Raw genomic sequence first — 56,997 nt, forward strand, 5'->3', positions numbered from 1 at the left:
TGGCGCCGGCGCCCTTCGGCATCAGCGCTTCCACAAAGCTCGGCTGTCCTGTCCGCTTCACCGCCATCGTCATTCCCCCAAGGCTTTGCCCTAGGGAATCACAACTGGCGGATTACGCAACAGGCCCACAAGGGGAGAAGGGAAGAAAGTGTGAGCGGCTAGTTCTCCCGGCTCGCGCTCTCCAGCGCCGCGAGCAGATCGTCGATCTCCATGCGCCTGCGGAAGTCCGGGTCGACGAACCGCGCTTTGACGATCCCGTCGCGACCGACGACGAACACGGCCGGGATCGGCAGCATCCATCCGTCATTGCCGTGGAATTTCGCCATGTCCTGATAGGACAGCAGGCCCTGGATCTCGGCGCCGAGCCAGATCGCGAGATTCAGTGACAACGCATAACCATTGTCGAGATCGCTCAGGATCGGAAACGGTGCTCCGGATTCGACCTTGAGCTGCCGGGCGAATTCCTGCGTCTCCGGCGTGATCGCGACGACCCGCGCCCCCATGGCCTCGATGCGGTCCAGCGCCTGGACCACCGCACGGACATTGAGCCGGCAATAGGGGCACCAATGGCCGCGGAAGAACATCACCGCCGCCGGACCGCTCTCCAGCAGCGCGGGCAAATTGACGAGACGCCCGGCCTCGTCAGGCAGCATGAATGGCGGCATCGCATCGCCCGGGCGCGGCGCGGTCTCGCCGCCGCCGTTCCCGCCCAATCGCGCGACCAGGCGGTCGACGGCCTCGCCATAGGCGGGGAAGACCTTGCGGCTGGCATCGGCATAGGCGCGGAGCTGCTCGTTCAGCGTGCCGTCCATGTCGCGGCAGCGCTGGAAGGCAGACCTGAGCCGCTCGGCGTCGGCTGGCGAGAGAGACGTCATGTTCTGCTCCGGCATTCCCTAGGGCGAATATTAGTTTCCCGGTTCGGCCGCCCGCAAGGGGCGGCCGCGATGCCAGGACCGGCTCAGTTCACGTAGAAATTACCGGTCGGATCGAGCCGCCCCGAGGTGGAGTACAGTGTGCCGTTGTCCATGAAGAAGACGGTGTTGTCAGGCACCTTCCTGGCGCTCTTCATCATGGCCTCGTGGTTCTTCTCGGCAGGCGCCATGGCCATCGCCGACATCTTGCCGGGCCCGCCATACATATAGGCCATGCCGGCCTTGAAATCCCATGTGGCCTCCGAGAAGGCCGACGTGGCGATGACCGCGAACGCGGCCGTGGCAATCAAGGTCTTGGACAGTTTCGTCATGAGATGCTCCTCCGGATTGACGTGAACGCCCGCCAATCGGGCGCTGCACCATCGAACGTCCGAAACAGCACAAGCGGAAATGCCGATCCCCAATCGGTTCGATAGCAAGCGCCTATCGCGCTGCCATAGCTCCGGGCTATCGCACCGAGAGCAAACGGGCATTTCAGAACGCACGGCCTCTCGACGACACTCCTGACATTGCCGGCGACCATCGCGGTTGCGGCCAACACAGGAGACGTCCATGTCCAGACATCACACCTTGTCGCGCACGGTCTGGCCGAGCCTTGCCATACTGGGCACGCTGACCTTTGCCGCAAAGCCGGCGTTTGCCGGCGAATGCCCCGCCGACAAGATCAAGCCGAACGCACAGCAGATGGTCGACTATAAGCCGGTCGGCGTCACCGACGTCACGCTCGGCGCCATCGACCTTGGCAAGCAGCCGGCCCATATCGAGGGCCGCGAGCTGCGCTTCCGCAAGCTGACCATCGAGCCCGGCGGCATCGTGCCCTGGCACAGCCATGACGACCGCCCCGCCCTGATCTTCGTGCAGCAGGGCGAGATCGTCGAACACGCCTCCAACTGCGTCGATCCGATCGTGCACAAGGCCGGCGACATCCGACCCGAAGTCTCGGGCATCTCGCACTGGTGGAAGAACCTCGGCAGGGAAACCGTCATTCTCTATGTCGGCGACGTCCGCAAGGATCCGCACGACCACAACATGTAACGAGCGCCTCCAGCCCCAGCGCACTCGTGACCGGATGTGGCGTCCGAAGATCCCCATGCCGTCCCGCGTGCCGGGCGCCACATCCTCCACCGGAGATACCGCGCCATGACTGATCTGTCCGCACGGATGAAGCCGATCACGATGCCGATGGATGCGCATTCGCCGGGCCTCGCGCTCCGCTCGCTGGTCATCGGCTTGACTGCATTCCTGACCGTCGTCGACCTCTTCGCGACCCAGGCCATCCTGCCCTCGCTGACGCGTCACTATGGCGTCACGCCGGCGGCGATGGGCTTCGCCGTCAATGCGAGCACCTTCGGCATGGCGACAGCGAGCCTCGTCGTCGGCTTCTTCAGTCCGCACATCAACCGGCGGACGGGCATCCTGCTCAGCCTGACGCTGCTGGCCATCCCGACGAGCCTGCTCGCCTCCGCACCAAATCTCGCCGTCTTCACCGCCCTGCGCGTCGCACAGGGCCTCTGTATGGCCTCCGCCTTTGCGCTCACGCTCGCTCATCTCGGCGAACAGTGCAGCGCCACGGACGCCGGCAGCGCGTTTGCCGCCTACATCACCGGCAACGTCGCCAGCAACCTCGTCGGCCGGTTGATCTCCGCGGCGATCGCCGACGGCCTTGGCCTCGCCTGGAATTTCTATTCCTTCGCGGCGCTCAATCTGGCTGGCGCAGTGCTGGTCTACTTCACGATCAATCGCGTGCCGCCGATGCATGCGATGAGCCCTGCGGAATCACCGTTTGCTGCCATGACCGCGCATTGGCGCAATCCGCCGCTGCGCGCCGCCTTCGGCATCGGCTTCTGCATCCTGTTCGCCTTCATCGGCACCTTCACGTTCGTCAATTTCGTGCTGGTCCGGCCGCCGCTGTCGCTTGGGATGATGGACCTCGGCCTCGTCTATTTCGTGTTCCTGCCGTCGGTGGTCACGACGTTGCTGGCCGGCAAGGTGACGGCACGCCTCGGCACGCGGCCGACGATCTGGGCTTCGCTGGCCGTTGCGGGGCTGGGCTTGCCGCTGATGCTGGCCCCACACCTCGGCGAGGTGCTTGCCGGAATGGTCCTGGTCGGCGTCGGCACCTTCTTCGCGCAGGCCGCCGCCACCGGCTTTGTCGGAAAGGCCGCAAGCGAACATCGTGGCGTCGCCAGCGGCACCTATCTCGCTTGCTACTTCTGTGGCGGTCTCATCGGCACAGCCGTGCTCGGACGGCTGTTCGACACCTTCGGCTGGCACGCCTGCGTTGCCGGCATCGGAGTGGCGCTCGCGGTCGCGACCTTGCTCACCTACGCCTTGAAACGTTAGCGCTTGACCGGGGCTTCCTGCGGCGGCTCGTCGTCGGCAATCGCCCGCCAGGCGGCGCCGTCGAGATCGTCGTACTGGCCGCTCCGCAGCGACCACAGGAAGGCGACGAGCCCGGCCCCTCCGAGCATCAACGCCAGCGGCACCAAAATGACCAGGATTTCCATCACAGGTTCTCCCGCGAGGTGCTGCGGGCGCGCAGCGAGTTCAGCATCACCAGGATCGACGATCCGCTCATGGCCGCCGCCGCGATCAGGGGCGTCACGACGCCGCTGATCGCGATCGGCACGGCGAGGACATTGTAGCCGATCGCAAGCCAGAGGTTCTGCCGCATCAAATGCAGCGCCTTGCGCGACGCGTCGATGGCGGCAACGACCGGGGCGAGCGGCCGGCCGAGGAAGACGAGATCGGCGGTGGCCTGGCTGAGATGCGCGGCCGAGATCGGCGATATCGAGACATGGGCCGCCGCGAGCGAAGGCGCATCGTTCATGCCGTCACCGACCATCAGCACCTTTGCGCCGCGCCGCTTCAATTCCTCGATCCGCGCGATCTTGTCGGCCGGCGTGACGCCCGCGCGCCATTCCGGAATTTCGAGCGCATGCGCTGCCGCCTTCACCGCCGGTTCGCGGTCGCCGGAGAGGATCTCGATGCCGATGTTGCGCGCCTTCAGCGCCGCGATCACGGCTTGAGCGTCCGGACGCAGGCCCTGGCGCACCGAGAGAATGAATTTCTCGGTTCCCTTGCTGAAGGCCACGATGGAAGCCTCGGGATCGAGACGGGTTGTGTCCGCAACCAACACCTCGGCGCCGCAGAAGGACGGACGACCGAGGCGAAGCTCGATGCCGTCGACCACGGCACGAACGCCCTGCCCGGCCTCCTCGACCGCACCGACAACGGGTGATCTCGCTCCGGCAGCCTGCGCGACCGCGGCGGCGACCGGATGATGGCTCGACAGCGCCAGCCGGCCGGCAAGCGCGAAGATATCAGCGGGAATGTCGGCCGCGTTCGTCACTTCGAGATCGGGCAACGTCAGCGTCCCGGTCTTGTCGAAGATGATGTGGTCGGCTTCCGCCAGCCGTTCGATGGCATCACCCGAATTGAGCAGGACGCCGGCCTTGAACATGGCGCCCGAGGCCACCGTCTGCACCGTCGGGATCGCAAGGCCGAGCGCACAGGGACAGGTGATGATCAGCACGGCGACACCGGTCACGATCGCATCGTGCCAGGACGCTCCCGCGATGACCCAGCCCAGAATGGTGATGAGCGCGGTCGCATGCACCACCGGCGCGTAGAGCCGCGAGGCACGGTCGGCGAGCCGCATGTAGCGCGAGCGCGCCTGAAGCGCGTTGTCGAGCAGCCGCGTGATCTCCGCGAGCAGCGTCGCCTCGGAGGCCGCCGAGACCCGCACCCGCAGCGTGCCGGAGATGTTCATCGATCCCGCATAGACCGGCGTGCCCTGCTCCGCCGTGACATAGAGCGTCTCGCCCGTGATCAGGCTCTGGTCGATCTCCGATCGGCCCTCGATCACGGTGCCGTCGACCGCGCAGCGCTCGCCGGGCCGCAGCAGCACGATGTCGCCGGGATGGATCGCGGCCACGGGCACTTGTGAAATCTCATCGGGCCCGACGAACTTGGCCGCGGTCTCCGCCTTCAGCGCGGCGAGATTGCCGGCGACCGCGCGGGTCCGCCGCCGCATGTTCTGGTCGAGGAAGCGGCCGACCAGCAGGAAGGTGAGCAGCATGATCGCCGCGTCGAAATAGGCGTGCTCGGCGTGGTGGAAGGTCTCGACCACGGACATGCCGAGCGCCAGGATCACGCCGATCGAGATCGGCACGTCCATGTTGGTGGTCTTGTTCGACAGCGCGCGCCAGGCCGAGCGGAAGAACGGCTGGCCGGCATAGGCCGCCGCCGGCAGCGCGATCAGCGCCGACAGCCAGTGGAAGAAATCGCGCTGCTCGGGCAGCATGTCCGAGGCGTTGCCGGACCACACCGGGATCGACAGCATCATCACGTTCATGGTGGCGAACGCGGCGACGCCGAGACAGCGCAGCAGGAAGCGCGATTCGGCGACCTCGGTCGCTTCCGCACTCTCGGTCTCGTAGGGATAGGCCTTGTAGCCGAGCTCCTCGAGGCGGTCGATGAACCGGCCGGGGTCGAGCGTGCCCGCCTTCCATTCCAGCGCGAGGCGGCGATCGGTGAGGTTCACCCGCGCCAGCGTGACGTCGGGGATGGCGGAGAGACCGCGTTCGATCTTGGCCATGCAGCCGGCGCAGTGAACGCCTTCGACCGCGAGATCGATGTGCTGGACGCCCTCGCCCGCGGTCCGAACGTAGTGCGAGAAATCCCGCGTGACGTGCATGGCGAAGTCCTTCAGTTCAGGATCACGCGGTTGCGCGACAGGAAGACGCGCGTGCCCCGCGCCTCGCCTTCGATCACCAGATCCCATTGGCCGGGCGCGACGGAGGCGGCATTGCCGCGATAGAGGCCGATGCCGGCTTCGGAGAGTTCGACGGCGAGATCGGCGCGCTTGTCGGTCGGCCGCTCCAGCCGGCCGGCGAATTTCAGTCCGGAGATCGGCTGGCCGCTCGCATCGCGTGCGTCGACCTGAAGCACGGCGCCGCCGTCGTTGCGGCGCTCGATATGAGCGTTGACCTTCCATTTGCGCGCGGCCTGGTCCTGCGCCGCCGAGATCTCGCGGTCATAGGTGAGGCCCGCGGCATAGGGACTGTCGACGTCGGTGCCGGGCAGCGTCGCGATCGCGAGCTTCATCATGGTCACGTTGACGCCGATCACGATTCCGAAGAAGGCGACCAGCATCAGGAAGACCTTGGTTCCGGTCAGCGGCTTGGGTGACATCACGATCTCCTGGACTTACGGCGCGACGAAATTGTCGGTGGCGCTCGCGGCGACGCCCAGTCCGATATCCATGACGTGGAAGCGGACCGGAATCGACTTCTCCGGATTGTTTTCGGCCGGTGCGGTGACGAGCAGCCGCAGCTCGCTGGTGGAGTCGCGCGGGATCACGATGATCGGCCTATCGGGCGTCACCGAATCGGCGCCGACGACGTGCATAGTGGGGTTGGCCGGCCCCTCCACGTCGATCGCGATGACGCGGTCATAGCCACTCTTGTTGAGCAGCCGCACCGTGTAGGCGTTGCGGATCGAGCCGTCACTGAGCTTGACCGCGACCGGATTGCGATCGTGCAGCACGTTGACGTCGAGCAGGCTGCGCGTCGCCAGCGTGTAGATCATGAAGCCGCCGATGGCCGCGATGATCACGCTGTAGACGATGGTGCGGGAGCGGACGATGCGGTAGATCGGCGCCTTGCCTTCCTGGCGGCGATGGATGTTGATGTCGTTGTCGTAGCCGATCAGCCGCTTCGGCCGGCCGATCTTGGTCATCACGTTGTCGCAGGCGTCGATGCAGAGGCCGCACTGGATGCATTCCATCTGCGGTCCGTTGCGGATGTCGATGCCGGTCGGGCAGACCGCGACGCACTGGTAGCAATCGACGCAATCGCCGACCTGCTGGCCGAGCGCGCGCAGCTCGGCGGCCTTCTTGACCGACGTGCGCTTCTCGCCGCGGTCGTAGCGGTAGGTGACGTTGAGCGCCCATTCGTCGGTCAGCGCGGCCTGGATGCGCGGCCACGGACACATGTAGGTGCAGACCTGCTCGCGCATATAGCCGGCGAGCACATAGGTCGTCGCGGTGAGGATGCCGATCCAGATATAGGCAATCATCGGCCCCTGGAAGGTGACGAGCTCCTTCACCAGGGTCGGCGCGTCGTTGAAATAGAGCACCCAGGCGCCGCCGGTCCACCAGGCGATCAGCAGCCAGATCGAATGCTTGAGCACGATCTCGGAGATGCGCTCAAGCTTCATCGGATCGGACGACGCATCCTTCTTCATGCGCTCGCGCCGGTCGCCCTCGATCAGGCGTTCGACGGCATAGAACAGGTCGGTCCAGACGGTCTGCGGGCAGAGATAGCCGCACCAGATGCGGCCGCCGATGGAGTTCATCAAGAACAGCGCGACGGCGGCGACGATCAGAAGGCCGGTGAAGTAGTAGACCTCCTGCGGCCACAGCTCGATGAAGAAGAAGTAGAATCGGCTGTTGGGAAGATCGATCAGCACCGCCTGGCTGGGGGCGCCGAGGCCGCGATTCCAGCGCACGAAGGGCAGGAAATAATAGACGCCGAGGCAGAACGCCATCAGGCCCCATTTGATCCGGCGGAAGGTGCCGTTGACGCTCTGGGGATAGACCTTCTTGCGGGCTGCGTAGAGCGGCCCGTAATCGTCTTCCGATGTGAGGTCTTTGGGGTTCACGGTCTTGTTCATCGCCAAACGCTTTTCGGGAGGTGCGATTAAACCTAGACCCGACGCCGCCGCGTCAGTTGATCCAGCTCAAACGGGGGCACTTTTGTTCGCCCCGGTAAGGCTTGAGACTCGACTGACGCCCCAACGAAGGTGCGTTCCCTCCCCCCTTGCGGGGGAGGGCTAGGGAGAGGGGTGGCCCGGGAAAAGGTGCCGACTGTTGACGCGCAGCGGGTGCACGACGGATGGAATCCCCGTGTGGCACCCCCCTCCCTGCCCCTCCCCCGCAAGGGGGGAGGGAACGGCGAGAGCGGTGCAAATCGGACAAGCCAGTCACCGCTCTATTTTCCACCGCCCAGCGAGTGGACGTAGACCGCCATCGCCTTGATGGTGGCGGGATCGAGCCGCCCTTCCCAGGCCGGCATGACGCCGGCGCGGCCCTGGCTGATGGTCTCGATCAGGGCTGCTTCGTCCGAGCCATAGAGCCATATCTTGTCGGTCAGGTTCGGTGCGCCCATCTCCTGATTACCCTTGCCGCCGTCGCCGTGGCAGGCCACGCAGTTCTCCGCGAAGATCTTTTCGCCCTTGGCGGCATCAAAGCCCTTGCGGGTCGAGAGACCCGACAGCGACCGCACGTAATTGGCAACCGTGACGATCTCGTCGCTCTTCAACACGCCGTCCTTGCCGAAGGCGAGCATCTGGCCTTCATGCGTCTTGGCGTGGCCGGAACGGGCACCGAACTGGATGGTCTGCATGATCTGGTCGAGCGTACCGCCCCACAGCCAGTCGTCGTCGTTCAGGTTCGGGAAGCCCTTGGCGCCGGCGCCGCCGGAGCCGTGGCACGGCGCGCAATTGTCGCCGAACACGGTCTTGCCCTTGGCGCGGGCGAGCGCCAGCAAGGCCGGGTCCTTCTCGATCTCGGCGAGCGAGGCAGCGCCCAGGGCCACCATCTTGTCACCTCGGATCTTCTCGAGATTGGCGAGCTCGACTGCGACGTCGGCACGCGACGAATAGCCGAACACGCCAGTAGTGTTGCTGGAAATCAGCGGCCATGCCGGATAGACGATCCAGTAGCCGACCGCCCAGACGATGGTGAGATAGAAGCAGATCACCCACCAGCGCGGCAGCGGCGTGTTGAGCTCCTTGATGCCGTCCCACTGATGTCCGGTCGTGGACTTGCCGGTGACGGAATCGATGTCGCTATGATGATCGGTCATGATCTCTTACTCCTCCCGCAACGGCAGGTGTGCCGCTTCGTCGAATGCGGCCTTGTTGCGGGGCCAGAATGCGTAGGCGATGATCGCGAGAAAGATCGCGACGAACACCGGCGTCCAGATCGTGGTCACGAGACCGGACGCGAGATTGTCGAGTGTCAGGATGGCTTTCATCGTTGATGCCTTCTCAGCGAAGATTGGCTTTCTCGTTGTAGATCTTGAAGTCGACCAGCGTGCCGAGCATCTGCAGGTACGCGATCAGCGCGTCCATCTCGGTCGGCGTGCCGGCCTTGCCGTCGAAGTTGCGGACGGCCGCCTTGGCGTAGCGCTTGGTGAAGGCGTCGCTGCCGGAATTGTCCGGGTCGGCCTGGGCCTTCATGTCGGCGCCCGCGTTGGCGATCTGGTCGTCCGTGTAGGGCGTACCGACGGCCTTCAGCGTGCGCATGTGGTCGGCGATCGTGTCCGGGTCCACCTCGGTCTGGCTGAGGAACGGATAGCCCGGCATCACCGACTGCGGCACGATCGCGCGCGGGTTGGTCAGATGGGTGACGTGCCAGTCGTCGGAATACTTTGCGCCGACGCGGGCAAGGTCGGGACCGGTGCGCTTCGAGCCCCACTGGAACGGATGGTCGTACATGCTCTCGGCGGCGAGCGAGAAGTGGCCGTAGCGCTCGACCTCGTCGCGCAGGGGGCGGATCATCTGCGAATGGCAGAGATAGCAGCCCTCGCGGACGTAGACGTTGCGCCCGGCGAGCTCCAGCGGCGTATAGGGCCTGACCCCGTCGACCTTCTCGATCGTGCTCTTGAGGTAGAACAGCGGAGTGATCTCGACGAGACCGCCGATCGCGATCACCAGCAGGATGCCGACGATCAGGATGATGGAGTTCTTTTCGAAGATTTGGTGGCGTGTCCAGAACGACATGGTGGAGCTCCTCATTCCGCCGGCTGAAGAGCGACGGGCATCTGAACTTCCGCCTCGCCGACGCGAACGGTCATCCAGAGATTGTAGGCCATGATCAGCGCGCCGATCAGGAACAGCCCGCCGCCGGCGGCGCGGATGATGTAGAAGGGATGCATCGCCTCGACGGTCTCGATGAAGGAATATTCGAGGAAGCCGAGCGAGGTGTAGGCGCGCCACATCAGGCCCTGCAGGATGCCGGACACCCACATCGCCGAGATGTAGAGAACGATGCCGAGGGTCGCGACCCAGAAGTGCCAGTTGACGAGCTTCAAGCTGTAGAGGCCCTTGCGATTCCAGGCCCACGGCACCAGGCAGTAGAGCGCGCCGAAGGACACGAAGCCGACCCAGCCGAGCGCACCGGAGTGCACGTGGCCGATGGTCCAGTCGGTGTAGTGGCTGAGCGAGTTGACCACCTTGATCGACATCATCGGACCTTCGAAGGTCGACATGCCGTAGAAGGCGACGGAGACGACGAGCATGCGCAGCACGGGATCGGTGCGCAGCTTGTCCCACGCCCCCGACAGCGTCATCAGGCCGTTGATCATGCCGCCCCAGGACGGCATCCACAGCATGATCGAGAAGGTCATGCCGAGCGTCTGCGTCCAGTCGGGCAGCGCCGTGTAGTGCAGATGGTGGGGACCAGCCCAGATGTAGAGGAAGATCAGCGCCCAGAAGTGGATGATCGACAGCCGGTAGGAATAGATCGGCCGCTCGGCGCGCTTCGGGATGAAGTAATACATGATCGCGAGGAAGCCGGCGGTCAGGAAGAAGCCGACCGCGTTGTGGCCGTACCACCACTGGAACATCGCGTCCTGGATGCCGCCCCAGGCGACGTAGGACTTCGAGCCGAACACCGAGACGGGAAGCGCCGGATTGTTGCCGAGATGCAGCACCGCGATCGTCACGATGAAGGCGAGATAGAACCAGTTCGCGACGAAGATGTGCGGTTCCTTGCGCTTGATGACGGTGCCGAGGAAGACGAGCAGATAGGTCACCCAGACGATGGTCAGCCAGAGGTCGGCGTACCATTCCGGCTCGGCATATTCCTTCGATTGGGTGACGCCGAGCAGATAGCCGGTGCCGGCGATCAGGATGAAGAAGTTGTAGCCGATCACGACGAACCACGGCGCGAGATCGCCGGCGAGGCGCGCGCGGCACGACTTCTGCACCACGTAGAAGGACGAGGCGATCAGCACGTTGCCGCCGAAGGCGAAGATCACCGCGGAGGTGTGCAGCGGCCGCAGGCGGCCAAAACTGGTCCAGGGCAGATCGAAGTTCAGCGCGGGCCAGGCCAGCTGCGAGGCGATGATGAGGCCGACGAGGAAGCCGGCAATGCCCCAGAACATCGCCATGAAGGAGGAGAACTTGATCGGCCCCATGTTGTAATTGGGCCGCCCGTTGATCTCCGCGGCAGGCAGCTCAGCCGGCCGTTCGAAGTAGCGGTTGATGATGCCGAAGACCACGGCGAGGCTCGCCGCCGCGCTGAGCGCGGCATGGAAGGCGAAGGGCGCGTCGAGCGCCTTGGCCGCGGCGATCACGCAGAGGAACGCGGTGACTGCGAACACGACAGCCAGGCCGCTTTCACCGATGGTCATGGATTTGGAGATGGAGGGCTGGCTCATGCGGATTCTCTCTGAAAGAACACGGGGCCAGAAACCACATTCATCCTCGCGGGGAATTGATTGAAATCAAGACAGTCGCTTGAGTTCGTCGCGCCGAGCGGACATTTTCGGGGTTCCTCCGTATTTTTTCGGTGCCGCCAGTTGAAGTGCCCTCTCCCCCTGCGGGAGAGGGCAGCGAGGCAAACTCACTTGGGTGAGGGGTTGGTGCGGCAGGGAGCGATGTCTCTGTGGAGACATACCCCTCATCCGACGCGCTCAGGAGCGCAATTGCGCTCCAAAGCGCGCCACCTTCTCCCACAAGGGGAGAAGGGAAGAAGCGGCCGCGTCAGTCGCGCGCCGTCGCCTTGAGCGCCGTGATGACGTCCTCGCGGGCGATGATTCCGACCAGCTTCTGCGCGCCGTCGAGCACGATGATGCTCCTGATGCGGTGCTCGACCATGATCTGGAGCACACGCGTCAGCCGCGTGTCGGGGCTGACATAGATGAACTCCGGCGTCATGACGTCGCCGATCTTGCGGCTCATCAGGTCGTGATAGCGCGGCAGCATCTGGCTCGGCGTGAAGGCGAAGCACCTCAGGATGTCGAACTTGGTGACGATGCCGACCACCTGCCCGTCGTCCTCGACCGGATAGGAGTTGAAATCGTCGCGTTCGAACATCTCGCTGAGCGCGAGCATGTCGATGTCGCGCTTCACCGTCCTGACATTGCGCGTCATGTAGCCGTCGACGGTCTGTTCGAGAAATTTGTACACGGCGCGTCCTCCTGATTTTCTCTTTTGGCCGGCCGTCAGTGCGACAACAGCACGCTGCGGACGGATTGCGTGACCAGGTACTGGGTGACGCCTCCCAGGATCAGTTCGCGGACCCGCGAATGACCATAGGCGCCGGCAACGATCAGGCCGGCGCCGACATCGCCGGCGACTTTCTCCAATTGCGCGGCGGCGGTTTCGTTCCGCAACGCCTCCGAGACGCGCGCGGTCGCGGTGACGCCGTGACGGGCGAGCCAGGCGGCAACGTCGGTAACGCCGGCCATCACCGTCGAACGGTCGTCGCCCTGCTCCGGAATTTCGACGATGGTGATCTCCCTCGCCTTGCGCAGCATCGGCAGCGCGTCCGCCACCGCCCGCCGCGCCTCCGCGGTGTCCTTCCACGCCACCAGCACGCTGCGCAGATCGAGCCAGTTGACGCCGTCGGGGACCACGAGAAGCGGGCGTCCGGCCTGCATCACCAGATCCTTGGGGCTTGCGAGCGCGAACGCGTCGGAGAAAGCCGGGCTCTGCCCGCCGCTGACGACGATGTCGGCGCATCGCGCCTGTGCCAGGACGAATCGGGCCGGAAAATCCAGGGCGCTACGCCATTCCACGCGCCCGCCGCGAGCCTTGGTGGCGGCCCGGAATTGTGCCTCGAGGCCTGCAAGCCGCCGCTTGACTGAGGCTTCGCCGTCGTTGATCAGCGCTTGCGCCTCGGCGCCGTCGGTGAAATAGAGCGGCGGCGCAAACTGCGCCGCGGCAACCCCGATGATGGCAGCCTCGAATCGTTCGGCAAGTTCGCCCGCGACCTGGAGGCGCGCCTCGTTGGACTGGTCGAGCGCCAGGCTGACCATCACGGTCGCGTATGTCATCGGAATTCTCCACTGCAGCAATCTTGGCGAAACTTACGCCTGCCTCCGCAGATGGAGATGAGATAGATCAAGTGGCCACCCGAGCGCGACGCACCGTCGATCGGCAGGCGACGGAACTTGCCTCGGGCCCGGGCTTGGGCGACATTACGGGAGCGGTAACGGCATCCGGAGCCGCCGCACCGGAACAGGAGCATCATTTGTCGCCGACCCGCGTTATGCATCCGCGAGATGACGGCCGAGGCGAACATTTTCGCGTTCGAATCGAGGGGTTTGGCGTCGGCACCTGGGATCTCGACCTCGGGACGATGGACCTGGAATGGTCCGAAACTGCCGGGACCTTGCTTGGCGTCGGGCGGGACCAACCGGCGAGCTACGACCTCTTCCTGTCACGACTCGAGCAGACGGACCGCGAGCGGCTGAAGAACGCCATCGAGAGGATCTCTGCGCGCGGCGGAGGTTTCGACGAGTCCTTCCGGATCGGCGATGCCTCCGGCGGCGGACACTGGGTCCGCGCCAGGGCGGGACTGATTCGGGACGAGGCCGGCGCCGCCCGCCATCTCAGCGGCATCCTTCTCGACATCGACGAGGAAAAGCAGGTCGAGGAGGCGCTGCGCACGCGCGAGACTCATCTCCGCTCCATTCTCCATACCATTCCCGATGCCATGATCGTCATCGACGGCCATGGCATCATCCAGCTGTTCAGCACCGCCGCCGAACGCCTGTTCGGCTGGTCCGAGCACGAGGCCATCGGCCAGAACGTCAGCATCCTGATGCCGGAGCCCGACCGCACCCGCCACGACAGCTACATCGCCCGCTACCGCAGCACCAACGATCCGCACATCATCGGCATCGGTCGCATCGTGACCGGCAAGCGCCGCGACGGCACGACCTTTCCGATGCACCTGTCGATTGGCGAGATGCAGTCCGGCGGCGAGCCCTATTTCACCGGCTTCGTGCGCGACCTCACCGAGCACCAGCAGACCCAGGCGCGGCTGCAGGAGCTGCAATCCGAGCTCGTGCACGTGTCCCGGCTGACCGCGATGGGCGAAATGGCCTCCGCGCTGGCCCACGAGCTCAACCAGCCGCTGGCGGCGATCAGCAATTACATGAAGGGATCGCGGCGGCTCCTGGCCGGCAGCAGCGATCCCAACATGCCGAAGGTCGAAAGCGCGCTGGATCGCGCGGCCGAGCAGGCGCTGCGCGCCGGCCAGATCATCCGGCGCCTGCGCGACTTCGTCTCCCGCGGCGAATCGGAGAAGCGGGTCGAGAGCCTGTCCAAGCTGATCGAGGAGGCCGGCGCGCTCGGGCTCGCCGGCGCGCGCGAGCAGAACGTGCAGCTCCGCTTCAGCCTCGATCCCGACGCCGATCTCGTCCTCGCCGACCGCGTGCAGATCCAGCAGGTGCTGGTCAATCTGTTCCGCAACGCGCTGGAGGCGATGGCGCAGTCGCCGCAACGCGAGCTGGTCGTCGCCAACACCCGTGTCGCCGACGACATGATCGAGGTCGAGGTGTCCGACACCGGCGCCGGCTTCCAGGACGACGTCATTCCAAACCTGTTCCAGACCTTCTTCACCACCAAAGACACCGGCATGGGCGTGGGACTGTCCATCAGCCGCTCGATCATCGAGGCTCACAGCGGACGCATGTGGGCCGAGAGCAACGCATCGGGCGGGGCGACATTCCGCTTCACCTTGCCGGCAGCCGACGAGAATTGATTCATGACGACCAAGGGACATATCTACGTCATCGACGACGACGCGGCGATGCGGGACTCGCTGAACTTCCTGCTGGAGTCCGCCGGCTTCGGCGTCACGCTGTTCGATGACGCGCAGGCCTTTCTCGACGCCCTGCCCGGCCTCGCCTTCGGCTGCGTCGTCTCCGACGTGCGCATGCCGGGCCTCGACGGGATCGAGCTGTTGAAGCGGATGAAGGCGCAGCAGAGCCCGTTTCCGATCCTGATCATGACCGGCCACGGCGACGTGCCGCTGGCGGTCGAGGCGATGAAGCTCGGGGCGGTCGACTTCCTGGAAAAGCCGTTCGAGGACGATCGTCTCACCGCCATGATCGAGATCGCGATTCGCCAGGCCGAACCCGCGGCCAAGAACGAGGCCGTCGCGCAGGACATCGCCGCCCGCGTTGCCTCCTTGAGTCCGAGGGAGCGCCAGGTCATGGAAGGGCTGGTCGCGGGCCTTTCCAACAAGCTGATCGCCCGCGAATACGACATCAGCCCGCGCACCATCGAGGTCTACCGGGCCAACGTCATGACCAAGATGCAGGCCGGCAGCCTGTCCGAACTGGTCCGGCTGGCGATGCGCGCCGGCATGCTCAACGATTGAGGCGAGCAGCTTGTGAGCCAAGCAGCTTTTGAGCCAAACAGCTTTTGAGGCAAGTAGCTTTTGAGCCAAGTCAAGTTCCTTGCCGGACGCTATGCTAGCAATGCAGGATGATCGAGGTCAGTTCACATCTTGAGCGGCCGCCGTCCTCCACGAAACCTACCGTCTTTGTGGTCGACGACGACGCCGCCGTCCTGGGATCCCTGCGGTTCTTGCTGGAGACCGACGGCTTTGCCGTGCGGACCTTCAGGAGCGGCACGGCGCTGCTCAATGCCGACGGCGCGCCTGGAGCGGACTGCTACGTCATCGACTACAAGATGCCCGACATCAACGGTATCGAGCTCGCCGGCCGCCTGCGCAAGTCCGACGGCGACACGCCCGTGATCCTGATCACCGGCTATCCGGACGAGAACATCTCGACCCGGGCTGCCGCGGCGGGCGTAAAAGACGTGGTTTTGAAGCCGCTTCTCGACGAAACCCTGGTCAAGCGCATCCGTCACGCCATCCAGGGTCGGCCCCGCGCCTGACCTAAGGGATTCTACGTAGGTAGAGCTCCTTAAGATATCGCTCGAAATTTTCGAAGCCCCCGATACCGCGTATCAATGCGCCATCACAACGGAGATGGCGCAGATGCTGACCCAGACGATCAACACCCAGGCGATCAACACCCAAATCGGTGGCAAGATTGCCCCTGCCCATCCCGTCACCGACCAGTTCGGCGCGATCACCGGCCATGTCGGCCTCATCGCCACCGAGTTCTCCTACCGCAAGGACGAGGAGATCTACGGCGAGGAAGAGCCGGCCGAATACGTGTACCAGGTCGTCACCGGCGCCGTGCGCAGCTACAAGCTCCTCTCCGACGGCCGCCGCCAGATCGGCGCCTTCCATCTTCCCGGCGACGTGTTCGGCCTCGAATCCGGCCCCACTCACCGCCTTGCTGCCGAGGCCATCATCGACACCACCGTGCGCCTCGTGAAGCGCGCCAGCCTCGAGAAGGCCGCCGGCGTCGACGTGCAGGTTGCCCGCAAGCTCTGGGCCATGACGGCCGGCGAGCTGCGCCACGCCGAGGACCACATGCTGCTGCTCGGCCGCAAGACCGCGATGGAGCGCGTTGCGACCTTCCTGCTCGAAATGGACCGCCGCCTCGCCGTTGCCGGCATGATGGCGCTGCCGATGTGCCGCCGCGATATCGGCGACTATCTCGGCCTCACCCTCGAAACCGTCTCGCGTGCGCTGTCGCAGCTTCACGCCCAGGGCATTCTCGGCTTCTCCGGCGCCCGCCAGATCGTGCTGCGCAACCGCCAGCGCCTGCACAATCTCGACGCCTGATCCTTTCTTCCTCCCCACCCACTTGGCCGGCTGAATTCGTTCAGCCGGCCATTTCTTTTGTGGCGGTCATGCCGGTGCGCCGGGTTTCCGGCATCATCAGCAGGATCAGGAGAAGTCCCGTTGCGGCGACGCCGGACAGTCCGATGAAGGCGGTGGCATTGCCGAACTTGTCGCTGACATAACCTCCGAGCGCCGTGCTCAGCGACGCGCCGATGCCGGTCGCGGTGCCGACGATGCCCTGCGCCAGATTGAAATGACCGCTGCCGAAGGCGACGTCGGCCACGATCAGTGGAATCATCACCGCGAACACCGCCGCGGTGAGGCCGTCGAACACCTGCACCGCGACCAGCAGGTACGGATCGCGCACCGTTGCGAACAGCAGGCCGCGAATCGTCAGCGCGCCGAACCCGATCAGGAGCAACGGCCGCCGGCCCCAGATCTGCGCCTTGCGCCCGACGGTCGGCGACAGCAACGCCACGATCGCCTGCGGCACGATGATGCAGGCCGCGACGAGCACCGTCGCCCACTGGCTCGACCGCGCCGTCACTGCGCTTGCCATCAGCGGCATCATCGCGGCATTCGCGAGCTGTAGCAGCAGCACGCTGAGCGCGAAGACGATCAGCGGACGCTGCCGGATCAGGTGCCAGATATTGGTGTCGCCGCGGTCAGCCGCTTCGCGCGGCATCTCGCCGTGGCAGCGCGCGATGTCGACCTCGTGCTCGCGGATGCGCGACAATGCGATCAGGGTCGGGATCGCGAGCAGGAAGGTGACCAGGAACACCGATCGGCTCGACAACAGATAGCCGGCGGTGCCCATCACCGCCGCCGCAACGCCGTTGCCGAGCGAGGCAAAGCGGGCGTTGCGGCCGAGCCGCTCGCCGATCGCGAGCGGGCCGACCAGGCCAAGGCTGATCGCCGCAATGGCGGGCCCCAGCACGCAGCTCGCCGCCGCATGCAAGGCGGCGGCAGTCACCACCACCGGGAAGATCGGCATCGCGGCATAGGCCAGCGCGCAAAAGCCGATGGTCGCGATCGCAAGGGCTGCGACCAGCCGCTCGGATTTTGCCGCGTCGATGATGGCGCCGCCCGGCATCTGCCCGATCAGGGCGACGATGCCGCCGATCGACAGCACGAGGCCGATCTCGACCTGGGTCCATTTCTGGGTCGTCAGATAGACCGCGATGAAGGGACCGAATCCGGTCTGCACGTCGGCCAGGAAGAAAATGAACCAGTCGAGGCCGCGCAGGCTCTGGCGCGACGGCGCCGGAAGGCCTGCGGCCGATGGCGCGGCGACGTTGTCCTGGTCGACGCGGCCACCGCGATCTGCATGGTTCGGCTTCCTCGACAACAGCACGGGCGGTCAGCCCTCCCTGCACCTCACTGGATCGCTTGCAGCGGTTGAAGGCTGCCGGACGCGCCGAGCACGACGATCGGCGTGTCTTCCTTGTATTCCGGCGCGGCCGCGACCTGCGCCTTGGTCAATTCCAGCGTGATGCTGTCCTTCTTGTTGGCGATCTTGCCGAAGCGCAGCGCGTTCCAGTCCACCACGATCTTGCGGCTGCCGACCCCGAGAAAACCGCCGAAATCGATCGCCGCAGCGCGCACATGGCCGGCGCGATCCACGATGACGTCGACGATGCGGCCCATGTCCTCGTCCGCGGCGCTGCGGACGTCGCGGCCGAGCACGCCATGCGCCTCGCTCGCGCCGATGATGGTCACCGAGGGCGGCGGAGCGGCGTCCTTCGGTGTGACCGGAACGGCCGAGGCCGGCGGCTGTGTCGCCGGCGCGTTCGCTTCGCTCTGGCCTGCCGGCGGCTCCTCCGCGGCACGCGAGGTGGCGATCGTCAGGCCGGCCGCGATCGCCAGGGCCAGAAACAACGCTCCGATCGCACGCATCGCACCCTCCTCCCGGCGCGCCGCTAGCGCGCCAGCACGATCGAGACCTGGATCTGGCCCCGCGTGCGCAACACCTCCAGCGCCACGTCGTCGCCGTGGCGGCTGACGCGCAAATCCACGCTGGACTCGCCAAGCCTGAGATCGCGCAGGATCACCTCGTTCAGGAACGTCGGCAGATGCGGATTGCGCAGTCGGATCTCGCATCGCGCGACGTCGAATTCGATGCCGAGCGCCGCCTCCAGCAGCGTGAAGGGCGTCGCGCTGGCCCAGGCCTGCGGCGCGCAGGCGACCGGATAGAGCGTCGGGCCGCGCCGCTTCTCGCGCCGGAAGCCGCAGAACAGTTCGGGCAAGCGGCGCAGATCCATGTAGGTCGCGGCGTCGAACAGCCCCTTGAAGACATGCGCCACCGAATGCTTGAGGCCGTAGCGCGCGAGGCCAAGTGCGATGAGCGCATTGTCGTGCGGCCAGATCGACCCGTCGTGATAGGACATCGGGTTGTACCGCACTTCGCCTTGCGCGACCGTGCGGATGCCCCAGCCCGAGAAGAAGTGCGGCCGCATCAGGTCGGCGGCGACGAGGCGGGCGCGGTCCTCGCGGATCATGCCGCTGAACAGGACCTGCCCGGCATTCGAGGTCCGCACCTTGCAAGGCCGCTTCCTGCCATCGAGCGCGAGCGCATAGGTGCCGAGCTCCTCGCACCAGAACGCCTCCTCGAAGCGCGCCGCCAGCGCCTTGGCTTCGGCCCCGAGCTTGCGCACGCGGTCCGGCTTGCCGAGCCGCAGCGCACAACGCGCGGCGAGTTGCTTGGCCGCGTAGACGTAGCCCTGGACTTCGGCGAGCGCGATGTTGCCTTCGGCGAGCTGGCCGTCGGCATGGAAGATCGCGTCGTAGGAATCCTTCCAGCCCTGGTTGGCGAGCCCCTTCTCCGTCGCGCGCTGGTATTCGACGAAGCCGTCCCTGTCAGGGTCGCCGGGACCGTCGATCCAGGCGAGCCCCGCCTCGATCGCCGGCCACAGCTCGATCAGCGTCGCCTCGTCGCCGGTGCGCTCGAAATAGCTTCCGGCGAGCAGGACGAACAGCGCGGTCGAATCGACGCTGCCGTAATATTGCGCGAACGGCACCTCGCGCAGCGCGGCCATCTCGCCGCCGCGCATCTCATGCAGGATCTTGCCGGGCGCGGCGTCCGCGAGCGGATCGACGGCATGGGCCTGGAAATGCGCGAGCCGCCTGAGCACGCCCTTGGCCACGCGCGGGTCGACCCACAGCATCTGGAGCGCGGTGATCAGGCCGTCGCGGCCGAACGTGGTCGAATACCAGGGAATGCCGGCATAGGGATAACGCCCCTGCGGCGTCTCCGTCATCAGCATGTTGAGGTCGGCCATGGCCTGGCACAGCACCTCGTTGAAGATGTTGTTGGAGGTCTCGATGCTGGCCGCGCCCATCGTCGACTGCCGCATTTCGCGGCGATGGGCCAGCAGGCCCCGGAAGAAGCGCGCAGGTTTCTCCGCGACCGGCCTGTTGCAGGACGCGGCCACGAACAGCGATCTCGATTCATGCGGGTCCAGCTCGATCTGCCAGGTCGCGGCGTTCACCGACAGCCGCGTCGGACGCGGATCGAAATGCAGCCCCGTGGTGCGCTCGGCATCGTCCAGACCGCGATACTCGAACAGCACGTCGGTCGGCCCGAGCAACTTGCTCGTGCCGGTCCCGCGGCGCGGGCGGCGCTCGCCGCGGACCTCGAACAGATCGGCAAAGTCGTTGTCGAACAGCAGCGTCAGCTCGAAGCCGGCACGCCGGTCGCCGTGGTTCTGCACGCCGATGCGCTGATAGGCGGTGCCGCGCCACAGGAAGATCGTGCGCACGATGTGCAGCAGATCCTTCTGGAGCACGATGCGCCCCTGACGATAGATGTCGGGATTGGTCAGATCGACGGTTAGCGCCGAATTGTCGTCGCGCAGGTTCGAGCCCAGCAGCAGCGGCTGGAGGTCGTCGAGCACGAGCTCCAGCCGGGCGAGGTAACGCGTATCGTGGTGAAACAGGCCATCCGGCCCGCCGGCGGAGGCGCCGATGTCACCATGGCTGTCGAGCACGATGAAGGTGTCGTCGTGCTTAAGGGACCGCCGCGGACGCGCGGCGGGCCCCGTCATCGGAATATAGAACGTCTGCTCCGCGACGGCCTCCACCGTCTGCGATACGGAAATGATCTGGGTTACGGCTTCGGCTGCCATGAGCTGTTCCCCTGCGCCTTGTTTCGAAACGCAACCAACGCGAACGCGACTGTTGGGTTTACGCCGCGAACTTCGACAGCCGGCTCATCTCCTGCGTCACCAGCTCCCGATAGGGGCCGTGGCCCTGCATCAGGCGGTCGGGCGCACCGTCCTCGATGATCTTACCATTCTTCAGCACCACCACACGGTCAAAATTGCGCAGCGTCGCGAGGCGATGTGCGATCGCGATCACGGTGCGGCCGCGCATCAGGCGCGACAGCGCCTCGCGGATCGCCTCCTCGGATTCGCTGTCGAGCGCGGCGGTGGCCTCGTCCAGCAGCAGGATCGGCGCGTCCTTCAGGAAGGCGCGCGCGATGGCGATGCGCTGGCGCTGGCCGCCCGACATCTTGACGCCGCGGTCGCCGACCATGGTGTCGAGCCCCTCGGGCAGGCTCTCGACGAAATCGCAGCGCGCCGCGATCGCCGCGCGCAGCACCTCATCGTCGGTCGCGTTCGGCCGGCCATAGCGGATGTTCTCGCGAATGGACCGATGGAACAAGGAAATGTCCTGCGGCACGACGGAGATCGCCTCGCGCAGGCTCTGCTGAGTGACCTTGGAGATGTCCTGACCGTCGACCGTGACGTTGCCCTCGCCCACGTCGTAGAAGCGCTGGAGCAGCGTGAACAACGTCGACTTGCCGCCGCCGGACTGGCCGACCAGGCCGACGCGCTGGCCGGGTTGGAGCCGCAGGCTGAAGCGCTCGAAAATCGTCCCTCCGCCGGGATAGCCGAAGGTGACGTTGTTGTACGCGATCGCAGCGCCGCTCTTGACCAGCGGCTCGGCCTCGGGGTGGTCACGCAATTCGTGCGGCACCAGAAGGGTCGCAATCGCCTCAGTCAGCCGCGCGACGTGCTGGGTGACATCGACCAGCGCCACCGCGAGATCGCGGGTGGCGTTGAGGATGGAAAGGCCGAGCGTGCAGACCAGAACGACGTCGCCGGTGGTCGCCTCGCCCTGCTGCCACAGCGTGATCGCCCAGGCCATCAGCGCCACCGTCAGCACGACGGTCACGCCGGCATGCGTGAGCCGCAGCTTCTCCAGATAGCGCAGGCTGCGCCCGCGCGCGGTAAGCTCCCGGTTCACCGTCGCGTCGAAACGCTCGTGCTCGTGGCCGATGCCGCAGAAGGCGCGGACCAGCGGCATGTTGCTGATGACGTCGATCATCTCGCCGTCGACCACGGCGGCCTTGTCGGCGAAATCGTCATGCAGCGGCTTGCCGGCGGCGGCCAGATGGAACATCGCGATCACCATGCCGCCGGCGACCACGATCAGGCCGAGCGCCATGTAGGGGCTGACGGTTCCAATCAGCATGATTGCCGCAATTGTGGCAATGCACGGCGGCAAGACATTCCAGACGAACATGTTCTCGACCGTGAACACCGCATTCGACGTCGCCGTGATCCGGCTCGTCAGCATGCCAGGCATACGGTCGGAGAAGTAGCTCGGCGCGTGGCCTGTCAGATGACGGAAAATGTCACGGCGCAGGTCGCCGGTGACGCGGACGAAGGTGAAGCTCGCCGTCCAGCTCGCGATCCGCCACAGGAAGTTGTCGGCGGTAATCAGCGACATGAGTAAAATGAATGCCAGCCATACGCTGCCGCCGTGTGCGGGTCCGGCGGACAGGCTGTCGACCAGGGATTTGACGCCGTACTGCGTGCCCACGGAGCAGGCAACGGCTGCCACGACCGCGGTCAGGATCACCAGATGCGACGCGAGACGACGCCGAAGATAGCGCAAGACAAAGGCAAATGGCCTGCGCGCGTATCCAGAAAGCTGATCCATGTGACACTCGACCCCGTCGTGATGATTCCAGTTTTGTGACTGATCGATTGAACATCGACCGCTTCGCCTCGGTTCCCGGGCAACGTCATCACGACATGCGGATGCGGACGATCTGCGAAGATGTGATGGCATCATCGCGACGGACACCCGACGTGTCGAATATGTAACGTTTGGAGGAAGGAACTTCGCAAGTGCGGGAACGTTCCCTTGGCTGGCATTGCCGATGCCGTACGCGGGGGCTTTCTACGATCATGATCGCACAAAGGAGATGGTGAGATGCGCATCGCGCAGGTTGCTCCGTTGACGGAGGCTGTTCCACCCAAGCTGTATGGCGGCACCGAGCGGGTGGTGCATTGGTTGACGGAAGAGCTGGTGGCCCTCGGACACGATGTCACGCTGTTCGCCAGCGGCGACTCGCGGACATCGGGCAAGCTCGATGCATTATGGCCGAAGGCGCTCCGCCTCGACGGTTCCGTGCGTGATCCCAATGCCCTGCATATGGTGATGCTGGAGCGGGTGCGGCAGAAATGTGACGACGAGGAGTTCGACTTCCTCCACTTCCACCTGGATTATTATCCATGGTCGCTGTTCTACCGGCAGCCGACGCCGTTCCTGACCACACTGCACGGCCGGCTCGACCTGCCGGAACATCAGCCGGTGTTCAACACCTTCTCGAAGGTCCCCGTCATCTCGATCTCGAACGCGCAGCGGCGGCCGGTGCCGCAGGCGAACTGGGTCACGACGATTCACCACGGCCTGCCGGAGAATCTGCTGACGCCAAAGCCCGCGAAGCAGGAATATCTCGCCGTGCTCGGCCGCATCGCGCCGGAAAAGGGCGTCGACCGCGCCATCAAGATCGCGACCCATTGCGGCATTCCGCTGAAGATCGCGGCCAAGGTCGATCGCGCCGACCAGGACTATTATGACGAGCTGATCCGGCCGATGATCGAGAACAATCCGCTGGTGGAATTCATCGGCGAGATCAGCGACCACGAGAAGTCGGAATTCCTGAGCGGCGCGCTCGGCCTGCTGCTGCCGATCGACTGGCCGGAGCCGTTCGGCCTCGTGATGATCGAAGCCATGGCGTGCGGAACGCCGGTCGTCGCCTTCAACCGCGGCTCGGTGCCCGAGATCATCGACGAGGGCCTCACCGGCTTCGTGGTCGAGGACGTCATCAGCGCGGCCGGAGTCGTCAATCGCCTGCCGCAGCTGAACCGCGCCGCGATCCGCAAGCAGTTCGAGACGCGCTTCACCGCGCGCCGCATGGCGCTGGACTATCTCGCCGCCTATCGCAGCCTCTCCGAGGAACAGGCCCCGCGGATCAAGCTGGTGAGCAGCGCGGAGTAAACTTTCTACACGGTCGCCGGTTAAAGTGCCCTCTCCCCTTGTGGGAGAGGGCTCAAGAACCAAGCAGCATACTCGCTTGGGTGAGGGGTTGCTTCCGCATCGAAGAGCTTTTCCGCGGAGAGAGACCCCTCATCCGGCGCTTTGCGCCACCTTCTCCCACAAGCGGAGAAGGAAAGAGCGAGCCGCGCCGCCCTACCCCACCACCGCCCGCTTCGGCTCGACGATCTCGAACATGCGCGGGAATTCGTCCATCAGTCCCATCAGCTCGGCAAGGCGCATCGGGTTGCCCGACAGCTTGACCTTGCCGGCGGCCACCGCTTCCGGAAAGCTCGTCAGCTTCGCGATCACCTCGTCGAGCGTCGCGCGCGCGAGCGTGAAGCTGGCATCGGCGCCTTCCGCCTGCACGCCCTCGGTATAGGTGAGCGCGGAGTTCTCCAGGTTGAGCACGAAGGTCTCGCCGGTATCCGAAAAGCTCCAGTTCAGCACGATGTGCTTGCCTTCCGCCTTCGGACCGTTGAGGCGAATGCCGAGCACGTCCCAGAGCTGCGAGGTGCGCAGCGCGGCCAGCGTCTCGCGCGGCATCGGCGGGCGCGCCGGCACCTTCGGCATGCCCTGGCGCAATTCCTGCGCGCCGAACAGATAGGCGTTGCGCCAGGTCGCGCTCTCGGCGGCGTAGCCGAGCTGCTCCAGCGTATCCGCCAGCAATGCGCGCGCCGCCGCATTGTCGGGCTCGGCAAAAACAAGATGGCCGAGCGCCTGCGCGACGAAGCGGAATTCCCCCTTGTCGAAATCGGTGCGGGCGCGAGCGAGGATCGCGTCCGCTCCGCCCATGTATTCGACATACTTCTTGCCGGACTCGACCGGCGGCAGCGGATCGAGATTGACCGGGTTGGCGTCGTACCAGCCGAGATATTTCTGGTAGATCGCCTTCACATTGTGTCGGATGTGACCGTAATAGCCGCGGCCGTGCCAGGCACCCTCCAGGCTCTTCGGCAATTGGATCGTCTCGGCGATCTCGGCTGCGGTGAGGCCGTGGTTCATCAGGCGGATGGTCTGGTCGTGGGCGAACTTGTAGAGGTCGCGCTGCTGGCGGATCATCGTGCCGATGCGCTCGCGCCCCCACACCGGCCAGTGATGCTGGCCGCACATCGCTTCCGCCTTACCGTCCCAGAGCTGCAACGCCTCGTTCAGATATTTCGACCACGCCAGCGCGTCGCGCACGTCGGCGCCGCGGAACGGCAGCAGGTTGTGGAAATTGTGCGTGCAGTTCTCGGCGAGATTCAACAGCTTGTAGCGCGGGATGAAGAAATGCATCTCCGCCGGCGCCTCGCTGTTCGGCGCCATCTGGAATTCGAACTCGACGCCGTCGATCACGCGCCTGTCGCCGGTCGCCATGATCAGGTCAGTCGGCCGCAGCAGCGCGACCGAGCCCGCCGCCATCGACTTGCCGAGGCCGCAATCGACCTGCCCGCGCACGCCCTTGGCGAGAAGCGGCCCGAACTGATATTGCGCCCGACGCAACATCGCCGGTCCCGCGATGATGTTCTCGGACACCGCGTGCTCCATGAACAGGTTCGGCGCGATGATCGGCACGCGGCCGGTGGCGAGCGCATCCTCCTCCAGCACGCCGCGCGCGCCGCCCCAATGGTCGGTATGGGTGTGGGTGAAGATGACGGCTGCGACCGGTTTCGGGCCTCGGTGCTTGAAGTAGAGATCGAGCGCAGCCCGCGCCCCCTCGATCGAGGTCAGGGTGTCCACGACGATGACGCCACTGTCGCCCTCGATCAGCGTCATGTTGGCAATGTCGAGCCCGCGCACCTGGTAGACCCCGGGCACGACCTCGAACAATCCGTGCTGCATGTTGAGCCGCGACTGCCGCCACAGGCTCGGATTGACCGTGGGCGGGGCCTGTTCGGCCGCGAGGAAGCCGTAGGGCTTCAGACTCCAGACCGCTCGTCCTTGCGGGTTGGTGATCTCGGCATTCTCGATCGTGCCGAGGAAGCCGCGCGCGGCATCGTCGAAATCCCGCGTGTCGGAAAACGGCAGCGCATTCAGCATCGCCGTCTGCTGCGCAATGACGGACGCCGTTGCGTCCTTTGGCGTGTCGGCTGTTTCGACGTTGTTCATGAGGCTCCTCCCCGGCGAGTCTTGTCTGGGAAGGCATCTAACCGCATCTCGATTGCGGTTCCAACCGCTCCTTACGCGGCCAGCCCCTCGGAAACAGTCTGGCCCGACGCTGCGGCCATATCCGGCATCCGCACCTCCCGCGCAAGCACATAGCCACCGCGGCTCTCCTTGGCCCGATAGAGTGCCCTGTCGGAGCGCGACAACAGCGCTTCCGCGGTGCGGCCGTCATCCGGCGCGACGGCAACGCCGACGCTGACCCCGAGCTCGATCAGCTGTCCCTCGACATCATATGGCGCACTGATCGACTGCACGATGCGCCGGGCGATCGCTTCCGCATCGGCGGCCGCGCGTTGAACCAGGACGAACTCGTCGCCCCCCATCCGCACCACGACATCCTCGGCCGCGGCGAGCGCCTTGAGCCGACCGGCGACCTGCTTGAGCAACGCGTCGCCGACGGGGTGACCGAAGCGGTCGTTCGCTTCCTTGAAGCGGTCGAGATCGAGCGTATGGACGGCAACCATCCCGGCCGCGAGCATGGCGGGCAAGTCGGCCGTCAGCACCGAACGATTGAAGACGCCGGTCATCGGATCGGACCGCGCGAGCCGCTCGAACTGCTGTCTGAGCATGATCTGGCTGACCGAGGCATTGAAGCTCAGCCGCACCATCTCGAAACTCGCGGCGACATACATCACGATGAGAAGCCCGAGACCGACATGACGAAGGTCGGGCTGCATCAAGGTCACGACGGCGGCGGGCGCGGCGATCGCGACGAGATCGATGAATGCCGCGATGGGGCGCAGCGACAGTCGCGCCACCACGCCGGCACCAAATCCGAAGCCGATGCCGATCGCCATCACCGAGCAGACCGCATCGCCCAGCACGATGCTGCGCGCGGCAAAGACACCGAGCACAAAAGCCGTCGTGATGCTGCCGGCGACATAGCACCGCTCCCAGCGCGCGGCCTCGGCCCGACCGAGCTGCGGCGATCGCCCGAGACGACGACGGAATGCAAAAATCTCGAAGAGACGGACAAGGGCCACGACGGCGCCGGCGACCGTCAGGGCAACCGTCGCCATGTCACCGGTTTCATATATCGTGATCGCGCCGACCATGACCTGGCAGGCGCCGGCGAGAATGGTCGGCGTCGCCGTGCCATGAAGCCCGGCGATCACTTCCATATAGACGGCGTCGGAAATCGACGCCCGTCCGGATTCCATTCTGTTGAACAACATGCCAGCCCCACCCGCTGGCATGTTCCTACCGCATATCCGTAAAAATGCGTTCCCCGCACGAGAGCAGCATTTGACCGCGCGGGTTTACCGCGCGTTAGCCATGTTCGCTCTCGCTAATGCATCCCCAGCACCCTTGGCAGCCACAGCGTCAGGTCGGGCCAGTACGTCACGATGACGAGGAAGCCGAGCATGGTGATCAGCCACGGCATCACCGCGACCGCGAGATCGGTGATGCGCATTCGTGCGATCATGGAGGCGACATAGAGGTTCAAGCCGACAGGCGGATGGCAGAGGCCGACCTCCATGTTGACGTCCATCACGATGCCGAAATGGACGAGGTCGATGCCGAGCTTCTTGGCCGCCGGCGCCAGGATCGGCGCCATGATCAGGATGATCGAGTTCGGCTCCATGAAATTGCCGGCGAGCAGCAGCAGGATGTTGACGACCAGCAGGAAGCCGACCCAGCCGAGGTTCTGCGCCGCGATCCAGTCCGCCAGCGTCGCCGGCAAATTCTCGTTGGAGAGCACGAAGGAGAACAGCACCGCGTTGGTGACGATGTAGAGCAGCATCGCGCTGGTGTTGGCGGCGCGCAGCAGCACCCGCGGCACATCGACCATCTTGATCGCCTTGTAGACGAACACCGCGATGACGAAGGAGTAGACCGCGGCCATCGCGGCCGCCTCGGTCGCGGTGAACAGGCCGCTATAGATGCCGCCGATGATGATGACGACCAGCATCAATCCCCAGATGCTCTCGCGGAAGGTGCGGACGGTCTCGCCCCAGCTCGCCTTCGGCAGCCGCGGATAATCGCGTTTTCGTGCAATCCACCAGGTGACGATGCAGAGCATCGTCGTCAGCATGATGCCGGGCAGCAGGCCCGCGACGAACAGCGCGCCGATCGAGGTGTTGGTCGAGACCGCGTAGACGATCTTCGGGATCGACGGCAGCATCAGGATGCCGAGCGAGCCGGCGACCGTGATGATGCCCGCGCCGAAGCGCATGGGGTAGCCGTGCCGTACCATCTCCGGCAGCACGATCGCGCCGATCGCGGCCACCGTCGCGACGCTCGAGCCGCACACCAGCGCGAACATCGCGCAGGCGACGATGCCGGCAAGGCCGAGGCCGCCATGCCAGTGACCGATCAGCGACGTCGCGAAATTGATCATGCGGCGCGCGACGCCGCCATGAGTGAGGAAATTGCCGGCGAGGATGAAGAACGGGATCGCCATGATCTCGAAGCCCTCGATGCCCGTGAACAGCTTCATCGAGACCGCTTCGATCGGCACCGTGGTCAGCGTGAACAGGAACGTCATCACGGTGAGGCCGAGCGCGATCGAGACCGGGATGCCGGTCAGCATCAGCGCGATCAGCAGCGCGAACACGGTCGCGGCGCGCATCCAGTTCGGCAGCACCAGCACGCCGAATTTCTCGGCGAGGCACATGGTGAAGATCAGGATCGGCGCCATGATCAGGATGACGCCGAGCGGCGAGACTTTCCGCGCGGCGGCCTTGGTCGCGGCGCCGGCCGGCTGCGGATGCAGCGCCGGCGAGCCGTCGGCCTGCACGCCCTCGACATGCGCCTCGTCGTGATGCGGCAGATGATCGGTCCAGTAGTAGGACCAGGAGACCTGGAGGAAGCGGAAGCACATCAGGCCCGAGCCGAGCGGGATCGCCAGATAGACGAACCACATCGGCGCTTCGAGGTCGTTGGACTGCTGCCCGGTCTTGAACATCTCGGCGACGAAGGAGGCACCGAAGGCGGCGATCATGCCGGTGAACAGCGCGCCGCAGAGCAGCGAGAACAGGATCACGTGCTTGCGCGAATGTTCGGGCAGGCGGTTGACAAGCAGATCGACGCCGACATGGATGCCGGTGCGCACGCCATAGGCCGCGCCGAACTTGGCCATCCAGATGAACATGTAGATGCAGAGTTCCTGCGCCCAGGACAGGTCCAGCTCGGACAGGAAGGTGAACACGCCCATCGACAGCGTCGCGAGCCAGGTCATCCCGTGCGCGGTCGCCCATCGGGAGAGGACGATCGATTCGCCGGCGCCGTAGCGGTGCACCACGGCAATGAAGATCAAGCCGGTTGCAGCCGCGATGAGCGTCGCGATCAACCACTCTTCGAGATGATTGAGCGCCTGATTGAGCACGCGAAGCAAATCAAAGTCCCCCTATCGATGCGAAACGGCCGGGAGTGCGCACACTCCCGACCGTTGGTATTATCCTCCCGGAAAACGCGTCAGTTCATCTTGACGTCGAGTTCCTTGGCGACGAGATCGAGCACTTCCTGCCCGACCCGGCCCTTGGCCCATTTGTAAGTCGGCTGCATCGCTTCCTGCCACGCCTTGCGATCGGCGTCGGTCAGATAATGCAGATTGGTCTTGCCCGTCTTCTTGATCTCGGCCAGCGCGTCCTCGTTCTCCTGGTGCGCGATCTGGTTGGTGTAGTCGGTCGCCTCCGCCATCGCTTTCTCGAGCTGGGCACGAATGTCCGGCGGCAGGCCGGTCCAGAATTTCGAGTTGACGATGACGGCATATTGCAGGTGCGCGTGATAGGACACGGTGATGTCCTTCTGCACCTCGTAGAACTTCTGCGTCAGGTAGTTCGACGCGGTGTTCTCGCAGCCGTCGACCACGCCGGTCTGCAGTGCCTGGTAGACTTCCGAGAACGCCATGATCTGCGGGATCGAGCCCATCAGACGGAAGTACTGGTCGGCGACCTTCGACCCGGAGATGCGGAACTTCAGCCCCTTGAAATCCTCCGGCTTCGTCAGCGCACGGTTCGAGGACACCATGTGGAAGCCGTTGTCCCAATAGGCGAGCCCGGTGATGCCCTTGGCTTCCAGCTTCTGGAACAGCCACTTGCCGACCGTGCCCTTCATCGCGTTGGAATAGGTCGCATCGTCCTTGAACAGCCAGGGCAGGTCGAGCGCCTCGAATTCCTTGATGCCGAGCGGCGCGAATTTCGCGGTCGAAGGTGCCAGCATCTGCACCGAGCCGAGCTGCAGCGCCTCGATCTCTTCCTTGTCCTTGTAGAGCGAGGAGTTCGGATAGACTTCGATCTTGACCTTACCGTCGGTGTACTTCTCGGCGAGCTCCTTGAATTTCAGCGCGCCCTTGCCCTTCGGGGTGTCGTTGGCGACGACGTGACTGAACTTGACGATGATCGGGCTCTGGGCCTGGGCCGAAACTGGAGCGACGACAGGGGCCAAAGCGAACGCGGCCGCCGCGACCGCGAGAAGCAGTTTGCGCATGAAGCACCTCCCCAATCACCCCTGAAGACCGGGTCTTTTTTATTTTGCAGTCCAGTAGTGGCAGCAATCCGCCACCCGAACAACTAGACCTAAGCCCAATTTGCCGCAGCCAAGCTAACTTGACGGTTGCTGCATGCGCAACCCGGCACCCGCTCCGTTCCCGGGGAGCGAGCGCTTATGCCGCATTGCGGCAGTGCGATCAGACCTTGCGTTGAGCGACCATGAACAGACGCCGGAACGGAAACAGCGTCTGCCCCGCCGCGTTCTTCGGATAGGCCTTTGCAACGCGCATCCCATAGGCGGCTTCGAACGCGGCCTTCTCGTCGCCCTGCAGGATATCGAGATAGCGCGTCAGCCAGGTCCCCTTGGTCCATTCCTTCACGGGATTCTCGCCTTCGAGCACTTGCAGATATTCGGTCTCCCAGATGTCGATATTGGCGGACATCGGAGCAAGAAGATCGTGATAGAAGGCCGGCCCTTCGACCGGCGGCGGCGTGACGAGATGCTCGACCTTGGACCGCCAGGGACCATCCAGCGCGGTCTCGCCGATCAGGACATGCGATGGCGCCAGAAAGTTGCGCGGCATCTGCACCGCAAGCATGCCGCCCGGCTTCACCTTCTCCATCACCGAGGGAAACAGTGCCGCATGATTGGGCAGCCAGTGCAGTGCGGCATTGGAATAGATCAAGTCGTACTGGTTCGCCGGGCGCCAATGGCCGAGATCCTCATGCGACCATTCCACATCCGGCGCCGCCTTGCGGCCCGCGGCAACCATCTCGGCCGAACCCTCGACGCCGGTCACCGCCGCATCCGGCCAGCGCTCCTTGATCAGTTTTGTCACATTGCCAGCGCCGGCCCCGAGGTCGGCGATCTCGCGCGGGCCAAAATCCGGAAGCCGCATCAACAGGTCGACGGCGGGGCGAAGCCGGTGGCCGGAGAACTTCAGATATTGCTGCGGATCCCAGACCATCGGTCAGCCTTTTCTTTTTCGTGTTTCCTTCACTGCAGCTCTTGGTTACCACTGCTCGTCCCGGTCGGGCAATCAACCCGACGGGGACAGGGCAGGAAACGAACAGCACAACGAACACAACAAGCAAGAAGCAATCAAGAGAGCGTGTCGCCATGGACCTCGGGCTCAAATCGAAAACCGCTGTTGTCACCGGAGCCAGCATCGGCATCGGCCGCGCCATCGCCAAGGGCCTCGCCGCCGAAGGCGTGCGCATCGTTGGCGTGGCGCGTCGCACCGATCTGCTCGCCGAGCTGGTGAAGGAGGAAGGCTCCGGGCTGATCACGCCGTTCGCACAGGACGTGATGGAAAAGGACGCGGCGGAGAACATCGCCGCCTTCGCGCTGAAGCAGCTCGGCCATGTCGACATCCTCATCAACAATGCCGGCGGCAGCCGCCCCCTTCCCGTCGATGCGCCCGACAGCAAATGGGACGAGGCGATCGCGCTGAATTTCACCAGCTACCGCCGCATCGCGCATGCGCTGCTGCCGCAGATGATCGAACGCAAATGGGGCCGCATCGTCAACATCACCGGCAAGTCCGAGCCCGAAGGATTGAACGCCGCCTTTGCCGCGAAAGCCGCGGTGCATGCCTGGGCGAAGGGCCTGTCGCGCGAGATCGGCGAGCACGGCATCACCATCAACTGCATCCCGCCCGGCCGCATCATGAGCGAGCAGATCCGCCGCAACTACCCGCCGGATTATCGCGAGCGCTTCGCCGAGGAAGAGATCCCGGTCGGCTATTGGGGCGAGCCGGAGGACCTCGCCGCGCTCGCGGTGTTTTTGGCTTCGCCCGTGGCGCGGTACATCACGGGGACGGTGATCCCGGTGGATGGGGGACTGCGGCGGTATCAGTTTTAGGCGCGCAGCGCCCTCCCCGCCTCAGTTGCACACCTCGCGTGTGCGTCCGTTGATCCCGGCCGCGTTGCCGATGCCGGCGGAGGTATCCGCGACGAGCCTGCACCCGCGACCGACGGGACGGCAGCCGGCCTGATTGCAGATCATCTGGCCCGATGATTGCTGCTTGGCGGGCGCCGCCTCGTCGCTCTTGCGCTCGGCATCGCGCGCCCTGGACTGCTCGCGGCTTGCGGTGGGCTTCTTGTCCCGAACCTTCTCGCATTCGTTGTCGTCACTGACGCGGTAGCCGGCACGGCAGGTGATCTTGACGCAACTATCGCCGTCGGCCCTGAAACCATGGTCGCAGACCAGAGGACAAACCCGGCCCGGCTTGGCCTTGATGGCGTCCAGCGCGTCGGAGCTGGCGACGTTCACGTCGAGCTTCGTGCCCGCGTACTTATTGAGCATCGAGAGCGAGCGCTGCGAGGACACCTTCCAGTCGCCGTCGGCGGGAGCAGACAGGCATCCGACGCGCCGCAATTCCGACTGCACCGCCTTCGCTGTCTCTTGCGGTGACGCGTTCGTCTGCAATGACGTCGGCGCAACAGCGGCGACCTTCAGCTCGCCGCCGTCCAGCGCCTTCTTCGCAGCCACCTCCCTGGCAGCCGTTTCGGCAGCGGCCTTCTCATTGGCGAGCTTGTCGGCCAGCGCCTTCTCCGCGGCCGCCTTGTCGGCCATGGCCTTTGCCACCGCGGCTTCCGCCTCCTTGCGACGTTGCTCTGCCGCAGCAGCCCTCGCCTCCTCGATCTGCTTGGCTTTTTCCGCGGCGATCCGCGCATCCTCCGCGGCCTTCGCAGCGGCGGCGGCCTTGTCTTGCTCGGCCTTCTGCGCCCGATCGGCCGAGAGCCGAACCTTCTCCTCCTCGGCCAGACGCGCCTTCTCCGCGGCCGCCGCGCGCGTCTCTTCGGCCGCGATCCGATTGAGCTGGCCCTTGGCGAGGCTGGCGTAGAATCCTTCGGGATATTCGGCCAGGAACGCGGCCCAGACTTCCCTGGTGGCAATCTGGAGCGCCAGCTCATAGTCGCGGCGGACGGCATCCTGCGGGCTTGCCTGCGGCGCGGTGACGACGGGCTTCGCCGCGACCAGCGGCAAATCATCTCCGCCGAGGGAGCCGTAGACATAAGGCTCCTGCTTGTAGCCGGTGGTCTTGAGCACGTCGTCGCGGACGAAGCCAAACGCCTTGCGCAGATCGAGGCCGGGTGTCGGCAGCCGCTCGACGAGGGCCGCGGCAAACGGGCTATTCCTGGAGTCGCCATCGGAGGCCGTCGAGCCTGCCTTTGCCGCATAAGCGATCATCGTGTTCGGGCTGGTCGGCTCGACCTTGGCAAGGCCGCGTCCGATCGCCCGCGCCGCCACTGTTCGCTTCATGGTCTTGGCGAAGGGATTGTCGCGGCACGCGTCCAGGATGATGAGCCGGAGCTGCTTCGCCGGCTCGACCGCGAACAGCGCACGGTCGAGCCCCACGGTCTCGTCGAGCACGTCACTGTCGGTCTCCAGCGCCGCGTCGACGGGAATCAGGTAGTTCGTCCCGTCCAGCTCGATGCCGTGCCCCGCGTAGTAGATGACGGCAATCTCGGCGTCTCGCGCCCGCCCACCGAATTCACGCAGCGCCCTGCGCATCTCGGCGGCATTGAGATCGGTCCTGGTGTCGATCCAGTCGAACCCGGCCTTCTTGAACATGCCACCGACCAGGACGGCATCGTTTGCCGGGTTGGCGAGCTTCGCCACGCTCTTGTAGGCGGAATTGCCGATTACAAGCGCGACCCGGCGCTCGGCATGGGCCGAGCCGCAACCAAGCCAGATGAAAATGACCAATGAAAACCAGCGAAAAGCGCCCATTGCAGCCCCGAATATATGTGCGCAGCCTATGCGGAGCCTGACGAAAGGCAAGCATCGGTTCTGTGATGTTTGTCACATTTGGCGATGGCGGCTGTCGCGCGGTCGCCGGGATTAGAGACCGGATTGGCGACGCCCTGCCCGCGATATCAGCGCTTGGCCGTGCGGCCTGCGCCATGGCGGCGCGATTGCTGCGTTGCCGAAGAGTGGAAGCTTCGACGACGTTGATTTGCGTCAAGGGTCGGTCGGGCGGTTTCGAAATCCTAGCGCGTTATCGGCGATGGGCGCCGCATGGGAGCGCGCACGCGGCTGCTCGCTTTTATCCGGCTTCCGGGTTTGTCGGCGATTGAGCTGCTGGATCGGGATCCGTGCAGGCGAGATTTGCGAAGGCGGGTCCATGATGACGTCCTAACCTTCGCCGTCACGATCCGCATGGCGACCGGCCTTTGGAGTGAGCGCGGTGAGCGGCTGGACGCGTTGGGTGCCCGGGATCGATACGCTTCGGCACTACGAAGCTGATTGGCTTCGGCATGATGTATTCGCGGGTCTCGTGCTGGCGACCATGCTGGTCCCGGTCGGAATTGCCTATGCGGTGGCGTCGGGCTTGCCGGGCATCCACGGCCTGTACGCAACCATTGTCCCTCTTCTCGCCTACGCGATATTCGGCCCGAGCCGCATCATCGTCCTCGGACCAGACTCGGCGCTGGCAGCCGTCATCCTCGGCGTTATTGTCCCGTTGTCCGGCGGCGACCCCGTCCGCGCCGCAATGCTTGCCGCGATGATGGCGCTCGTTTCAGGAAGCGTGCTCATCGTGGCGGGCATCGCACGGTTGGGGTTTGTGACCGAGCTCCTCTCCAAGCCGATACGCTACGGCTACATGAACGGGATCGCATTGACCGTCTTGATCAGCCAGTTGCCAAAGCTGCTCGGCTTCTCGATCGAAAGCGAAGGACCGCTGAGAGACCTGTGGGCGATCGCCAGTGGGATCGCCGACGGCAAGCTGAATTGGGTCGCATTCGCAGTCGGACTTGGCACGTTGATGGTCATCCTGCTGCTCAAGGACAACAAACGGCTGCCGGGAATCCTGATTGCCGTCGTCGGAGCGACCCTTGTCGTTGCAGCACTTGATCTCGGAACTGGTCATGGCGTGAAGGTTTTGGGGCCGCTTCCTCAAGGTCTGCCGGTCTTCTCCATTCCCTGGATCGGCTACGGCGATCTGGTTTCGGTGCTGGCTGGCGGCTGCGCCATCGCTCTGGTCTCTTTCGCCGACACCAGCGTGTTATCGCGAACCTACGCTGCCCGATTGGGCGACAAGGTCGATCCGAACCAGGAGATGGTGGGTCTCGGCGCGGCCAATTTGGCAACCGGTTTTTTTCAAGGCTTCCCGATCAGCAGCAGCGCCTCGCGTACGCCCGTTGCCGAGGCTGCCGGCGCGCGCACCCAGCTGACGAGCGTCGTCGGCGCGCTTGCTATCGCCCTCCTTCTGATGGTTGCGCCAAATCTCTTGCAGCACCTGCCGAATGCCGCGTTGGCGGCGGTGGTCATCGCAGCTGCGATCGGCCTGATCGAGATTGGCGATCTCAAACGAATCTACCGGATCCAGCGCTGGGAGTTCTGGTTGACGGTGCTGTGCTTCGTGGGCGTCGCCGTGCTCGGCGCGATTCCGGGAATCGGCCTCGCCATCGCGGTGGCCATCGCGGAATTCCTGTGGGACGGCTGGCGTCCGCACTCCGCCGTTCTGGGGCGAGCGCACGGCGTCAAGGGCTATCACGACATCACAAGATATCCCGATGCCCGCCTGATTCCCGGACTGGTGCTGTTCCGCTGGGATGCGCCTTTGTTCTTCGCCAATGCCGAGTTCTTCAAGGAGCGAATTCTGGCCGCGGTCGCAAAATCGCCAACGCCTGTACGCTGGCTGGTCGTCGCGGCAGAACCGGTCACGAGCGTGGACGTCACCGCTTGCGACACCGTTGCCGAACTGGACGAGGCGCTGCACGCCAGCGGCATTGAACTTTGCTTTGCCGAGCTCAAGGATCCGGTGAAGGACAAGCTGAAGCGATTTGGCTTGTACGCTCAGGTCGGCGAGGCCCACTTCTTTCCGACCATCGGCTCAGCCGTCTCGAGCTACCTGGAAATCAACGACGTCGAATGGGAGGACTGGGAGGATCGTCACGAGGTTGGTTCGTAGGATGTGGAGAGCGCAGCAGCAAGAGACCGCCCGAAGGCGGTCTCGCACGCGGGGAGAGAAGGCGCTCCGTCAAAGATCAACTTGGATGGCAACGTTGGAGCGCACCCAATCCGATTGCCCAGCCTTCAGCCGCTTGGCTTGAAATTCAACGAAAGCCGGATCGGCGCCGAGCGATGCCAGGGAGCGCCCATAAGCTTCCACGCTATCGAAGCGAGCGACGAAGGCGTAGTTCCCGATCTCGCCGCCGATCACCGACCAGTAGGTGACATCGGCCCCGTGTTTCCTCCACAGTGTCGCGCCGTCTTTTGCCAGTTGTAGGACGGTCGCAAGATCGCTACCGGGTCTTGGATGCGAAACGAACTGCATAATGACTGCAGGCATATTCCCCTCCAATGAGAAATGATGGCGCCAAACGACCCGGCTGGTCATTTGGCCCGAGGAGAATTCCAACCAGTGCACGCTCAAGCTTGATCTGGATCAATTCCATTTTCTCGGCCTGCCGGCAGTCTGCCGCCTTGCGCTGAAATTGCGGCATTGCATGGAGATCGCCCATGATGGAGCAGCGCAATCGCGTCGTTCAGGTCAGCCGCTTCGGTGATCCCGAGACACTGGAGGTTGTCGACGCGCACCTGCCGACCGCTGGCCGGGGCGAGGTGCGCGTTCGCGTCCTCGCGTCGAGCCTCAACTACACCGAGGTGCTGATCAGGCGCCATCTATACCCGCAAACGATGCGCCTCCGGCCGCCGTTCGTGATGGGCTACGACGTGGTGGGAGCAATCGATCAGCTCGGCGAAGGCGTGCACGACTTTCAGATCGGCGACCGCGTGGCCGACATGACGGTGGTCGGGTCAAACGCCGAGTATCGCACGCTTCGGGCCAACGACCTGACCCGCGTGCCGGTGGGCGTGGACGCCGCTGAAGCGGCCGCGCTGATCTTGAGCTGGACGACCGCCTACCAGCTTCTGCACCGCGCGGCCCAGGTCCAGCGAGGCCAGCGCGTGCTCGTGCATGGGGCGGCCGGCGCGGTCGGCCAGGCGCTGCTCGTGCTCGGGAGACTGGCCGGGCTCGAGCTGTGGGGCACTGTACGCAGCGAACACATGGCGCTCGTCCAAGACCTGGGGGCAGCGCCGATCGACTACCAGCACGAGGACTTCACGCGGATTCTGCCGGGCGGGTTCGACGTCATCGTCGACGGCGTTGGCGAAGACGGCTACCGCCGCTCATATGCGGCGCTCAAGCCAGGTGGCCTGCTCTGTGCCATCGGCTTCTCGGCGAGCGTGCAGGCACAGCGTCGAATGCTTCCTATCGTGATGGAGATCGCGCGCCTGTACTTGTGGAGATTGTTGCCCGGCGGCAAGCGTGCCCGCTTTTACTCGGTCAATGCCATGCGGGCGCGACACCCCGCCTGGTTCAAGGAGGACCTGGAGCAACTATTCGAGCTTCTGGCAAGTGGTGCCATCCGGCCGCGCATCGCCGAGCGGATCTCTTTCGAGGAGGTCGCCGATGCTCACCGTCGCCTCGAGGCCGGCGGTCTTGAGGGCAAGCTCGTGCTTTGCCCGGATCTCTCCTCGCGACGCAGCCAGCGCGCCGCCTGACGCGGAGCGACGGCACGATACAACCGCGTCCCGGCTCATGAACGCGAAGGAAGATCGCAGCACGTGGGCTGCTTATTCGATCACTTCGTCAGCGACCAGGAGAAAGTCTCGACCAACCGACAAGCCAAGCGTCCTGGCGGTTCCAAGGTTCATGACCAGCTCGAACTTGGTTGGCTGCTGTATCGGCAATTCGGCCGGCTTTGCGCCTCTGAGAATTCTGGCCAGATAGCTGGCGGTGGCACGCGACAGGTCGGGCAGGTTGACGCCGTAGGAGACCAGGCCTCCGAGATCCACTCCCTCTCTGGCGGCGTAGATCGCCGGCAGACGATTCTTCTCGGCAAATGACACAATCCGCGCGTACTGGCTGTACAGCATCGGACTGGGAAACAGCACGAGACCATCAGCCCGCGCTTTGGCCAGATCCGCGAATGCGCCTTCGAGATCGGCAGGACTATCCGCAGGCACAAGTTGAAGGTTAACCCCGAGAGATTGAGCGGCACTCCCGATCTCGTTCAGCATCCCCTTCATCGTGCGCTCACCGTATGCCCGGGGGTGCCACAGGACGACAACGCGCGAAAGACCGGGGACGATCACCTTGAGCAATTGAAGCCGTTTGGACACCAGCTCCGGGCCGAGAAACGTCGTCCCGGTCACATTGCCGCCCGGCCGCGCCAGGCTGGAAGCGAGTTCGTCCTCAACGGGGTCGGCCATGCCTATGCCGACAATAGGAACGGTGGAAGTCGCATTCCTGGCGGCGCGGACAGCTGGTGTAGCCAAGGCAACGATTGCGTCGACCCGTTGCGTCACGAATTCCCGCGCAAGTTCGCTGAGCTTGTCGGCATCGCCGTCCGCGAACTTGCGGTGAAATGCGACATCCTTCCCTTCGGCATAGCCGAGCTCACGCAATGCCGGCACGAACGCATCGAGAGTCTTCAGACTTGCGTCGGATTTGTCGCCACTGCCGAGTGAAAGCACACCGATCTGGCGAAGCCTGGTCGATTGCTGGGCATGAGCTGCGAACGGCCACGTGGCAGCCACACCCCCAATGAGAGTAATGAACCTGCGCCGTTTCATGGGGCCCTCGGCCAAGCACGAACCATCGTACAGACAAAAGGCGACGCCATGGAAGTGCAATCGGGCCGGTGAAAACCTGCTTCGGGTCCAGTGCCGGCACGACCGCTGAGCCGAAGAAAGCCGCTTTCGCCTCTGAAGACCGGCTTGTGCCGGCCGGGCGCGGCGCGCCCCGCGGGCGCCGCTCAAACGCTTGATCTAGATCAAGCTCGCCACGGGAGCGCCACACCGGAATAGGCCCGATGGCCGCGCAGAATGCGCCGCCCATAGCCAAGGAGATGATCGATCATGACCTCCTCGTATCCCCTGCGTACCCCCATTCTCGCTGCAGCCGGCGCCCTGCTGCTCGGTGCGGGCGCCCAGGCCGGGCCGCTCCCGACCCATCTTTCGACAATGAAATCGATGGTCGATCAGACCACGACGGAAGTGCGCTGGGGCGGCGGCTGGCGTGGCGGCGGCTACGGCTATCGCGGCGTCGGATGGGGTTACCGCGGCGGTTACGGATATCGCGGAGGCTGGGGCTATCGCGGCTACGGTTATCGCGGCCTCGGATATGGCGTGGCCGGCGCCGTCGTCGGCGGTGCGATCGCGCGAAGCGCCTATTATGGAAGCTATGGCGGTTATCCCGCCTACGGCTATGGCTACCCGGCAGCGTCGTATTACGGTTATGGCGGCAACTACGGTTACGGTTACGGCTATGGCGGCGACGATTGCGCGCCCTCCGGCAGCTACTGGGCCTACTAGAGCATGATCCGGAAAAGTGTGAAGCGGTTTTCCGAAAAGATCATGCTCAAACAAAGAGCTAAAGCGCGATGACGATTCTACCCAATCTCACCGCGCTTTAGCGGAAAAATATTCGCGTCTGCGGAGGACGGCTTGCCACGGGCCGCCGTTCTCCGCCAATTCGCAGCGCCCGTGCGCGACGGCCCTTCATCCCTGGCCCGCCGGCGGGACGACATACAGCGTCAGCGCAAACACCGCATAGATGAAGATCATCAGCGCGCCGACGAACCATGCCGAGCGTCCGCTCGAGGTGATGAAGGCCGACGTGACCGTTGCGATCATCATCATGGTGACGGCACCCGGCCAGAACTGCAGGTCCATCGGCTTCGGCCCCACGACGTAGCTGAGCAGCACCAGCGCTGGCGCAACGAACAGCGCGATCTGCGAGGCGCTGCCGAGCGCGATGCTGACGACCATGTCGAGCCGGTTCTTGCGCGCCGCGGTGAACGCAACCGCAAATTCGGCGGCGGCCCCGACCAGCGAAACGATGATGAAGCCGACAAAGGCCGGGCTCATCCCGAACGTTTCCGCCGCCTTCTGCACCGATTCCACGAAGATCTCGCTGACCAGCGCGACCAGCACGGTGACGACCAGCAGCGTCCCGACGGCTATTCCGATCGGCAAATGCGCCTCCTCGCCCTCGCCGTGATCGGCGCTTGCGAACAATTCCTTGTGTGTCCCGAGCGAGAACAACAGGCCGAGCCCGTAAGCGGCGATGAGCAGGATGGAAATGCCGAGGCTGAGCTTGTTCAGGATGCCCCCACCCTGCGGCAGGTGCTCGAGATCGGCGACCGTCGACGGCGCAAGCAGGGCGACGGTTGCCATCAGCAACAGGCCGGACGAGAGGCGCGCGCCGGCGCGGTTATACTCCTGCACGTGGTAGCGCAGGCCGCCGAGCAGCAGGCAGGCCCCTAACATGAACACCGCGTTGGTGACGATCGCGCCGGCAATCGAGGCCTTCACCAGCATGTACTGGCCTGCGCGCAGCGCCGCGATGGCGATGATCAGCTCCGTCAGGTTGCCGAGGGTGGCATTGAGCAGTCCGCCCACGGCATCGCCGGTCTTCGCGGCGACCGCTTCGGTAGCATGGCTGAGCAGTGCCGCCAGCGGAACGATCGCAAGCACCGACAGCACGAACAGCAGCGTGTGGGAATGCGGAGCAACCGCCTCGGCCACCAGCACGATGGGCACGAAGGCCAGCATCCAGAGCAAAGGGGTATTCCGGATTTCCCTGAGCAGAGTTTGCATGTCGGCCGCCCTTTCCATCGATGCGCTGATGGAAGGGTCCGGTGGGCCCGCGGGGGGAGTGTTGATCTGGCTCAACGCCGGCCGGGGAAGACGCGCCGACGTATGGCATGAAGCCGACGGCGCGCATGATGAGAACGCGCCATGGCTCAGCCCCCGATCGCGGCCAGCATCGCATTTTGCCAGTGTTTTGCCCGACGGGTCAACGTGATCGCAGCTGTCGTCACGACGCGTCGCGAAAACCCCTTATCGATCAATGGGCGTTCTACTGTGCATGGGGTTGTTTTCGAGTTTTGTCTTGAACGCCGATCGACGACGCGAAGAAACCCCTCACGCCGCCTGCAGGATCTCCGCGATCGCCGCCCCCGCCGCGATCGTGCCGAGCTTGCCGCCGACGTCGCGGGTCGCCCTACCCTCGCCGACCGCTTTCGCCACCGCCGCCTCGATCGCACGCGCGGCTTCCTCGTACTGCACGGCGCCGCTCGTCTCGCCGTGCCGGGCCAGCAGCAAGGCCGTCGACAGGATCAGCGAGATCGGGTTGGCGACGTCCTGGCCTGCGATGTCGGGCGCCGAGCCGTGCGCGGCCTGCGCCATGGCGTAGCGGTCGCCGACATTGAGCGAGCCGCCGAGGCCGAGGCTGCCTGAAAGCTCCGCCGTGAGGTCGGACAGGATGTCGCCGAACATGTTGGTCGAGACGATGACGTCGAAGCGATCGGGGTTGCGCACCACATGCGCCATCATGGCGTCGACCAGGATGTCGTCGATCGCGAGGCCGGGATAGGCCCTCGCCGCCTCGCGGCAGATGTCGAGGAACATGCCGTCGCCGATCTTGAGCACATTGGCCTTGTGCACGATGGTCAGATGCCTGCGCCGCTTCATCGCGAGACGGCACGCGGCGTGCGCGATGCGCTCGCAGCACAGGCGCGTGATCCGGCGCAGCGAGATCACGACGTCTGATGTGACCAGCATCTCGCCGTTGCCCTGCTCCATGTTGCGGTCGGCGTAAAACCCTTCGGTGTTCTCGCGCACCACGACGAGATCGAAATCACCGATGCGGCCGGGCCGGCCCGCATAGGTGCGCGCAGGCCTGACATTGGCGTAGAGGTCGAGGTTCTTGCGGAAGTGGCGCGACGGGTTGATCTCGCCATGCGCCTCGTCCTTGAAGTCGAAGGTCGCGGTCGGCCCGAGGATCAGGCCGTCGGCGGCGCGGACGATGTCGAGCAGCTCGGGACGCACCGTCGTGCCGAACTGTTTCAGGCTCGCATGCCCTACCGCATACTCCTCGAGGCGCAGATTGAGCTGGAAGCGCTCGGACGCCGCGCGCAGCACACCCGATGTCGCGGTCGTGATCTCCGGTCCGATGCCGTCACCCGGCAGAACGACGATATGCATGGCGTTTCCCCAAGATTGCAGCAGCCGGCGCGATCATACGCCAGCGCGCGGGCTGATCGCCCAGCCTTCGCGCATACACAGCATGCAAGCGTATGTCTGTGGAAGACGGCCCGGCCGTAGTACATGCCGAAAGTCCTCTTTAGCCACGCCGCCGGAGCAACGCGCTAACGCAATGACAATCACGTTACCTGCCGCCGCGCGCGAGCCTGACCACACCTTGTCCGACGGACTTCCGGCCACGCAGCGGCGCTGGGCGATCGCCGCGATCTTCACCGCGCTGGCGATGGCCTCGCTCGACACCGCGATCGCCAACATCGCCCTGCCCGCCATTGCCGCCGACCTGCATGTCACGCCGGAGCAGTCGGTCTGGGTGGTCAATGTCTACCAGATCGCGCTGGTGGCGACGCTGCTGCCGCTTGGCGCGCTCGGCGAGATCGTCGGGCACCAGCGCATCTATCTCGGCGGCCTCATCCTGTTCACCATCGCCTCGCTGTTCTGTGCGGTGGCGTGGTCGCTGGAGAGCCTGCTCATTGCGCGCACGCTGCAAGGCCTGGGCGCCAGCGGCATCATGAGCGTCAACACCGCGCTGGTGCGCTTCGTCTATCCCGGCCGGATGCTCGGCCGCGGTTTTGGTCACAACGCGCTTGTTGTCGCAACGGCCTTCACCTTCGGCCCCTCGATCGCATCGGCCATCCTGGCGGTCGGCCCGTGGCCCTGGCTGTTCGCCGTCAACATTCCCTTCGGCCTGGTCGCGATCGGCATCGGCTTTGCGATGCTGCCGAAGACGCCGCGCGCCGATCACGGGTTCGACTTTCTCGGCGCGATCCTCGCGGCCGCCTGCCTCGGCCTGTTCATCACCGGCATCGGCAGCGCCGCGCACAATCTGTCGCCGGTCGTCGTCGGCATCGAGCTGGTCGCGGCTCTCGCGCTCGGCTTCATCCTGACGCGCCGCCACGCCGACCATCCGGCGCCGATGCTGCCGATCGATTTGTTCAGCCGGCCGATGTTCGCACTGTCGGCGGCGACCGCGGTGTGCTCCTTCGCCGTGCAGGGCCTCGCCTTCGTCTCGCTGCCGTTCTATTTCGAGGACGTGCTGGGACGCTCGCAGGTCGAGACCGGCTTCTTCATGACGCCGTGGCCGCTGGTGGTCGGCATCATGGCGCCGATCGCGGGGCGCCTCTCCGACCGCCACAAGGTCGGCCTGCTCGGCGGCATCGGCCTCGTGCTGCTCGGCCTCGGCATGGCGCTGCTCGCGATGCTTCCGGCCAATCCCGCCATCCCCGACATCATCTGGCGGATGGTGATCTGCGGCATGGGCTTCGGCTTCTTCCAGGCGCCCAACATGAAGGCGGTGATGTCGAGCGCGCCGCCGCATCGCAGCGGCAGCGCCTCGGGCATCGTTGCCACTGCGCGCCTGACCGGACAGACCACCGGCGCCGCGCTCGCCGCAGCCTGCTTCGCGCTCGCAGGGCACGACGGCGCGACATTGGCGCTGGCGCTCGGCGCGGGCTTTGCCGCGCTCGGCAGCGTGATGAGCTTCCTGCGGCTGGCGGTGAAGTAGATCCTCAAGCCAGGTGTCGCGCCGCGGTTGCGTCGATTGTCGCCGCCGGGACGACCGCTTCGTCGTCGAGCGCAGCGAGGCGGCTATCGATGGCAGCGATGACCTTGCGCGAGAACGGGCCGAGATGCGCATAGGCGGCGATCATCTGCACCGCGATCCGCGCCGATGACGTATCGCGCTTGGCGCAATTCATGAACGTTTGCCAGAGCGGTCCGCGCGCCTCGGGAAGGGCCGTGACGACACGGTGCACGGTCTCCATCGCGCCGACCTTGGCGCGGATATCGCCTTCCGCGAGCTCATGGCGCTGCCTGGAACGGTCGAGCAGCGTCATCAGGCGGTCGACACGCCTCGCATACGCCGCCGGGCTGTAGATGTGCTCCAGAACCCGCTTGTAGTCCGTGAGGATGTCGCGCAACGGACGGACCGGATCGAAGTTGATCCCGGCCGTGCACTGATCGGCACCGATGGTCGGCGCCAGATCGTGGCCCGGATGCAGCCGGCCTTCGCGCTCGAGGCGGCGCGTGAGCTGCGTGTTCGGCAACGCATAGAGCAGGCCGACCATGGAGACCGGGATCGCGGCCTCCTCGATGAAATCGATCATCGCTTCGGCCATCGAGACCTTCTCGTTGTCGAAGCCGACGATGAAGCCCGCGGTGACCAGCATGCCGGCGGCGTAGATCTTGTGGATGCTCTCGGCAATGTTGCGCCGCGTGTTCTGCTTCTTGCGCATCGCGACCAGCGTCGCAGGATCCGGACTCTCGATGCCGACGAAGATGCCGAAGAAATTTGCGGCGCCCATCAGCTCGAGCAGTTCCGGATCGTCGGCGAGATTGACCGAAGCCTCGGTCGACAATTCGAAGGGATAATTGTGAGCCCGCTGCCATTCGGCGAGCCGGGGCAGGAATTGCCGCAGCGACTTCTTGTTGCCGATGAAATTGTCGTCGACGAAGTCGAGATGCCCGCGATAGCCCATCTTGTAGAGCGTCTCGAGCTCGACGAACATCTGCTCGATCGTCTTGGTCCTGGGCACGCGGCCGTAGAGCTCGATGATGTCGCAGAACTCGCAGGTGAACGGGCAGCCGCGCGAATACTGCACACCGAGATAGAGATAGTCTTCGAACTTCAGCAGGTCGAAACGCGGCACCGGCGTCCTGGTGACGTCGGCCTGGAATTTCGGGGCGGTGAAGACGCCGGAGCGTGCGCCGCTGTCCCAGGCTGCAATGAATTCGTCGATGACGCTCTCGGCCTCGCCCAGCACCCGGAAGTCGGCCCTCTCGTAGAGGTGGGGGCTGGAGGTGGCATCTGGACCGCCGACCACAACGGGTTTGCCGGCCGCGCGGCATTGTTCGATCAGGCTCAGTGTGTCGGCCTGCTGCGGTAGCATCCCCCCCGTGAAGACGACATCCGCCCAGGCGAGATCCTCCTCATCGAAAGGCTGCGTGTTGCAGTCGATCAGCCGCACCGTCCAGCTCTCGGGCAACATTGCGGCGACGGTGATCAGGCCCAGCGGAGCGGCAGGCCGCCGGACGCCCATCAATTTGCACGACTCGCCGAAACTCCAGAACGACTCCGCGCTGAAGAGCGGATAGAGCATCAGCACGCGGCAGGGGCTTGGCACGATCATGGAACTCCTTCTGGTTCGGCCGCAGTGTACCAAAGCATCGTCGTCTTGCACCCCAGCAAAAGGGACAAACTGTCGCTAGTCGGAACTCCCGGAATGCGGGGCGTCGTTCCAGGCCGCCTATTGGCGCCGGGAGAGGACCGGCCGCCCAGGCCGTGGCGGCAACACCGCTCGCTCCATTATCTTCCCACACCCACAAAAGTCTTTGGCCCAGACCCCTCAGACTATTGATTTGAACAGTTCCAATTTGCCGGACACATTGCGCCCCTGAGTCCAATCGGTGGATGGACCAATCAGGGGACTGCGATGGCAAACCTAACAATCAACGGAAAAACCTTCACCCTCGACGTTGAGCCGGATACGCCGCTGCTCTGGGCGATTCGGGAGAATGCCGGCCTAACCGGCACAAAATATGGCTGCGGCATTGCACAATGCGGCGCCTGCACCGTTCATATCGACGGTGTCGCCACCCGCTCCTGCGGCGTTTCGGTCAGCGAGGCCGCGGGCAAGAAGATCACCACCATCGAGGGGCTCGGCTCCGCCAATACGCTGCACAAGGTGCAGGAGGCCTGGATCGCCCAGGACGTTCCGCAATGCGGCTATTGCCAGAGCGGCATGATCATGGCGGTGGCGGCGCTGCTGAACGAGAAGCCGAAGCCGACCGACGCCGATATCGACGAGGCCATCACAAATATCTGCCGCTGCGGCACCTTCCAGCAGGTGCGCGAAGCGATCCACACGATCGCAAGCGCGTAAGGAGCCGCCACATGAACAAGCACGTCTCTCCCAAGATGAACCGTCGTGCCTTCGTCATCGGCACCGCCGCTGTCGGCGCTGGCCTTGCAATCGGCCTCGACATCCCCTTCGGCGGTCCCGCCGTGGTGCGCGCGGCCGACGGCTCGCCCGAGATCGGCGCATGGGTCGTGGTCCGGCCCGACGACACCGTGGTGATTCGCATCGCCCGTTCCGAGATGGGCCAGGGCTCGCTGACAGGCCTCGCCCAGCTCGTCGCCGAGGAGCTCGAATGCGACTGGACCAAGGTCACGACCGAATATCCGACCCCCGGCCAGAGCGTCGCCCGCAAGCGCGTCTGGGGCGACTTCTCGACCGGCGGCAGCCGCGGCATCCGCTCCTCGCAAGACTATGTCCGCAAGGGTGGCGCCACCGCGCGCGTGATGCTGATCCAGGCCGCCGCTGACGCGTGGAAAGTGCCGGCCTCCGAATGCACGGCCGCGAACAGCCTCATCACCCATACGCCGTCGGGCAAGACCACGACCTACGGCAAGGTCGCCGAGGCCGCGGCCAAGCTGACGCCGCCCGCCGATGTCAAGCTGAAGGACCCGAAGGACTGGAAGCTGATCGGCAAGGGCGTCAAGCGGCTCGACACCGCCGACAAGACCACCGGCGCCATGATCTACGGCGTCGACGTCAAGCTGCCGGGCATGCTGAACGCCGCGATCAAGGACTGCCCGGTGTTCGGCGGCAAGCTGAAGAGCTATGACGAGGCCAAGGTCACCGGCATGAAAGGCGTCAAGAAGGTGGTCAAGGTCGGCGATACCGCGGTCGCGGTCGTGGCCGACACCTGGTGGCACGCCAAGACCGCGCTGGAAGCGTTGCCGATCGTCTGGGACGAAGGCGACAACGCCAAGGTCTCCAGCGAGTCGATTGCGAAGTGGCTGGCGGAAGGCCTCGACAACGATCAGCCGGCCTATGTCGGCAACAAGAACGGCGACGCCAAGTCGGCGATTGCAGGTGCCGCCAAGAAGGTCGAAGCCGTCTACAGCTATCCCTACCAGAACCACGCCACGATGGAGCCGATGAACGCCACCGCGTTCTACACCGCGGATAAATGCGAGGTCTGGTGCGGCACGCAGAACGGCGAGGCCGCTTTCGCAGCTGTGCTGGAGGCATCAGGCCTGCCGGCCGAGAAGTGCGACGTGCACAAGGTGATGCCCGGCGGCGGCTTCGGCCGGCGCGGCCAGACCGACTATGTCCGCCAGGCCGTCATGGTCGCCAAGGAGATGCCGGGCACGCCGGTCAAGCTGTTGTGGTCGCGTGAAGAGGACATGGCGCACGGTCGGTATCACCCGATCACCCAGTGCAAGATGACCGGCGCATTCGATGCCAACAACAACCTGGTCGCGCTGCACTACCGCCTGTCCGGGCAGTCGATCCTGTTCTCGCTCCGCCCCGAAGCCTTGCAGAACGGCATGGATCCGGCCGCCTTCCAGGGCGTCGCCCAATCCGGCGAGGCAGCGTTCGGATACTCGGTGCCGAATCTCCTGGTCGAGCACGCGATGCGCAACCCGCACGTTCCGCCCGGCTTCTGGCGCGGCGTCAACGTCAATCACAACGCGATCTACATGGAATGCTTCATGGACGAGCTGGCCCAGGCCGCAGGCCAGGACCCGCTCGAATTCCGTCGCAAGCTGATGGGCAATCATCCCAAGCATCTGGCGGTGCTCAATGCCGTTGCCGAGAAGATCGGCTGGACCACGCCGGCGCCGCAGGGCGTCTATCGCGGCATCGCGCAGGTCATGGGCTATGGCAGCTACGTCGCCGGCGCCGCCGAAATCTCGGTGACCGACGGCAACAAGATCAAGGTGCACCGCATCGTCGCCTCCACCGATCCCGGCTACGTCGTCAACCCGGCGCAGGTCGAGCGGCAGATCGCGGGGTCCTTCGTCTATGGCCTCTCGGCGCTGTTCTACGGTGGCTGCACCGTCAAGGACGGCAAGATCGAGCAGACCAACTTCGACACCTACAACTCGATGCGCATCAACGAGATGCCGAAGGTGGAATCGGTGATGGTGCCGAGCGGCGGGTTCTGGGGCGGCGTCGGCGAGCCGACCATCGGCGTCGCGGCGCCGGCGGTGCTCAACGCCTATTTTGCGGCGACGGGCAAGCGTATCCGCTCGGTGCCGCTGCGCGACCAGAACATCACCTTCGCTTGAGAACGAGCCGCGGCGGCCACGACAGCCGCCGCGGCCCACTTTCCGGACAAGACTCATGAATGCGCCGGTGACACGGCGGAATGCCGTCCTCGGCATCACCGTCGCGGCCACATCGCTCGCCGTCCCTTCGATCCTGCGCGCGCAATCGGCGGGCCGCATCGTCGTGGTCGGCGGCGGCTTTGGCGGCGCGGCCTGCGCCCGCGCGCTCAACCGCGCGCAAGGGGCGTTGCAAGTCATCCTGATCGAGCCCAATGCGGTCTTCACCTCCTGCCCCTTCAGCAACGAGGTGATCGCGGGCCTGCGCGACATCGGCGCGCAGCAGTTCGGCTATGACAAGCTTGCCGCCGAGGGCGTCACCGTGATCGGCCAGACCGTGACCACGATCGAGCCGCAGCAGCGCAGCGTCATGACTGCAGATGGCGTCGCGCTGCCCTACGACCGCCTCGTGCTCTCGCCGGGCATCGACTTCCACTTCGAAGCCCTGCCCGGCTACGACGCCGGCGCATCGGAGAAAATGCCGCACGCCTGGAAGGCCGGCGCGCAGACGCTTTTGCTGCGCAGGCAATTGGAGGCGATGGCGGACGGCGGCACGGTCGCCATTGCAATCCCCGCCAATCCCTCGCGCTGCCCGCCGGCACCTTACGAGCGCGCCAGCCTGATCGCGCATTACCTGAAGACGAACAAGCCGCGCTCGAAAGTGCTGGTGCTCGATGCCAAGGACAATTTTTCGCAGCAGCGGCTGTTCGAGAGGGCCTGGAAGGAGCTCTACGGCGACATGATCGAGCGGATTGGTCTGTCGCAGGGCGGCCGCGTGACGTCGGTCGATCCTGCGACCATGACCATCGTCACCGAGTTCGGTAACTACACCCCTGACGTCGCCAACATCATCCCGCCGCAGCGCGCCGGGCGTATTGCCGAGATCGCCGGCGCAGCGGATGCGACCGGCTGGTGCCCGATCGATCCTGTGACGTTCGAATCGAAGCTCGTCAGGAATATCCACGTCATCGGCGACGCCTGCCTCGGCGGTGGCATTCCCAAGTCGGCCTCGGCTGCAGGCGCGCAAGGCAAGGCTTGCGCCAGCGCGATCGTCAGCCTGCTTGCGGGCAAGACGCCAGAGGCGCCAAGGCTGACCGGCGTCTGCTACAACACCGTCGCACCCGGCTATGGCTTCTCGCTCGCCGGCAATTACCAGCCCAGAGGCGACATCTTTGCCGAAGTCGAGGGCGGCGCGACGAGCCCCGTCGATGCACCGCGCGAGCTGCGCGCCCGCGAAGCGGCCGATGCGGAACGCTGGTTTCAAACCATCACGGCGGACACCTTTGGCTAGAGCATCCGTCCATATCGCAGCACTGATCGCCGCCAGCCTCGCCTTCGCCTGCGATGCGCGCACAGAAGAGCTCGCGCCCTACAAGATCGTCGACGACGGCATTCCACAATCCCTCACCGGCTCATCCGGCGATGCCGCGCGCGGGCGCGCGCTGGTGCTGGCGCGCACGACGACCTGCATCCTCTGCCATTCCGGGCCGTTCCCGGAAACGCGGTTCCAGGGTGATCTCGCGCCTGATCTCGCGGGCGCCGGGAACCGGTGGTCGACAAGCCAGTTGCGGCTTCGGCTGGTCGACGCATCGCGCTTCAACGCGGAGACCATCATGCCGTCCTATTATCGCAACGACGGACTCGTCCGCGTCGGGCGCAATTTCGCCGGCAAGCCGATCTTGTCGGCCGCGGAGATCGAGGACATCGTGGCCTTTCTTGCAACGCTTCGGGACTAGTTCATGCCAACCACACGACGACAATTCCTGAGCCTTGCAGGCGGCGTCACCGCCGCCGGAACGGTCTCGATCATCACGCTGCGGCCGCTCGAGGCAACGCCGGCGATGCTCACCACCGCGATCCGCAATGTCGTCGGCGAAGCACCAATTCGCACCGGCAAGGTGAAGCTCGACATTCCGCCGCTGGTCGAGAACGGCAACACCGTGCCGATGACGGTGAGCGTGGCGAGCCCGATGACGGCGGCCGACCACGTCAAGAGCATCCACGTCTTCAACGAGAAGAACCCGCAGCCGAATATCGGCAATTTCTACCTCACCCCCTCCTCCGGCCGTGCACAGGTCTCGACCCGGATCCGGCTCGCCGACACCCAGAAGGTGGTGGCGATCGCGCGCCTCTCCGACGACACGTTCTGGCAGGCCACGACCGAGATCGTCGTGACGCTGGCCGCCTGCACCGAGGAGATGAACTGATGGCCGCGCTCATCAATGTCCCGCCCAAGGCAAAGCGTGGCGACGTCATCGAGATCCGCACGCTGACCTCGCACATCATGGAGACCGGATTCCGCCACACCGCGGCCGGCGAACTGGTGCCGCGCGACATCATCACCAGCTTCACCTGCCGCTACAACGGCGCCGAGATCTTCCGCGCCGACCTGTTTCCCGCGATTGCAGCCAATCCTTACCTGTCGTTCTTCACGGTCGCCAAAGAGAGCGGCAAGCTCGAGTTCGAATGGGTCGGCGACAACGGCTACGCCACCACCGCCTCGGCATCGATCACCGTCGAATGATGGCCTGGCGCGCGATAGCGGTGGCCACGCTGTTCGCCGCGGCCCCTGCCCTGCTCGCCGGTGAAATCCCGCCCGATGCGCGCCGCTCCGGTTATGCCTTCATGGGCCCGGACACGCGCGCGATGCAGGACGACGACACCTCCAATCCGGGCATGCTGTTCGTGCTCGACGGCGAGGCGCTGTGGGGACGGAAGACCGGCAGTGCGGAGAAAAGCTGCGCCGACTGTCATGGCGATGCACGCAGCAGCATGAAAGGCGTCGCGGCGCGTTATCCCGCCTTCGACAAGGTGCAGGGCCACCCCGTCACGCTCGACCAGCGCATCAACCTCTGCCGCGCCAATCGCCAGCAGGCAGCGCCGCTGCCTTACGAGAGCCGCGACCTCCTGGCGCTGTCGGCCTTCGTCGCCCATCAATCGCGCGGCGTCGCGATCACGGCCGGCGATGATCCGCAAGTAAAACCCTTCGTCGAACAGGGCCGCAACCTCTTCATGCAGCGCGAGGGCCAGCTCAACCTCGCCTGCACCAACTGCCATGACGACAATTTCGACAAGCGCCTGGCGGGCGCGCCGATCACGCAAGCGCAGCCGACCGGCTATCCACTCTACCGCCTGGAGTGGCAGACATTGGGGTCGATCGAGCGCCGGTTGCGCAGTTGCATGGCCGGCGTCCGCGCCCAGGCCTATGATTACGGCTCGCCCGAGCTGGTCGCGCTCGAGCTCTACCTGATGTCACGGGCGCGCGGCCTGCCGATGGAGACGCCGGCCGTGCGTCCCTGATCGTAGATTAGGGCTAGGCAGGCGTGGCACGGTCGCTAGTATCCTTCCCAAAGAAAATGAATCAGAGGGAGGGACTAAATTGGCCAACCACAACATCTCGCGCCGCACGCTGTTGACGGGTACTGCCGCGGCCGGCGCGCTCAGCCTGACCGGGTTGCCGGCGCGCGCCGAGGTCAACTGGAAGAAATATGCCGGGACCAAGCTGGAGGTGATCCTCGCCAAGGGCCCGCGCGGCGACAACCTGCAAAAGAACATCAAGGAGTTCACCGAGCTCACCGGCATCCAGGTCGAGTCCGAGCAGATCCCCGAGCAGCAGCAGCGCCAGAAGGTGGTGATCGAGCTCACCTCGGGCCGGCCGAGCTTCGACGTGGTCCATCTCAGCTATCACGTGCAGAAGCGGCAGTTCGAGAAAGCCGGCTGGCTCGCGGACATGACGCCGTTCATGAAGGATCCGACGCTCACCGCGCCCGATCTCGTCGAGAGCGATTTCTCGGCCGCCGGCCTCCAATACGCCAAGAACGACAAGGGCCAGATGCTGTCGCTGCCCTGGTCGGTCGACTATTTCATCCTCTATTACAACAAGGAGCTGTTCCAGAAGAAGGGCGTCGCCGTGCCCAAGACCCTGGACGAGATGGTCGCAGCCGCCGAAAAGCTCACCGACACCAAGGAAGGCACCTACGGCTTCGTCGGACGCGGCCTGCGCAACGCCAACATGACGTTGTGGACCAACTTCTTCCTCAACTATGGCGGCGAATTCCTCGATGCCAAGGGAAACATTCTCACCGACGGTCCGGAAGCGGTCGCGGCGACAAAACTCTACCAGACGCTGCTGACCAAGGTCGCCCCGCCCGGCGTCGCCGGCTTCAACTGGATGGAGTCGATGGCCTCGTTCACGCAAGGACGTTCGGCGATGTGGATCGACGGCGTCGGCTGGGCGCCGCCGCTGGAGGATCCCGCCGCCTCGCGCGTCGTCGGCAAGGTCGGCTACACCGTCGTGCCGGCCGGACCGAAGGGGCAATATTCGGCCACCTATGGCGACGGCATCGGCATTGCCGCGGCGAGCAAGAACAAGGAAGCCGCCTATCTGCTCTGCCAGTGGGTGGTCTCGAAGAAGCAGGGCGCGCGGCTGTTGCAGGCCGGCGGCGGCGTGCCGTTCCGCAACTCGATCCTCGGCGATGCCGAGGTTCAGAGCGGCGTGAAGATGCCGAAGGAATGGCTGCAATCGGTGATCGACTCTGCCAAGATCAGCAAGCTCGGCCTGCCCGTGATCATCCCGGTCGCCGAATTCCGCGACCTTGTCGGCGCCGCCGTCACCTCGACACTCGCAGGCACCGACCCCGCGACCGAGTTGAAGAAGGCCCACGACCAGTTTCGGCCGATCCTGGAGCGCAGCGAAAAAGCGTGAGTGCGTTGACACAATCGACTCCGGCCGCGGCACGATCCGATGCCGCCCCGAAGAAGGAGCTGCGGCCGCCGTCCTACTGGCCGTTCGTGGTGCCGGCGCTGGTCGTCGTGCTCGCGATCATCATCTTCCCGTGGGTCTTCACCATCTGGATGAGCCTGAACGAATGGAAGGTCGGCTCGCCGACCACCTTCGTCGGCTTTTCCAACTATCTGCGGCTGACGAGCGATCCCCGCTTTCTCGAGGCGGTCGGCCACACGCTGGTCTACACCGTGCTGTCGGTGGCGCTGCCGCTGATCCTCGGCACGCTCTCAGCCGTGGTGTTTCACCAGAACTTCCCCGGCCGCGGCTTCCTGCGCGGTGTCTTCATCATGCCGATGATGGCGACGCCGGTGGCGATCGCACTGGTCTGGACCATGATGTTCCACCCGCAGCTCGGCGTGCTGAATTATTTGCTGTCGCTGGTCGGGATCCCCGCGCAGCTCTGGGTCTTCCACCCTGCGACCGTGATTCCATCGCTGGTGCTGGTCGAGACCTGGCAATGGACGCCACTGGTCATGCTGATCGTGCTCGGCGGCCTCGCCGCGATCCCGACGGAGCCCTATGAGAGCGCGCAGATCGACGGCGCCAGTTTCTGGCAGGTGTTTCGTTTCATCACGCTGCCGCTGATCATGCCGTTCCTGTTCATCGCCGGCATGATCCGCATGATCGACGCGGTGAAGAGCTTCGACATCATCTTCGCGATCACGCAGGGCGGACCGGGCTCGGCCTCGGAGACGATCAATATCTATCTCTACAGCGTCGCCTTCACCTATTACGATCTCGGCTACGGCTCGGCGATTGCGGTGGTGTTCTTCCTGCTAATCGTCCTGCTCGCGGCGGTGATGCTTTACGCCCGCCAGCGCATGCTGTGGACCGAGATCGCGAGGGGCGCATGAACCCGCGTCAGATCATCGGCCAGATCGGCCTGTGGCTTTCGGTGCTCGTCATCGTCTCGCCGGCAATCCTGTTCTTCCTCTGGATGGCGTCGCTGTCGCTCAAGTTCGAGGTCGACAACGCCGCCTACCCGCCGGTGTTCATCCCGGAGCATATCGCCTGGAAGAACTATGTCGACGTGCTCGCCTCCAACCGCTTCCTGACCTATTTCGTCAACAGCCTGATCGTCACAGGCAGCGCGACCGCGCTGGCACTGATCGTCGGTGTTCCCGCCGGCTACGGCATCGCGCGGATGGCTGCGCACAAATCCGCGATCGTGATCCTGATCGCGCGCATCACGCCCGGCCTGTCCTATTTGATCCCGCTGTTCCTGCTGTTCCAGTGGCTGGGACTGCTCGGCACGCTGGTGCCGCAGATCATCATCCACCTCGTGGTGACCGTGCCGATCGTGATCTGGATCATGATCGGTTATTTCGAGACGACGCCGATGGAGCTGGAGGAAGCCGCCCTGATCGACGGTGCCACGCGCTGGCAGGTATTTCGCCACGTCGCGCTGCCGATCGCAAAGCCGGGCATCGCAGTCGCCTTCATCCTGGCCGTGATCTTCTCCTGGAACAATTTTGTGTTCGGCATCGTGCTGGCGGGACGAGAGACGCGCACCCTGCCCGTCGCGGTCTACAACATGATCTCGTTCGATCAGCTGAGCTGGGGGCCGCTGGCAGCCGCCGCGCTGATCGTCACCTTCCCGGTGCTGCTGCTGACGGTGCTGGCGCAGCGGCAGATCGTGGCCGGGCTGACGGCGGGGGCGGTGAAGGGCGGATAATCACCCGCCCTCGATCCCACATCTTGCTCCCTACGACGCGCGGTTGAGAAAGATCGGAAGACCGCACTTGTTGAAGTAGTTGGGACGGTAGCGCTCTGTGTTGTAGGTGCTGGCGACGTCCAATTTGCGGGGCCCGAGGCTGACGTCAGGGATGGGCACGAGGTCGTAGCGACCTTCCACCAGCGCCGACATGAGGCCGGTCTTGCCTTCCAGGACGGCATCGAACGCCATGTTACCGAAGGTCAAGGCGACAAGCTTGTCGATGAAGTCCGGATCGCCCGACCGCAGGTCGTAGGTGAGGTCAGAGGTCATCGTCTGCTCGCCGGCTCGCCGCTTTATCTCATCGGCAAGCGCTTCGGCCACATTAGCCTTCTTGCGATGACCGTAGGGGTCGGGCTCGCCATATTCCTGCGGCTTGTAGCCTTCCCATTCGGCGCCCTCGCTGAGCACGATCAGCGCGTAATTGCTTGGGTTTGCGCGCTTGTCCTCGATAAGCAACTCGATCAGCTTGTCGAGATTGATCTTGTACTCCGGGATGACACACCGTATCGAGGTCGCGTACGCGGTGTAGAGCGCGGTAAATCCGGCATCGCGGCCAAAGACGCGAAAAATGCCAATTCGCTCGTGGGAACCGACCGTGGTGCGCTGCCGCTGGATAGCATCGCTGGCACGGGTGATCGCAGTTGAGAAGCCGATGCAGTACTCGGTGTTGCGAACGTCGTTGTCCATCGTCTTCGGGATGGCGATGATCTTGACACCGAGGTCGTTGAGCTTGGCCGCATAACTGAGCGTGTCGTCGCCGCCGATAGCGATCAGATGTTCGATGCCGAGCCCCGAGAGGTTCGCCAGCACCTGGGCGGTGAGGTCCCACGTCTTGGTCGCGATGCCGCCCTTGGTACTCACGGAAGCTGGAAGGTCGCTGCCGACGAGATGATCGGGCAGCTCTTGCATTTTTGACGGATTGGTGCGGCTCGTGTGCAGCACTGTGCCGCCGCGCCGATCGATCGTGCGCGTGTTTTCACGATTCAGCGGCATGAGGTAGCGGGATCTGCTGGCCGCATCCTCGAGGTTCAGGTGCGTTAGAGCCTCCCAACCCCGGCGGAGACCGACAACCTCGATGTCGTTCTCGCTGCCGCGATAAGTCACGCTCTTGATGACCGCGTTGAGGCCTGAGACGTCGCCGCCGCCCGTGAGAATGCCGATACGTTTTCTCGCCAAGTCGACCTCCCAGCGTTAGCACGTCGCCATCATGCACGGCGTAGCGTTCCTCACTCGGCGGCTTCCGGCTTGCGCTCCTCGCGCAGCCGAAAACGCTTCATCAGTGTGGTCACGGTGTCACGGAAGCCGCCATACTCCAGCTCGGAATAGGGCAGCATCGCGGCGCCGGACCAGCCTTGGCTGCGCATCTCGATTGCCTTGCTCTGGGCGCGCCGACGGACTTCGTCCCACGCCGGGTTGTCGAAGAAATCGGTATGCGACTCCGAGAAGCGGCCATCCTTGTCGATCGAAAAGCCGGTGCAGGAAACGATCGGCAGGCAGTACATGCCTGTCACCGCCGTGTTAAGCGGCACCGGCATGAGCGGCATGACGTGCGAGCCTCGCGCATCGCCGCCTACGAAATGCGCCTTGGCGAACGGCGAGACGATTTCTTCGGGCGCCGGGAAAATCCCCTGATTCCTGACGATCGCGACCGGGTCGTCCTTGCCGGTGTATTTGCCTGCGATCGCGTGAAGACGCTGCGCCGAAACAGCGACGACAACCTCGTCATATGTTCGAGAA

At 64.8% G+C, this 56,997-nt stretch carries 51 protein-coding genes and 1 pseudogene (1 of these 52 only partly in view); 22 read left to right on the top strand and 30 right to left on the bottom strand.

Translation table 11 applies throughout. The annotated features are described in order from the left end of the window. Positions 1 to 158: 158 nt before the first annotated feature. Together RAD15_RS38780 and RAD15_RS38785 are read right to left on the bottom strand one after the other, a co-directional pair. Entirely contained in the window at positions 159 to 875 is a 717-nt protein-coding gene (locus RAD15_RS38780; protein ID WP_458183973.1) for a peroxiredoxin-like family protein, read from the bottom strand. A gap of 83 nt (positions 876 to 958) precedes the next feature. Further along, positions 959 to 1,243 (bottom strand): hypothetical protein, encoded by a 285-nt coding sequence (locus RAD15_RS38785; protein WP_458183974.1) that lies wholly within the window; start codon positions 1,241 to 1,243, stop codon positions 959 to 961. Between the two features lie 241 nt (positions 1,244 to 1,484). Here RAD15_RS38785 and RAD15_RS38790 point away from each other — a divergent pair, with 241 nt between their 5' ends. Then, a complete protein-coding gene (locus RAD15_RS38790; protein ID WP_458183975.1) occupies positions 1,485 to 1,967 on the top strand; it encodes a cupin domain-containing protein in 483 nt (160 codons plus the stop codon). Positions 1,968 to 2,072: 105 nt separating this feature from the next. Continuing rightward, a complete protein-coding gene (locus tag RAD15_RS38795; protein WP_458183976.1) occupies positions 2,073 to 3,275 on the top strand; it encodes an MFS transporter in 1,203 nt (400 codons plus the stop codon). On the opposite strand, the gene ccoS is transcribed toward RAD15_RS38795, so the two are convergent. The 10 genes from ccoS to RAD15_RS38845 all read right to left on the bottom strand — a co-directional run bounded on the left by ccoS (position 3,272) and on the right by RAD15_RS38845 (position 13,003). Continuing rightward, positions 3,272 to 3,439, bottom strand: coding sequence for a cbb3-type cytochrome oxidase assembly protein CcoS (ccoS, locus tag RAD15_RS38800; RefSeq protein WP_008138466.1), 168 nt, complete (start codon positions 3,437 to 3,439; stop codon positions 3,272 to 3,274). The two genes, RAD15_RS38795 and ccoS, sit on opposite strands and share 4 nt — an antisense overlap. After that, a complete protein-coding gene (locus tag RAD15_RS38805; RefSeq protein WP_458183977.1) occupies positions 3,439 to 5,631 on the bottom strand; it encodes a cation-translocating P-type ATPase in 2,193 nt (730 codons plus the stop codon). The genes ccoS and RAD15_RS38805 overlap by 1 nt, the downstream gene beginning before the upstream one ends. 11 nt (positions 5,632 to 5,642) lie before the next feature. Then, on the bottom strand, positions 5,643 to 6,128 hold the full coding sequence (locus RAD15_RS38810) for a FixH family protein (protein ID WP_458183978.1): 486 nt from the start codon (positions 6,126 to 6,128) through the stop codon (positions 5,643 to 5,645). A gap of 15 nt (positions 6,129 to 6,143) precedes the next feature. Further along, a complete protein-coding gene (gene ccoG / locus RAD15_RS38815; RefSeq protein ID WP_458183979.1) occupies positions 6,144 to 7,610 on the bottom strand; it encodes a cytochrome c oxidase accessory protein CcoG in 1,467 nt (488 codons plus the stop codon). 317 nt (positions 7,611 to 7,927) lie between these two features. Beyond that, a complete protein-coding gene (ccoP, locus tag RAD15_RS38820; RefSeq protein ID WP_458183980.1) occupies positions 7,928 to 8,803 on the bottom strand; it encodes a cytochrome-c oxidase, cbb3-type subunit III in 876 nt (291 codons plus the stop codon). A 6-nt stretch (positions 8,804 to 8,809) separates the two neighbouring features. Continuing rightward, entirely contained in the window at positions 8,810 to 8,974 is a 165-nt protein-coding gene (locus RAD15_RS38825; protein WP_015687703.1) for a CcoQ/FixQ family Cbb3-type cytochrome c oxidase assembly chaperone, read from the bottom strand. Positions 8,975 to 8,987: 13 nt separating this feature from the next. Next, positions 8,988 to 9,722: a cytochrome-c oxidase, cbb3-type subunit II gene (gene ccoO, locus RAD15_RS38830; RefSeq protein ID WP_458183981.1), complete on the bottom strand. Its 735-nt coding sequence runs from the start codon at positions 9,720 to 9,722 to the stop codon at positions 8,988 to 8,990. An 11-nt stretch (positions 9,723 to 9,733) separates the two neighbouring features. Continuing rightward, the gene (gene ccoN / locus RAD15_RS38835; protein WP_458183982.1) at positions 9,734 to 11,383 is read right to left on the bottom strand and encodes a cytochrome-c oxidase, cbb3-type subunit I; all 1,650 of its coding nucleotides are present in this window, start codon (positions 11,381 to 11,383) and stop codon (positions 9,734 to 9,736) included. 325 nt (positions 11,384 to 11,708) lie between these two features. Continuing rightward, positions 11,709 to 12,134, bottom strand: a complete 426-nt coding sequence (locus RAD15_RS38840) for a CBS domain-containing protein (protein ID WP_458183983.1) — start codon at positions 12,132 to 12,134, stop codon at positions 11,709 to 11,711. Positions 12,135 to 12,169: 35 nt separating this feature from the next. After that, on the bottom strand, positions 12,170 to 13,003 hold the full coding sequence (locus RAD15_RS38845; protein WP_458183984.1) for a universal stress protein: 834 nt from the start codon (positions 13,001 to 13,003) through the stop codon (positions 12,170 to 12,172). A 197-nt stretch (positions 13,004 to 13,200) separates the two neighbouring features. On the opposite strand from RAD15_RS38845, the gene fixL reads away from it, so the two are divergent. The 4 genes from fixL (at position 13,201) to RAD15_RS38865 (ending at position 16,665) form a co-directional block, all read left to right on the top strand. Further along, positions 13,201 to 14,718, top strand: a complete 1,518-nt coding sequence (gene fixL / locus RAD15_RS38850) for a sensor protein FixL (protein WP_458184026.1) — start codon at positions 13,201 to 13,203, stop codon at positions 14,716 to 14,718. A 3-nt stretch (positions 14,719 to 14,721) separates the two neighbouring features. Further along, entirely contained in the window at positions 14,722 to 15,339 is a 618-nt protein-coding gene (gene fixJ, locus RAD15_RS38855) for a response regulator FixJ (RefSeq protein WP_458183985.1), read from the top strand. Between the two features lie 107 nt (positions 15,340 to 15,446). Then, the gene (locus RAD15_RS38860; protein ID WP_458183986.1) at positions 15,447 to 15,863 is read left to right on the top strand and encodes a response regulator transcription factor; all 417 of its coding nucleotides are present in this window, start codon (positions 15,447 to 15,449) and stop codon (positions 15,861 to 15,863) included. 103 nt (positions 15,864 to 15,966) lie between these two features. Further along, entirely contained in the window at positions 15,967 to 16,665 is a 699-nt protein-coding gene (locus RAD15_RS38865; protein ID WP_458183987.1) for a helix-turn-helix domain-containing protein, read from the top strand. A gap of 40 nt (positions 16,666 to 16,705) precedes the next feature. Here RAD15_RS38865 and RAD15_RS38870 read toward each other — a convergent pair whose 3' ends face one another. Genes RAD15_RS38870 through RAD15_RS38885 form a run of 4 tightly spaced genes read right to left on the bottom strand, consistent with a single transcriptional unit; the run spans position 16,706 to position 22,611 of the window. Further along, a complete protein-coding gene (locus RAD15_RS38870) occupies positions 16,706 to 18,019 on the bottom strand; it encodes an MFS transporter (RefSeq protein WP_458183988.1) in 1,314 nt (437 codons plus the stop codon). A gap of 23 nt (positions 18,020 to 18,042) precedes the next feature. After that, positions 18,043 to 18,561 (bottom strand): PRC-barrel domain-containing protein, encoded by a 519-nt coding sequence (locus RAD15_RS38875; protein WP_458183989.1) that lies wholly within the window; start codon positions 18,559 to 18,561, stop codon positions 18,043 to 18,045. A gap of 23 nt (positions 18,562 to 18,584) precedes the next feature. Next, positions 18,585 to 20,789, bottom strand: coding sequence for an amylo-alpha-1,6-glucosidase (locus tag RAD15_RS38880; protein ID WP_458183990.1), 2,205 nt, complete (start codon positions 20,787 to 20,789; stop codon positions 18,585 to 18,587). Positions 20,790 to 20,847: 58 nt separating this feature from the next. Continuing rightward, a complete protein-coding gene (locus tag RAD15_RS38885; RefSeq protein WP_458183991.1) occupies positions 20,848 to 22,611 on the bottom strand; it encodes an ABC transporter ATP-binding protein in 1,764 nt (587 codons plus the stop codon). Positions 22,612 to 22,887: 276 nt separating this feature from the next. Here RAD15_RS38885 and RAD15_RS38890 point away from each other — a divergent pair, with 276 nt between their 5' ends. Further along, on the top strand, positions 22,888 to 23,958 hold the full coding sequence (locus RAD15_RS38890) for a glycosyltransferase family 4 protein (protein ID WP_458183992.1): 1,071 nt from the start codon (positions 22,888 to 22,890) through the stop codon (positions 23,956 to 23,958). A gap of 192 nt (positions 23,959 to 24,150) precedes the next feature. On the opposite strand, the gene RAD15_RS38895 is transcribed toward RAD15_RS38890, so the two are convergent. The 6 genes and pseudogenes from RAD15_RS38895 to RAD15_RS38920 all read right to left on the bottom strand — a co-directional run bounded on the left by RAD15_RS38895 (position 24,151) and on the right by RAD15_RS38920 (position 31,543). Continuing rightward, a complete protein-coding gene (locus tag RAD15_RS38895; protein ID WP_458183993.1) occupies positions 24,151 to 26,085 on the bottom strand; it encodes an alkyl/aryl-sulfatase in 1,935 nt (644 codons plus the stop codon). 71 nt (positions 26,086 to 26,156) lie between these two features. Beyond that, positions 26,157 to 27,317 carry a diguanylate cyclase domain-containing protein gene (locus RAD15_RS38900; RefSeq protein WP_458183994.1) on the bottom strand — a complete coding sequence of 387 codons (1,161 nt, stop codon included), beginning with the start codon at positions 27,315 to 27,317 and terminating at the stop codon, positions 26,157 to 26,159. A gap of 113 nt (positions 27,318 to 27,430) precedes the next feature. Beyond that, entirely contained in the window at positions 27,431 to 28,714 is a 1,284-nt protein-coding gene (locus RAD15_RS38905; protein ID WP_458184027.1) for a TRAP transporter large permease, read from the bottom strand. A 240-nt stretch (positions 28,715 to 28,954) separates the two neighbouring features. After that, positions 28,955 to 29,323: pseudogene (locus RAD15_RS38910) on the bottom strand (TRAP transporter small permease); the annotation flags it as partial. Positions 29,324 to 29,559: 236 nt separating this feature from the next. Continuing rightward, the gene (locus RAD15_RS38915) at positions 29,560 to 30,573 is read right to left on the bottom strand and encodes a DctP family TRAP transporter solute-binding subunit (RefSeq protein WP_458183995.1); all 1,014 of its coding nucleotides are present in this window, start codon (positions 30,571 to 30,573) and stop codon (positions 29,560 to 29,562) included. A gap of 199 nt (positions 30,574 to 30,772) precedes the next feature. Then, positions 30,773 to 31,543 (bottom strand): methyltransferase domain-containing protein, encoded by a 771-nt coding sequence (locus RAD15_RS38920; RefSeq protein WP_458183996.1) that lies wholly within the window; start codon positions 31,541 to 31,543, stop codon positions 30,773 to 30,775. A 152-nt stretch (positions 31,544 to 31,695) separates the two neighbouring features. On the opposite strand from RAD15_RS38920, the gene RAD15_RS38925 reads away from it, so the two are divergent. Then, positions 31,696 to 32,439, top strand: a complete 744-nt coding sequence (locus RAD15_RS38925) for an SDR family NAD(P)-dependent oxidoreductase (protein WP_458183997.1) — start codon at positions 31,696 to 31,698, stop codon at positions 32,437 to 32,439. Positions 32,440 to 32,460: 21 nt separating this feature from the next. On the opposite strand, the gene RAD15_RS38930 is transcribed toward RAD15_RS38925, so the two are convergent. Beyond that, positions 32,461 to 34,314, bottom strand: coding sequence for a caspase family protein (locus RAD15_RS38930; protein WP_458183998.1), 1,854 nt, complete (start codon positions 34,312 to 34,314; stop codon positions 32,461 to 32,463). A gap of 457 nt (positions 34,315 to 34,771) precedes the next feature. Here RAD15_RS38930 and RAD15_RS38935 point away from each other — a divergent pair, with 457 nt between their 5' ends. Further along, on the top strand, positions 34,772 to 36,499 hold the full coding sequence (locus RAD15_RS38935; RefSeq protein WP_458183999.1) for a SulP family inorganic anion transporter: 1,728 nt from the start codon (positions 34,772 to 34,774) through the stop codon (positions 36,497 to 36,499). Between the two features lie 69 nt (positions 36,500 to 36,568). Here the strand turns inward: RAD15_RS38935 and RAD15_RS38940 are convergent, their stop codons facing one another. Then, the gene (locus RAD15_RS38940; RefSeq protein WP_458184000.1) at positions 36,569 to 36,880 is read right to left on the bottom strand and encodes a hypothetical protein; all 312 of its coding nucleotides are present in this window, start codon (positions 36,878 to 36,880) and stop codon (positions 36,569 to 36,571) included. Between the two features lie 170 nt (positions 36,881 to 37,050). On the opposite strand from RAD15_RS38940, the gene RAD15_RS38945 reads away from it, so the two are divergent. Next, on the top strand, positions 37,051 to 38,094 hold the full coding sequence (locus RAD15_RS38945; RefSeq protein ID WP_458184001.1) for a medium chain dehydrogenase/reductase family protein: 1,044 nt from the start codon (positions 37,051 to 37,053) through the stop codon (positions 38,092 to 38,094). Between the two features lie 72 nt (positions 38,095 to 38,166). Here the strand turns inward: RAD15_RS38945 and RAD15_RS38950 are convergent, their stop codons facing one another. Then, positions 38,167 to 39,168, bottom strand: a complete 1,002-nt coding sequence (locus tag RAD15_RS38950) for an ABC transporter substrate-binding protein (protein ID WP_458184002.1) — start codon at positions 39,166 to 39,168, stop codon at positions 38,167 to 38,169. Between the two features lie 285 nt (positions 39,169 to 39,453). On the opposite strand from RAD15_RS38950, the gene RAD15_RS38955 reads away from it, so the two are divergent. Further along, a complete protein-coding gene (locus RAD15_RS38955) occupies positions 39,454 to 39,909 on the top strand; it encodes a hypothetical protein (RefSeq protein WP_458184003.1) in 456 nt (151 codons plus the stop codon). A 186-nt stretch (positions 39,910 to 40,095) separates the two neighbouring features. Here the strand turns inward: RAD15_RS38955 and cax are convergent, their stop codons facing one another. Continuing rightward, complete coding sequence (gene cax, locus RAD15_RS38960; protein ID WP_458184004.1) at positions 40,096 to 41,196, bottom strand: calcium/proton exchanger; 1,101 nt, start codon at positions 41,194 to 41,196, stop codon at positions 40,096 to 40,098. A 327-nt stretch (positions 41,197 to 41,523) separates the two neighbouring features. Continuing rightward, positions 41,524 to 42,585 (bottom strand): isocitrate/isopropylmalate dehydrogenase family protein, encoded by a 1,062-nt coding sequence (locus RAD15_RS38965; protein ID WP_458184005.1) that lies wholly within the window; start codon positions 42,583 to 42,585, stop codon positions 41,524 to 41,526. A 172-nt stretch (positions 42,586 to 42,757) separates the two neighbouring features. Between RAD15_RS38965 and RAD15_RS38970 the strand changes: the two genes are divergently transcribed. Further along, positions 42,758 to 44,146: an MFS transporter gene (locus RAD15_RS38970; RefSeq protein ID WP_458184006.1), complete on the top strand. Its 1,389-nt coding sequence runs from the start codon at positions 42,758 to 42,760 to the stop codon at positions 44,144 to 44,146. 4 nt (positions 44,147 to 44,150) lie between these two features. On the opposite strand, the gene RAD15_RS38975 is transcribed toward RAD15_RS38970, so the two are convergent. Continuing rightward, positions 44,151 to 45,770 (bottom strand): B12-binding domain-containing radical SAM protein, encoded by a 1,620-nt coding sequence (locus RAD15_RS38975; RefSeq protein WP_458184007.1) that lies wholly within the window; start codon positions 45,768 to 45,770, stop codon positions 44,151 to 44,153. A gap of 303 nt (positions 45,771 to 46,073) precedes the next feature. On the opposite strand from RAD15_RS38975, the gene RAD15_RS38980 reads away from it, so the two are divergent. The 10 genes from RAD15_RS38980 (at position 46,074) to RAD15_RS39025 (ending at position 55,218) form a co-directional block, all read left to right on the top strand. Further along, positions 46,074 to 46,523 (top strand): (2Fe-2S)-binding protein, encoded by a 450-nt coding sequence (locus RAD15_RS38980; RefSeq protein ID WP_458184008.1) that lies wholly within the window; start codon positions 46,074 to 46,076, stop codon positions 46,521 to 46,523. An 11-nt stretch (positions 46,524 to 46,534) separates the two neighbouring features. After that, positions 46,535 to 48,721 carry a molybdopterin cofactor-binding domain-containing protein gene (locus RAD15_RS38985; protein ID WP_458184009.1) on the top strand — a complete coding sequence of 729 codons (2,187 nt, stop codon included), beginning with the start codon at positions 46,535 to 46,537 and terminating at the stop codon, positions 48,719 to 48,721. Positions 48,722 to 48,776: 55 nt separating this feature from the next. Beyond that, a complete protein-coding gene (locus RAD15_RS38990; RefSeq protein WP_458184010.1) occupies positions 48,777 to 50,048 on the top strand; it encodes an FCSD flavin-binding domain-containing protein in 1,272 nt (423 codons plus the stop codon). Then, complete coding sequence (gene soxX, locus RAD15_RS38995) at positions 50,041 to 50,493, top strand: sulfur oxidation c-type cytochrome SoxX (protein ID WP_458184011.1); 453 nt, start codon at positions 50,041 to 50,043, stop codon at positions 50,491 to 50,493. The genes RAD15_RS38990 and soxX overlap by 8 nt, the downstream gene beginning before the upstream one ends. 3 nt (positions 50,494 to 50,496) lie before the next feature. After that, positions 50,497 to 50,964 carry a SoxY-related AACIE arm protein gene (locus RAD15_RS39000; RefSeq protein WP_458184012.1) on the top strand — a complete coding sequence of 156 codons (468 nt, stop codon included), beginning with the start codon at positions 50,497 to 50,499 and terminating at the stop codon, positions 50,962 to 50,964. Continuing rightward, a complete protein-coding gene (soxZ, locus tag RAD15_RS39005) occupies positions 50,964 to 51,281 on the top strand; it encodes a thiosulfate oxidation carrier complex protein SoxZ (protein WP_458184013.1) in 318 nt (105 codons plus the stop codon). The genes RAD15_RS39000 and soxZ overlap by 1 nt, the downstream gene beginning before the upstream one ends. Further along, entirely contained in the window at positions 51,278 to 52,057 is a 780-nt protein-coding gene (soxA, locus tag RAD15_RS39010) for a sulfur oxidation c-type cytochrome SoxA (RefSeq protein ID WP_458184014.1), read from the top strand. The genes soxZ and soxA overlap by 4 nt, the downstream gene beginning before the upstream one ends. Positions 52,058 to 52,136: 79 nt before the next feature. Next, complete coding sequence (locus tag RAD15_RS39015) at positions 52,137 to 53,462, top strand: ABC transporter substrate-binding protein (RefSeq protein WP_458184015.1); 1,326 nt, start codon at positions 52,137 to 52,139, stop codon at positions 53,460 to 53,462. Continuing rightward, positions 53,459 to 54,397: a carbohydrate ABC transporter permease gene (locus RAD15_RS39020; RefSeq protein WP_458184016.1), complete on the top strand. Its 939-nt coding sequence runs from the start codon at positions 53,459 to 53,461 to the stop codon at positions 54,395 to 54,397. The genes RAD15_RS39015 and RAD15_RS39020 overlap by 4 nt, the downstream gene beginning before the upstream one ends. After that, positions 54,394 to 55,218 carry a carbohydrate ABC transporter permease gene (locus RAD15_RS39025; protein WP_458184017.1) on the top strand — a complete coding sequence of 275 codons (825 nt, stop codon included), beginning with the start codon at positions 54,394 to 54,396 and terminating at the stop codon, positions 55,216 to 55,218. The genes RAD15_RS39020 and RAD15_RS39025 overlap by 4 nt, the downstream gene beginning before the upstream one ends. Before the next feature lie 30 nt (positions 55,219 to 55,248). On the opposite strand, the gene RAD15_RS39030 is transcribed toward RAD15_RS39025, so the two are convergent. Together RAD15_RS39030 and RAD15_RS39035 are read right to left on the bottom strand one after the other, a co-directional pair. Next, positions 55,249 to 56,436 (bottom strand): 6-phosphofructokinase, encoded by a 1,188-nt coding sequence (locus RAD15_RS39030; RefSeq protein ID WP_458184018.1) that lies wholly within the window; start codon positions 56,434 to 56,436, stop codon positions 55,249 to 55,251. Between the two features lie 50 nt (positions 56,437 to 56,486). Next, positions 56,487 to 56,997: the 3' portion of a fructose 1,6-bisphosphatase gene (locus RAD15_RS39035; RefSeq protein ID WP_458184019.1), read on the bottom strand. Its footprint extends 761 nt past the window's final position; 511 of the gene's 1,272 nt are visible here — the last part of the coding sequence; its start codon lies beyond the right edge, outside the window; it ends in the stop codon at positions 56,487 to 56,489.

The sequence above is a fragment of the Bradyrhizobium sp. 14AA genome (assembly GCF_054185205.1).

What these genes read in the sequence shown, in the direction of transcription:
- RAD15_RS38780 (WP_458183973.1), bottom strand. Translation starts at nt 875, where the DNA reads ATGACGTCTCTCTCGCCAGCCGACGCCGAGCGGCTCAGGTCTGCCTTC.
- RAD15_RS38925 (WP_458183997.1), top strand. Translation starts at nt 31,696, where the DNA reads ATGGACCTCGGGCTCAAATCGAAAACCGCTGTTGTCACCGGAGCCAGC.
- RAD15_RS38860 (WP_458183986.1), top strand. Translation starts at nt 15,447, where the DNA reads ATGATCGAGGTCAGTTCACATCTTGAGCGGCCGCCGTCCTCCACGAAA.
- RAD15_RS39025 (WP_458184017.1), top strand. Translation starts at nt 54,394, where the DNA reads ATGAACCCGCGTCAGATCATCGGCCAGATCGGCCTGTGGCTTTCGGTG.
- fixJ (WP_458183985.1), top strand. Translation starts at nt 14,722, where the DNA reads ATGACGACCAAGGGACATATCTACGTCATCGACGACGACGCGGCGATG.
- RAD15_RS38980 (WP_458184008.1), top strand. Translation starts at nt 46,074, where the DNA reads ATGGCAAACCTAACAATCAACGGAAAAACCTTCACCCTCGACGTTGAG.
- RAD15_RS38900 (WP_458183994.1), bottom strand. Translation starts at nt 27,317, where the DNA reads ATGTTGTTCAACAGAATGGAATCCGGACGGGCGTCGATTTCCGACGCC.
- ccoG (WP_458183979.1), bottom strand. Translation starts at nt 7,610, where the DNA reads ATGAACAAGACCGTGAACCCCAAAGACCTCACATCGGAAGACGATTAC.
- RAD15_RS38965 (WP_458184005.1), bottom strand. Translation starts at nt 42,585, where the DNA reads ATGCATATCGTCGTTCTGCCGGGTGACGGCATCGGACCGGAGATCACG.
- RAD15_RS38880 (WP_458183990.1), bottom strand. Translation starts at nt 20,789, where the DNA reads ATGGCAGCCGAAGCCGTAACCCAGATCATTTCCGTATCGCAGACGGTG.
- RAD15_RS38825 (WP_015687703.1), bottom strand. Translation starts at nt 8,974, where the DNA reads ATGAAAGCCATCCTGACACTCGACAATCTCGCGTCCGGTCTCGTGACC.
- RAD15_RS38930 (WP_458183998.1), bottom strand. Translation starts at nt 34,314, where the DNA reads ATGGGCGCTTTTCGCTGGTTTTCATTGGTCATTTTCATCTGGCTTGGT.
- RAD15_RS38920 (WP_458183996.1), bottom strand. Translation starts at nt 31,543, where the DNA reads ATGGTCTGGGATCCGCAGCAATATCTGAAGTTCTCCGGCCACCGGCTT.
- RAD15_RS39000 (WP_458184012.1), top strand. Translation starts at nt 50,497, where the DNA reads ATGCCAACCACACGACGACAATTCCTGAGCCTTGCAGGCGGCGTCACC.
- ccoO (WP_458183981.1), bottom strand. Translation starts at nt 9,722, where the DNA reads ATGTCGTTCTGGACACGCCACCAAATCTTCGAAAAGAACTCCATCATC.
- RAD15_RS38795 (WP_458183976.1), top strand. Translation starts at nt 2,073, where the DNA reads ATGACTGATCTGTCCGCACGGATGAAGCCGATCACGATGCCGATGGAT.
- RAD15_RS38945 (WP_458184001.1), top strand. Translation starts at nt 37,051, where the DNA reads ATGATGGAGCAGCGCAATCGCGTCGTTCAGGTCAGCCGCTTCGGTGAT.
- ccoS (WP_008138466.1), bottom strand. Translation starts at nt 3,439, where the DNA reads ATGGAAATCCTGGTCATTTTGGTGCCGCTGGCGTTGATGCTCGGAGGG.
- soxA (WP_458184014.1), top strand. Translation starts at nt 51,278, where the DNA reads ATGATGGCCTGGCGCGCGATAGCGGTGGCCACGCTGTTCGCCGCGGCC.
- RAD15_RS38810 (WP_458183978.1), bottom strand. Translation starts at nt 6,128, where the DNA reads ATGTCACCCAAGCCGCTGACCGGAACCAAGGTCTTCCTGATGCTGGTC.
- cax (WP_458184004.1), bottom strand. Translation starts at nt 41,196, where the DNA reads ATGCAAACTCTGCTCAGGGAAATCCGGAATACCCCTTTGCTCTGGATG.
- RAD15_RS38970 (WP_458184006.1), top strand. Translation starts at nt 42,758, where the DNA reads ATGACAATCACGTTACCTGCCGCCGCGCGCGAGCCTGACCACACCTTG.
- RAD15_RS38950 (WP_458184002.1), bottom strand. Translation starts at nt 39,168, where the DNA reads ATGAAACGGCGCAGGTTCATTACTCTCATTGGGGGTGTGGCTGCCACG.
- RAD15_RS38805 (WP_458183977.1), bottom strand. Translation starts at nt 5,631, where the DNA reads ATGCACGTCACGCGGGATTTCTCGCACTACGTTCGGACCGCGGGCGAG.
- RAD15_RS38865 (WP_458183987.1), top strand. Translation starts at nt 15,967, where the DNA reads ATGCTGACCCAGACGATCAACACCCAGGCGATCAACACCCAAATCGGT.
- RAD15_RS38790 (WP_458183975.1), top strand. Translation starts at nt 1,485, where the DNA reads ATGTCCAGACATCACACCTTGTCGCGCACGGTCTGGCCGAGCCTTGCC.
- ccoP (WP_458183980.1), bottom strand. Translation starts at nt 8,803, where the DNA reads ATGACCGATCATCATAGCGACATCGATTCCGTCACCGGCAAGTCCACG.
- RAD15_RS38990 (WP_458184010.1), top strand. Translation starts at nt 48,777, where the DNA reads ATGAATGCGCCGGTGACACGGCGGAATGCCGTCCTCGGCATCACCGTC.
- RAD15_RS38905 (WP_458184027.1), bottom strand. Translation starts at nt 28,714, where the DNA reads ATGCGCGCCGCGACCGTGTTCGCGCTGCTGATCGCGCTGATGCTGACC.
- RAD15_RS38955 (WP_458184003.1), top strand. Translation starts at nt 39,454, where the DNA reads ATGACCTCCTCGTATCCCCTGCGTACCCCCATTCTCGCTGCAGCCGGC.
- RAD15_RS38885 (WP_458183991.1), bottom strand. Translation starts at nt 22,611, where the DNA reads ATGGATCAGCTTTCTGGATACGCGCGCAGGCCATTTGCCTTTGTCTTG.
- RAD15_RS38985 (WP_458184009.1), top strand. Translation starts at nt 46,535, where the DNA reads ATGAACAAGCACGTCTCTCCCAAGATGAACCGTCGTGCCTTCGTCATC.
- RAD15_RS38895 (WP_458183993.1), bottom strand. Translation starts at nt 26,085, where the DNA reads ATGAACAACGTCGAAACAGCCGACACGCCAAAGGACGCAACGGCGTCC.
- soxZ (WP_458184013.1), top strand. Translation starts at nt 50,964, where the DNA reads ATGGCCGCGCTCATCAATGTCCCGCCCAAGGCAAAGCGTGGCGACGTC.
- RAD15_RS38845 (WP_458183984.1), bottom strand. Translation starts at nt 13,003, where the DNA reads ATGACATACGCGACCGTGATGGTCAGCCTGGCGCTCGACCAGTCCAAC.
- RAD15_RS38890 (WP_458183992.1), top strand. Translation starts at nt 22,888, where the DNA reads ATGCGCATCGCGCAGGTTGCTCCGTTGACGGAGGCTGTTCCACCCAAG.
- RAD15_RS38785 (WP_458183974.1), bottom strand. Translation starts at nt 1,243, where the DNA reads ATGACGAAACTGTCCAAGACCTTGATTGCCACGGCCGCGTTCGCGGTC.
- RAD15_RS38940 (WP_458184000.1), bottom strand. Translation starts at nt 36,880, where the DNA reads ATGCCTGCAGTCATTATGCAGTTCGTTTCGCATCCAAGACCCGGTAGC.
- RAD15_RS38975 (WP_458184007.1), bottom strand. Translation starts at nt 45,770, where the DNA reads ATGATCGTGCCAAGCCCCTGCCGCGTGCTGATGCTCTATCCGCTCTTC.
- RAD15_RS38875 (WP_458183989.1), bottom strand. Translation starts at nt 18,561, where the DNA reads ATGCGTGCGATCGGAGCGTTGTTTCTGGCCCTGGCGATCGCGGCCGGC.
- RAD15_RS38915 (WP_458183995.1), bottom strand. Translation starts at nt 30,573, where the DNA reads ATGCGCAAACTGCTTCTCGCGGTCGCGGCGGCCGCGTTCGCTTTGGCC.
- ccoN (WP_458183982.1), bottom strand. Translation starts at nt 11,383, where the DNA reads ATGAGCCAGCCCTCCATCTCCAAATCCATGACCATCGGTGAAAGCGGC.